Origin of the sequence: Acinetobacter sp. V89_4, assembly GCF_029967875.1 — a bacterium.
Classification (GTDB): Bacteria; Pseudomonadota; Gammaproteobacteria; order Pseudomonadales; family Moraxellaceae; genus Acinetobacter; species Acinetobacter oleivorans.
On the sequence record NZ_JASCAI010000030.1, the window covers coordinates 288,356 to 332,571 of the forward strand.

General features: G+C 38.8%; 45 protein-coding genes, 1 tRNA gene and 2 pseudogenes (1 of these 48 cut by a window edge). 26 read left to right on the top strand and 22 right to left on the bottom strand.

What is annotated here, in order from left to right:
• Both QLG01_RS18790 and QLG01_RS18795 read left to right on the top strand, forming a co-directional pair.
• A protein-coding gene (locus QLG01_RS18790) for an Lrp/AsnC family transcriptional regulator (RefSeq protein WP_031945309.1) crosses the window boundary here: on the top strand, positions 1-355 show its 3' portion. It extends 131 nt beyond the left edge of the window; the window shows 355 of its 486 coding nt (coding positions 132-486); the start codon falls outside the window, past its left edge; the stop codon is at positions 353-355.
• A 178-nt stretch (positions 356-533) separates the two neighbouring features.
• On the top strand, positions 534-650 hold the full coding sequence (locus tag QLG01_RS18795; RefSeq protein WP_004793556.1) for a hypothetical protein: 117 nt from the start codon (positions 534-536) through the stop codon (positions 648-650).
• Between the two features lie 14 nt (positions 651-664).
• Here the strand turns inward: QLG01_RS18795 and QLG01_RS18800 are convergent, their stop codons facing one another.
• The 4 genes from QLG01_RS18800 to QLG01_RS18815 all read right to left on the bottom strand — a co-directional run bounded on the left by QLG01_RS18800 (position 665) and on the right by QLG01_RS18815 (position 3,795).
• A complete protein-coding gene (locus tag QLG01_RS18800; RefSeq protein WP_151987405.1) occupies positions 665-1,474 on the bottom strand; it encodes a pyrroline-5-carboxylate reductase dimerization domain-containing protein in 810 nt (269 codons plus the stop codon).
• A 380-nt stretch (positions 1,475-1,854) separates the two neighbouring features.
• Positions 1,855-2,079 (bottom strand): hypothetical protein, encoded by a 225-nt coding sequence (locus tag QLG01_RS18805; protein ID WP_262770672.1) that lies wholly within the window; start codon positions 2,077-2,079, stop codon positions 1,855-1,857.
• Between the two features lie 216 nt (positions 2,080-2,295).
• Positions 2,296-2,511 (bottom strand): cold-shock protein, encoded by a 216-nt coding sequence (locus QLG01_RS18810; protein WP_005303678.1) that lies wholly within the window; start codon positions 2,509-2,511, stop codon positions 2,296-2,298.
• A 351-nt stretch (positions 2,512-2,862) separates the two neighbouring features.
• Positions 2,863-3,795, bottom strand: a complete 933-nt coding sequence (locus QLG01_RS18815; RefSeq protein WP_013198449.1) for a lauroyl acyltransferase — start codon at positions 3,793-3,795, stop codon at positions 2,863-2,865.
• Between the two features lie 238 nt (positions 3,796-4,033).
• On the opposite strand from QLG01_RS18815, the gene QLG01_RS18820 reads away from it, so the two are divergent.
• Entirely contained in the window at positions 4,034-4,651 is a 618-nt protein-coding gene (locus QLG01_RS18820; protein ID WP_013198450.1) for a LysE family translocator, read from the top strand.
• A 97-nt stretch (positions 4,652-4,748) separates the two neighbouring features.
• Here QLG01_RS18820 and QLG01_RS18825 read toward each other — a convergent pair whose 3' ends face one another.
• The 3 genes from QLG01_RS18825 to QLG01_RS18835 all read right to left on the bottom strand — a co-directional run bounded on the left by QLG01_RS18825 (position 4,749) and on the right by QLG01_RS18835 (position 6,178).
• Positions 4,749-5,294, bottom strand: a complete 546-nt coding sequence (locus QLG01_RS18825; protein WP_282497165.1) for a glycosyl hydrolase 108 family protein — start codon at positions 5,292-5,294, stop codon at positions 4,749-4,751.
• Between the two features lie 29 nt (positions 5,295-5,323).
• A complete protein-coding gene (locus QLG01_RS18830; RefSeq protein WP_005303665.1) occupies positions 5,324-5,713 on the bottom strand; it encodes a hypothetical protein in 390 nt (129 codons plus the stop codon).
• A 210-nt stretch (positions 5,714-5,923) separates the two neighbouring features.
• On the bottom strand, positions 5,924-6,178 hold the full coding sequence (locus QLG01_RS18835; protein WP_005303662.1) for a hypothetical protein: 255 nt from the start codon (positions 6,176-6,178) through the stop codon (positions 5,924-5,926).
• Positions 6,179-6,847: 669 nt separating this feature from the next.
• On the opposite strand from QLG01_RS18835, the gene QLG01_RS18840 reads away from it, so the two are divergent.
• Positions 6,848-7,519, top strand: coding sequence for a LexA family transcriptional regulator (locus QLG01_RS18840; protein ID WP_005303661.1), 672 nt, complete (start codon positions 6,848-6,850; stop codon positions 7,517-7,519).
• A gap of 151 nt (positions 7,520-7,670) precedes the next feature.
• Here the strand turns inward: QLG01_RS18840 and QLG01_RS18845 are convergent, their stop codons facing one another.
• Together QLG01_RS18845 and QLG01_RS18850 are read right to left on the bottom strand one after the other, a co-directional pair.
• Positions 7,671-7,904: a hypothetical protein gene (locus tag QLG01_RS18845; protein ID WP_005303658.1), complete on the bottom strand. Its 234-nt coding sequence runs from the start codon at positions 7,902-7,904 to the stop codon at positions 7,671-7,673.
• 174 nt (positions 7,905-8,078) lie between these two features.
• Positions 8,079-8,155 (bottom strand) — tRNA-Met (locus tag QLG01_RS18850).
• Positions 8,156-8,411: 256 nt separating this feature from the next.
• Between QLG01_RS18850 and xseA the strand changes: the two genes are divergently transcribed.
• Both xseA and xseB read left to right on the top strand, forming a co-directional pair.
• Complete coding sequence (gene xseA, locus QLG01_RS18855; RefSeq protein WP_282497166.1) at positions 8,412-9,677, top strand: exodeoxyribonuclease VII large subunit; 1,266 nt, start codon at positions 8,412-8,414, stop codon at positions 9,675-9,677.
• Positions 9,667-9,861, top strand: a complete 195-nt coding sequence (gene xseB, locus QLG01_RS18860; RefSeq protein ID WP_004793582.1) for an exodeoxyribonuclease VII small subunit — start codon at positions 9,667-9,669, stop codon at positions 9,859-9,861. The genes xseA and xseB overlap by 11 nt, the downstream gene beginning before the upstream one ends.
• Positions 9,862-10,059: 198 nt before the next feature.
• Here the strand turns inward: xseB and QLG01_RS18865 are convergent, their stop codons facing one another.
• Positions 10,060-10,278: a hypothetical protein gene (locus QLG01_RS18865; RefSeq protein ID WP_004793583.1), complete on the bottom strand. Its 219-nt coding sequence runs from the start codon at positions 10,276-10,278 to the stop codon at positions 10,060-10,062.
• Positions 10,279-10,325: 47 nt separating this feature from the next.
• The gene (locus tag QLG01_RS18870) at positions 10,326-10,919 is read right to left on the bottom strand and encodes a LysE family transporter (RefSeq protein WP_004793584.1); all 594 of its coding nucleotides are present in this window, start codon (positions 10,917-10,919) and stop codon (positions 10,326-10,328) included.
• A 443-nt stretch (positions 10,920-11,362) separates the two neighbouring features.
• On the opposite strand from QLG01_RS18870, the gene QLG01_RS18875 reads away from it, so the two are divergent.
• Together QLG01_RS18875 and QLG01_RS18880 are read left to right on the top strand one after the other, a co-directional pair.
• Positions 11,363-11,692 carry a hypothetical protein gene (locus tag QLG01_RS18875; protein WP_023274287.1) on the top strand — a complete coding sequence of 110 codons (330 nt, stop codon included), beginning with the start codon at positions 11,363-11,365 and terminating at the stop codon, positions 11,690-11,692.
• A gap of 453 nt (positions 11,693-12,145) precedes the next feature.
• Positions 12,146-12,502 (top strand): four-helix bundle copper-binding protein, encoded by a 357-nt coding sequence (locus tag QLG01_RS18880; protein ID WP_013198456.1) that lies wholly within the window; start codon positions 12,146-12,148, stop codon positions 12,500-12,502.
• Positions 12,503-13,136: 634 nt separating this feature from the next.
• On the opposite strand, the gene QLG01_RS18885 is transcribed toward QLG01_RS18880, so the two are convergent.
• The 3 genes from QLG01_RS18885 to QLG01_RS18895 all read right to left on the bottom strand — a co-directional run bounded on the left by QLG01_RS18885 (position 13,137) and on the right by QLG01_RS18895 (position 16,519).
• Positions 13,137-13,544 carry a GFA family protein gene (locus QLG01_RS18885; protein WP_282497167.1) on the bottom strand — a complete coding sequence of 136 codons (408 nt, stop codon included), beginning with the start codon at positions 13,542-13,544 and terminating at the stop codon, positions 13,137-13,139.
• A gap of 26 nt (positions 13,545-13,570) precedes the next feature.
• Positions 13,571-13,972 carry a Cu(I)-responsive transcriptional regulator gene (gene cueR / locus QLG01_RS18890; RefSeq protein ID WP_004642046.1) on the bottom strand — a complete coding sequence of 134 codons (402 nt, stop codon included), beginning with the start codon at positions 13,970-13,972 and terminating at the stop codon, positions 13,571-13,573.
• 75 nt (positions 13,973-14,047) lie between these two features.
• On the bottom strand, positions 14,048-16,519 hold the full coding sequence (locus tag QLG01_RS18895) for a heavy metal translocating P-type ATPase (RefSeq protein WP_282497168.1): 2,472 nt from the start codon (positions 16,517-16,519) through the stop codon (positions 14,048-14,050).
• Between the two features lie 166 nt (positions 16,520-16,685).
• Between QLG01_RS18895 and QLG01_RS18900 the strand changes: the two genes are divergently transcribed.
• Positions 16,686-16,886 (top strand): heavy-metal-associated domain-containing protein, encoded by a 201-nt coding sequence (locus QLG01_RS18900; RefSeq protein ID WP_077162564.1) that lies wholly within the window; start codon positions 16,686-16,688, stop codon positions 16,884-16,886.
• Between the two features lie 57 nt (positions 16,887-16,943).
• Here QLG01_RS18900 and mobR read toward each other — a convergent pair whose 3' ends face one another.
• Complete coding sequence (mobR, locus tag QLG01_RS18905) at positions 16,944-18,614, bottom strand: phenol degradation transcriptional regulator MobR (protein ID WP_282497169.1); 1,671 nt, start codon at positions 18,612-18,614, stop codon at positions 16,944-16,946.
• Between the two features lie 369 nt (positions 18,615-18,983).
• Between mobR and QLG01_RS18915 the strand changes: the two genes are divergently transcribed.
• From QLG01_RS18915 to QLG01_RS18945, 7 genes are all read left to right on the top strand, one after another.
• A complete protein-coding gene (locus QLG01_RS18915) occupies positions 18,984-19,277 on the top strand; it encodes a phenol hydroxylase subunit (RefSeq protein WP_282497170.1) in 294 nt (97 codons plus the stop codon).
• Positions 19,278-19,298: 21 nt separating this feature from the next.
• Positions 19,299-20,300, top strand: coding sequence for an aromatic/alkene monooxygenase hydroxylase subunit beta (locus tag QLG01_RS18920; RefSeq protein ID WP_282497171.1), 1,002 nt, complete (start codon positions 19,299-19,301; stop codon positions 20,298-20,300).
• Between the two features lie 11 nt (positions 20,301-20,311).
• Positions 20,312-20,578: an MmoB/DmpM family protein gene (locus tag QLG01_RS18925; protein WP_000049450.1), complete on the top strand. Its 267-nt coding sequence runs from the start codon at positions 20,312-20,314 to the stop codon at positions 20,576-20,578.
• A 45-nt stretch (positions 20,579-20,623) separates the two neighbouring features.
• A complete protein-coding gene (locus tag QLG01_RS18930; RefSeq protein ID WP_000211828.1) occupies positions 20,624-22,150 on the top strand; it encodes an aromatic/alkene/methane monooxygenase hydroxylase/oxygenase subunit alpha in 1,527 nt (508 codons plus the stop codon).
• Between the two features lie 59 nt (positions 22,151-22,209).
• On the top strand, positions 22,210-22,572 hold the full coding sequence (locus tag QLG01_RS18935; protein WP_077164561.1) for a phenol hydroxylase subunit P4: 363 nt from the start codon (positions 22,210-22,212) through the stop codon (positions 22,570-22,572).
• Between the two features lie 14 nt (positions 22,573-22,586).
• On the top strand, positions 22,587-23,648 hold the full coding sequence (locus QLG01_RS18940; RefSeq protein ID WP_192833711.1) for a phenol 2-monooxygenase domain-containing protein: 1,062 nt from the start codon (positions 22,587-22,589) through the stop codon (positions 23,646-23,648).
• A gap of 184 nt (positions 23,649-23,832) precedes the next feature.
• Positions 23,833-24,714, top strand: a complete 882-nt coding sequence (locus QLG01_RS18945) for a transporter (RefSeq protein ID WP_282497172.1) — start codon at positions 23,833-23,835, stop codon at positions 24,712-24,714.
• 48 nt (positions 24,715-24,762) lie between these two features.
• Here the strand turns inward: QLG01_RS18945 and QLG01_RS18950 are convergent, their stop codons facing one another.
• Both QLG01_RS18950 and QLG01_RS18955 read right to left on the bottom strand, forming a co-directional pair.
• Entirely contained in the window at positions 24,763-25,722 is a 960-nt protein-coding gene (locus QLG01_RS18950; RefSeq protein ID WP_004702719.1) for a LysR family transcriptional regulator, read from the bottom strand.
• Between the two features lie 44 nt (positions 25,723-25,766).
• Positions 25,767-25,896, bottom strand: a pseudogene (locus QLG01_RS18955) (hypothetical protein).
• A 106-nt stretch (positions 25,897-26,002) separates the two neighbouring features.
• On the opposite strand from QLG01_RS18955, the gene benA reads away from it, so the two are divergent.
• From benA to QLG01_RS18990, 7 genes and pseudogenes are all read left to right on the top strand, one after another.
• Positions 26,003-27,385 (top strand): benzoate 1,2-dioxygenase large subunit, encoded by a 1,383-nt coding sequence (gene benA / locus QLG01_RS18960; RefSeq protein WP_004793610.1) that lies wholly within the window; start codon positions 26,003-26,005, stop codon positions 27,383-27,385.
• Positions 27,382-27,892 (top strand): annotated as a pseudogene (benB, locus tag QLG01_RS18965) (benzoate 1,2-dioxygenase small subunit); the annotation flags it as partial. The gene benA and the pseudogene benB, both read left to right, overlap by 4 nt.
• A gap of 62 nt (positions 27,893-27,954) precedes the next feature.
• Positions 27,955-28,971: a benzoate 1,2-dioxygenase electron transfer component BenC gene (gene benC / locus QLG01_RS18970; protein WP_252060107.1), complete on the top strand. Its 1,017-nt coding sequence runs from the start codon at positions 27,955-27,957 to the stop codon at positions 28,969-28,971.
• Between the two features lie 21 nt (positions 28,972-28,992).
• Entirely contained in the window at positions 28,993-29,778 is a 786-nt protein-coding gene (locus tag QLG01_RS18975; RefSeq protein WP_252060108.1) for a 1,6-dihydroxycyclohexa-2,4-diene-1-carboxylate dehydrogenase, read from the top strand.
• 57 nt (positions 29,779-29,835) lie between these two features.
• Positions 29,836-31,029, top strand: a complete 1,194-nt coding sequence (benE, locus tag QLG01_RS18980; protein WP_267531582.1) for a benzoate/H(+) symporter BenE — start codon at positions 29,836-29,838, stop codon at positions 31,027-31,029.
• Between the two features lie 479 nt (positions 31,030-31,508).
• Entirely contained in the window at positions 31,509-32,867 is a 1,359-nt protein-coding gene (locus tag QLG01_RS18985) for an aromatic acid/H+ symport family MFS transporter (protein WP_282497173.1), read from the top strand.
• A gap of 44 nt (positions 32,868-32,911) precedes the next feature.
• The gene (locus QLG01_RS18990; protein ID WP_282497174.1) at positions 32,912-34,168 is read left to right on the top strand and encodes an OprD family outer membrane porin; all 1,257 of its coding nucleotides are present in this window, start codon (positions 32,912-32,914) and stop codon (positions 34,166-34,168) included.
• Between the two features lie 104 nt (positions 34,169-34,272).
• On the opposite strand, the gene QLG01_RS18995 is transcribed toward QLG01_RS18990, so the two are convergent.
• Complete coding sequence (locus tag QLG01_RS18995; RefSeq protein WP_013198471.1) at positions 34,273-35,379, bottom strand: beta-ketoacyl-ACP synthase III; 1,107 nt, start codon at positions 35,377-35,379, stop codon at positions 34,273-34,275.
• Positions 35,380-35,474: 95 nt separating this feature from the next.
• Positions 35,475-39,332: an ATP-dependent RNA helicase HrpA gene (hrpA, locus tag QLG01_RS19000; protein WP_282497175.1), complete on the bottom strand. Its 3,858-nt coding sequence runs from the start codon at positions 39,330-39,332 to the stop codon at positions 35,475-35,477.
• Between the two features lie 352 nt (positions 39,333-39,684).
• Here hrpA and ahpC point away from each other — a divergent pair, with 352 nt between their 5' ends.
• Both ahpC and QLG01_RS19010 read left to right on the top strand, forming a co-directional pair.
• A complete protein-coding gene (ahpC, locus tag QLG01_RS19005) occupies positions 39,685-40,248 on the top strand; it encodes an alkyl hydroperoxide reductase subunit C (RefSeq protein WP_003652649.1) in 564 nt (187 codons plus the stop codon).
• A 253-nt stretch (positions 40,249-40,501) separates the two neighbouring features.
• Positions 40,502-40,711, top strand: a complete 210-nt coding sequence (locus QLG01_RS19010; RefSeq protein WP_004793625.1) for a KTSC domain-containing protein — start codon at positions 40,502-40,504, stop codon at positions 40,709-40,711.
• A 50-nt stretch (positions 40,712-40,761) separates the two neighbouring features.
• Here the strand turns inward: QLG01_RS19010 and QLG01_RS19015 are convergent, their stop codons facing one another.
• The gene (locus QLG01_RS19015; protein ID WP_282497176.1) at positions 40,762-41,955 is read right to left on the bottom strand and encodes an alkane 1-monooxygenase; all 1,194 of its coding nucleotides are present in this window, start codon (positions 41,953-41,955) and stop codon (positions 40,762-40,764) included.
• 120 nt (positions 41,956-42,075) lie between these two features.
• On the opposite strand from QLG01_RS19015, the gene QLG01_RS19020 reads away from it, so the two are divergent.
• Entirely contained in the window at positions 42,076-43,110 is a 1,035-nt protein-coding gene (locus QLG01_RS19020) for an AraC family transcriptional regulator (protein ID WP_282497177.1), read from the top strand.
• Here QLG01_RS19020 and QLG01_RS19025 read toward each other — a convergent pair.
• A complete protein-coding gene (locus QLG01_RS19025) occupies positions 43,102-43,689 on the bottom strand; it encodes a class I SAM-dependent methyltransferase (protein ID WP_151987363.1) in 588 nt (195 codons plus the stop codon). The two genes, QLG01_RS19020 and QLG01_RS19025, sit on opposite strands and share 9 nt — an antisense overlap.
• A 45-nt stretch (positions 43,690-43,734) precedes the next feature.
• Entirely contained in the window at positions 43,735-43,953 is a 219-nt protein-coding gene (locus QLG01_RS19030; protein WP_262770652.1) for a DUF1653 domain-containing protein, read from the bottom strand.
• Between the last annotated feature and the right edge of the window lie 263 nt (positions 43,954-44,216).

Here is a 44,216-nt window from a genome sequence, read left to right on the forward strand (position 1 = left end):
ACTGAAACGTCTGGAAACTTTAAAAATTATTGAAGGTTATACGGTAAACGTAAACCCAAAAGCGATTGGTATTCATGAAGTATTCTTCATAGAAATTACTTTAGAACGCCATGACGATGAAATGCTAGAAAATTTCAGCGAAGCATTAGCCGACATACCAGAAGTTGTAGAAGCTCATCTGGTTACAGGTGATTATGATTATTTGGTTAAAGTAGCAGTAAAAGATGCTGACCATTACGAACGTTTTTTACGAAAAAAACTCTATTCAATTAAGGGAATTCGACACACCCGTTCGACCTTTGCCCTACGCCCTCTTAAATCTGCCAATACCGCCGATTTAATGTTAATTGAATAAAAGGTATAAGGCCTATAGCGCATCGACTTAAACTATTGATTCAAAATTTCTTATTCAGTTAAGCGGCTTAAGCGATAACAGATTTAGGCTCTGTTATATTTTTTTTAAAAAATTCTGTATCTATGATTACAGCCTCCTCATCTCCATAATAAAATTAATCTGAATTGGAGGCATCGCCATGAACATTTTGAAGAAAAAAAATAAGGCCAGTTTTGTATTCTTTATTATTACTCTCTACTCTTTTATTGGGTTTGGCTTAGGTTTCATTATTTGGGAATACTTCTTAAAGGCCTAGTTTGCTAAAAAGCGTTAACGAGCCTCAGAAATAATTTCTGAAGTAATTTCTTTGCTACGATGATATGCGGCCCTCATTGCTAAACGTATATCATCAGACACATTGCCTAATTCAAACATTCGTAAAGCAGATTCGGTAATCCCATTTGCTAAAGTGACCTTTCCACATAACTCCGCTGGTGGAACATTACTTTTACGAATCATTTCGACTGCGCCAGTAGCCGCTTGAAGCGCAAGATCTAAGGCGAATTGTTTATCTAGCCCTAATGAAACACCTGTCTTAATCATGCTATCTAAAATATAGAAAAAGTAAGCTGGCCCTGAACCTGATAATGCAATAATGGCATCACTTTGTGTTTCAGACGGCGCCCAAAAAGTCTGGCCCGTTGCAGAATACAAGGTTTCAATTAAGTCTTTATCAAGCTGGTCCATTTGCTCTGAAGCAATCAGCACGTGAGTACCAACATGGGTCAGTACAGGCGGATTTGAAATCACACGAACGATTTTCTTTGAACCTGTAAAACTGGATAGGTGCGCAATATCAATCCCTGCCATCATAGAAACAATAATCTTATTTGCTAACCATTTTTTAAACGGCGCAAGTATCTCTTTTAATTGTTTTGGATCGAGTAACAACACAACAATATCAGCTTTTTTTAAACCATTTTCTTTTTGCTTCAAAGCATGTGTATCATTAATTTTTTTCTCTTCAATTAAGTGTATTTTTTCTTTGTTAAACCCTTTTAAAACCATTCCTCCGATTAAAGCCAAAGCTAAATTACTACTGCCAATAAAGCAAATATTAGGTTGTACTTCACTTAACATTTAAAATGTTTTCCTTTCTAAGCGAGGCTATAACAATAAATATTATCTATAGTTTAATTATGAATGTTGAATTAAAGATGACCGTCTGAATAAAGAGCCCACTTTAATAAAATATTTTATTAAAGTGGGCTTTGTTTTATTTGCGCAATAAATAAAACAACTTTAGCTTACGCCTAATGTATAACTATATTTAGCAAATTCCACTCACAAATTGTAATGGTCTGTAACCAATACTAAAATATTGTAAATACTATTTGAAGCTATAAAATAAAATCATTGTTTTTCAAAAATTAAAGTTTACTCATTAAATCTATTTCAATTAAATTAATAAGAAAATCTTTAAAATAATAGACAGCAGTAAAATTATTTTAATTTATTAGCTAAATATTTTCATTTTTCTTTTTTAAAATACTCTCGGCTTTTCTTATTGCTTGACTTAAATCAACCTCTTCACATACCCAGAAGCTAAAAATTTGTCCAAACAAGTGGAAGTGTTGTCTAATATATTTAGAACTATTGTCTGAATAATGCTCTTCAACCTTAAAGAAATCATTATTGTTTTCTATTTTCTGACCGTCAAAAATACCGCCAATACAAATATCCATTTTAATACCATACACCTAATTCGTTATATTTTAACATAAAAATTTAGAAGCACTTTGATAAGAGTATTTTTATACTTCTTTTTTTAAATATAAGTTGAATTAAAACTTATAAAAAACCCACAAGACTAAAGTGGGCTTTTTTAAACTCTAATAAAATGCTTTAGACTTGAATATATTTTATTTAAATAATATATTTAAATCAATTAAACGCTTTATTTATGAGTTTTGAAGAATCACAATATTTGAAGCTTGAGGGCCTTTTTTACCTTGTACTACGGTAAACTCAACACGTTGACCTTCTAATAGAACTTTAAAACCTTGTGTTTGAATATCAGTAAAATGAGCAAAAATATCTTTACCTTCATCAGTCACAATAAAACCAAAACCTTTAGTTTCATTGAACCATTTTACTGTACCAGTACTAGTAGACATATGTTATATCCTAAATCTTAAAATATTATAACTTATTATTGGGAAACCAATTTAACTAAAAAATAGATGTCAAAAATTAAATATCTGAAGAAACCCAAGGATTATAAATATAAAACTGCGCAAATAGAAATTTATTATGACAAGAATATTTTGTTAGTTATGCTCGATAATACACGCTTCATAAGCATTTGCAATCGATATTCAAAATAATTAAAGCAAGAAAAATTCTACCCACTCCCCGATTCACCTTTCACATTGATTTAATTAAGATTCCTTTCAATTAAAAGTCAAATTTTGTTTCATTTTAATCGAAAGAAGTCCCATATCAGTGCTATTTCCCTATAAAAACCATCAATAAAATTTCTTTTCACCAGCAGGGCGCGTCTTAAAGCGTCGATGGAACCACATGTATTGCGTAGGGGCAATACGAATTTGATTCTCAATAATCTTGTTGACTCTTTCAGCATCACTCACTTCACATCCACTCGGAAAATTTTCTAATTTAGGTTCCACGAGAACATGATATTGAGGGTTTCTAATATCGCCACTTCTATAAAAGTATAAAGGTACTGCTGCTGCTTTTGAGATATCCATCAATCTACGGTGAGCGGTCACGGTAGCCGCCTGTATTCCGAAAAATGAGGCCATTACACCTTGTTTTAAGCCAAAGTCCTGATCTGGGCTATACCATATAGCATGACCATGTTTAAGGTTCTGGATAAGTCCACGCATGTTGTCTCGAGCAATCTGGTTTTTATAGACTCTTGCGCGGCTGCGATGAATTAGAAAATCTAAAAAGGGATTATTTTGAGGTCTGTAAACCACGTCCATATTAAAAAATAAGGTACAAGCTGCTCCACCAGCGTCTAAAAGCGTACTATGGGTGCCTAATAGTAGTACGCCATTTTCCTGATTATTGGTTAAATTCTCTAATCCATCTATGTGAACACGGCTTTTAAACCAGTTTGGACTGTACCAAGCATTTAAGGCTTCAAATACACCCGTGAGAGTATCTACAAAAACCTGTTTGGCTTTCACCTCAATTTGCATAGGTGTTTTTTCAGGAAAGCAGGCTTCTAAATTACGTAATGTTGTTTTTCTTCTTGAACCTAAAGATTTCCATGCTATTTTTGATAAAAGATCGGCAAGACGCCATTGAATTGCCCAAGGTAACATCGCAAAACACATCAGAATAAATGCTAAAAACCATATACCCCAATATTTAAACGATAAAAAGGAAAATCGAAATTCGCCAGATTTAAACTGCCGTTCTTTTTTCGTCATGCTGTATATTTCTTGAGGTATAGGTTTAGCATACTAACACCCCCTGCTGTTGGGGTTGTATGTTTATGTTGCTTTGAGTAATAAGCTTTTTATTACCCTACCTATTTATCAAAATGCATATTTTAAACATTTAATCTATTTCAGCCTTAAATATACATAACTGTCTGTATACATAACTTATTTTCTCATTTAAAGTAATCGCATAATCTTGTCTCATTGATAAATAGGATATATCAGCGTGAGCGGTCTTTTAGTCTTTATAACAATTGCATTTCTTACTCTCCTAAGCCCCGGACCTGGCGTTTTATTTACTGTCACAAATTCAATTAATTATGGTGTTAAAACTGCTCTATTCGGTATTAGCGGCTTAATCATTGGTATGTTTGTAATTGCTGTAATTTCCGCTAGTGGTGTAGGTCTTATTATTACCAGCAACCCAACTATTTTTACGGTTTTAAAATTTATTGGTGCATTTTATTTAATGTACCTTGGATATAAAAATTTCAGCAAAAAAACGCCATCGCAAGATTTAATCACTGATCAGCAAAGCGATAAAAATGTAAGTAAATCGAGACTCTTTTATCAAGGCCTACTTGCATCTTTGCTTAACCCCAAAACAATCGTATTTTTTATTGCTCTATTCCCTCAATTCATTGATATCAAGAAAGAAATTTTAACTCAGTTTTTAGTTCTATCTTTAACCTTTTGTTTTATTGGATTTTTAATTCATTTGGTCTATGCAAATTTCTCTTCAATTTTTAAAGAAAAGATGTTGGCTGGAAATAATTTTTCTATACTCAATAAAATTAGCGGTGCTATTTTCTTTCTTCTTGCAGTTTTACTCATTGCACAATAAATCATTACTCGACATATGATTATTTGAAAAGCCTCAACTCATGGTTAGGCTTTTCAAGTCTTTTGTCTATTAACATATTTTTATCTAACTACAATTTTTACAACGCTACCCTGTTTAAGATCCATCCATAAAAGAAGTCTTCGTAATTTGGGTTCTTCTCTGTAATTTCGATATAGTGCTGCCCTTGCATAATATTTAAAACGCGTAGTAAGACCGTTTCTCCGTCTTTATTACGCCTGTTCAAATATGTACTCAGTGCTTGAATAGTGCGAGGTCCATATTGACCATCTAAGGTAAGATTTGGCCAGCCCTCCTCACCCTGCTTATTTAGCAGATTTAGAGCACGTTGTAACAAAGCCTTTGCAAAGTTGACTCCACAATTTATAGCCGTATCAAGTAACTCTTCTGCAATAGCAGGGCTAATTTTATTGATCTGGTCAAATTGGGGTTCAAACCAATATTGTTGTTTATAAATAGACTTGGCCACGGCTAAAGGTAAATCTCTCATATCACCTTGATATCCGTTTGATCGAGCGACTGCCTCGGTAATGCCAAATTTGGTGGCATGCCCATGGTCTGATGGATGATTAATATATCCACCTTCTCTGTCTATGATTGCTTCTAAGTATTGGTCAATATTCATTTTATTTTACCTATATCATTGAAACTGTTTTAGCTATTTTGCAGATCATCTTTCGCTTTTTTTAAGTCTTTGATGACTTCCACAATCGTTTTCCCTTCTTGTTTATTGATGAAATTAAATATCCATCTCACAATAGCCCAGCCCGGCAAACCGCAAATGAAGAAGAATCCACATAGTGTGATCATTCCCCAAATATCCGATACCCATTCATGTAAATTCCATTTCATGATGATAAATGAGCCTCCAGTTAAGCTTGAAACGACTGTGCATATCAGCCCAACAATCCATTCTTGTGGTGAGCGAGGGAAACGCATCATCAACACGACTGCCACAACTAAGCTGACTGCTAAAGCCACCATAATTGCAATGCTATAAAAATCTAAAAATGTGGCTAAACCACCTGTTGGAACTGTTTTCATCATCTTGTCCTGCTTTAAAGGGTAAAACTTGAAAACTCACCACGCTTACTCGCTTGTTGTTTTTCAGGTTCTATAAATACCCTTAGTTTTCTTTATTACAGTCAATAAAAAACACTAACGCTTTTTTAACCGCGCTAAATTGCAAGACGAACTGATCCTTGACCCCATATTTCAGGGGTCCAAGAAAGAATGTTTGTATGCTAAAGCCTGTTAGTGTGCACTGTTTAAGGCTTGTTCAATCAACTCAATCACGGTGATTGCACCTATCGCTTTTTGCATTGAGACTTGATCATCGAATTCGAATGCATCATCTTCAAGCTCACTTGCAATTAGCTTTGCCTCTTCAAGCGCCCTTTTTATTTTTTGTACCTTGTATTTGTTTACGTCTTTTGCAATTGTCGGGACATATCCTCCACGTTTTGCATTTTTAAGTTGTTTAGCTCTGTTCTGCATTGCTGTAGTCATTCACTATCTCCAACTCACACGTTTAATAAGGCATCTTTATCGTTTGTTATTCTTGAAGTTTTGATCCATTCTTTGAGCAATATAGCGAAGCTATGACTACAAATGTGTGTTCAAAACGTTTCATCTGGTACAACAAACCTAAAGAACTAAACGGTATGCATTTAAAGCATTCATTTAAAAGTAGATATTCCTTTTTCTAAAATTGTAAAAAAGTATGAAAGCGCTTACATTTACGCCTTTTTCGAACTTTAATTTTTTGACCAAAAAGTTCAAATAAGACTTTGCCGTATATCGGAAACTTTTGTTACGACTCACAATCTTTGCTAAATTCTTCATGTTCTTGATACCCTTTATCGACGAACATTAAGCCTGATCCACGGAATCGGGCTTTTTTTTATTCCATTTTTTGTTTTGATAGCCTATCTGTAAATAATAATTGAGCTATCTCCCTTCTATTTTGCCTCCTCTAGAAACAAAATAAATTTAGCTTTCATCTCAACATGCTGATAATTCAATAAATAGTGGTTCAAATAGGATTTAAACTTGATCTATTCATTTGAAGATATAACTGATATTATAACTATAGTTATTATTAGTCAATAACTATAGTTGTTTTACTCGATATAACTTTAGTTATATATTTGTTATAAGTTTGCTGGTGTAACCGTTATGGCTCTTAAAGACCGTTTAAAAGATTCTAGAATTAAAGCCAAAAAAACTCAGGCTGAAGTCGCTGAGGCTGTAAAAATGTCTCAGCCGGCCTATCAAGCTTTAGAGTCTGGCAAAAATTTAAAATCTGCGTTTCTTCCACTTATTGCCCAGTTTTTAGGTGTAGATGGTTATTGGTTAACGACTGGCAATACAGAAGATGCTTTTAGAGAAAGTGATGTATTTAGCCCTACAGTTGTGAGTGCTGAATCCACCGATCAATATGCTTGGATTGAAGTAGTAGAAGCTAGTTTTTCTTGTGGTACTGGTGAGTCTATTGAGTTCCACTTCGATGCAATTAATGGAAAAATTCCTTTCCCTGCTTCATTCTTTAAAGAAAAACGGGTTGCTCAAGAGTGCATGCGTATTATCAAAGCTAAAGGCGATAGTATGACAGACTACATTAAAGATGGAGATCTGGTCGGTATTGATATCTCTCAAACTGAAGTAATTGATGGCGAGATTTATGCGGTTTACTTTGCAGGGGAAGGAATGATTAAGCAAATTTTTAAAGAAGCTGATGGCTCTTTAATTTTGCATAGTTTAAATGAAAAATTTAGAGACCGCCGTGTAACCGAAGAAAATGGAAAGAACTTTAAGGTTATGGGCCGTCAATTTTGGCGAGCGGGTTAAGGACGTTCTAAATATAATTAAAATAATAATTTTATCAATTTAATACGTTTTTGCTTTTTATAACTTTAATTGTTTATTATCCATATAGATATAAAAAAACCTATCTCTTTTAAAGGAGATAGGTTTTTTAGCTTTAGCGCCAAGCATTTTATCAACAATACGTCGTTAAACGATAAAGCTGATTAAATCCAGCGTAAAAGCTTTTACCATCTTGGTTTAATTCGATTTCTTCACCAGATTGAAGTTGAATTTTCTTACCAACTTCGACCCAACGATAACCATCTTGAGAGTTTTGCTTACGCACATGAGGAACGATCCTCACATTAATCTCGTTGCCATTTACGGATGTGGCAATATGCCACTCATTTACTATATTCACAATCATTCACTCATCACTGAGCTCATGTGATTTAACGGTATTTAATTAGAACGCTAGATTTAAGGTATGGACAGTCAGTCTAGAATTTAATATTTAGCTTTATATAGGGTTATTTATAAGCTAATTGCTTTTCATAATTTTCGTATTATGAAAAGTGGTACATCACAGAGCATAATATTTTGGTTGCGGGGGCCGGATTTGAACCAACGACCTTCGGGTTATGAGCCCGACGAGCTACCAGACTGCTCCACCCCGCAATTGGAAGTAAGCTTTATACGCTCATATATTTCATAAAGCAAACTTTATTTTTTAATCAGTTGTAATTATTAAGAATTATCTTTTTATTAATTTTTCATTTTAACCGTTTGGTCTAAATAACCCTATCAATTTCCAATTTTTAATTCTTTAAATTGTTGTATTTATTTTAAATAGAACCCGATATTCATAGACAGCAATTGCCTTGGTTGGATGGCTTTTATACTATCTAGGTTGGTCCTTTAATGTTTAGTTCGTATGTCTGAACCTCAGTTTTCCCTTAGTGAATATCTCGGCACAGTTCAGGAAGTCATACGTTTGGCTTTTGATGAGCCAGTCTGGGTAAAAGCAGAGATTCGAAATTTAAATATTAAAGGCGGCCATTACTATTTAGAGCTTGCAGAAAAAGATGCAGAGACTGATAAAGTCATTGCCAGTTGTAAAGCTACGATCTGGAAGTTCTCAGCAAGTAAAATTGTTTTAAAGTTTGAACGTGAAACTGGTATTGAGATTTCAAGCGATTTAAATGTGCTCATCAAAATTAGAGCGCGTTTTGATCCTCAATATGGATTTTCGGTCAATATTGAAGAGATTGATTCAAGCTTTACCTTAGGTGAAATTGCTAAACGTTATCAGCAAATTATTGAACGCCTCACACAAGAAGGGTTAATTCATAAGAACAAACTCCTGCCTACTCCTTTTGACATTCAAAATGTTTTAGTCATTGCTCCTCAAAATGCTGCGGGCCTAGGTGACTTTAAAAAAGATGCCGATGCTTTAGAGAGAAATGGTGTTTGCCATTTTGTGTATCATACCGCTACGTTTCAAGGGAACACCGCTGCAACTAGCTTGATTGAATCTTTAGGTTCGGGTTTAAGACAATGGGCCAGCACATTTAAATTTCCACCAGACCTTATTGTAATTATTCGCGGTGGCGGATCTGTGAATGATTTGGCTTATTTAAATGATTATGAACTTGCAGCCCTGCTCTGCAAACGCACTGTACCGATTTGGGTTGGTATTGGTCATGAAAAAGACCGTACTATTCTTGATGAAATTGCCCATCGTTCATTCGACACGCCAAGTAAAGTGATTGCTGGCATCCGTAACCATATTGTTGAACGCGTACAAGAAGCCGTCAATAGTCTGCAAACCATTAAGCTTCTTTCGCAGCATCAAATCACGACTTATCAAAGCAAGAATGATCAGCTACTTCATCAGATTAAATCTTCGGCGCAAGGTCAACTTAACTCGGCACATCGCCTACTTGACCAAATGAAAGAGCGTATTCAGTTTAGTTCACAGCAACAGGTTAAATTTTCATTAACTCAAATCGAATCATTAATGAAAGAAGTCCTTTTACAAAATCCGAAACAAGTTCAAGCCAAAGGCTATGCAATTGTTAGATCCGAAGGAAAAGCGATTCGGTCTATACATCAAATTTCAAACCCTGCCATTGCGATTGAAATGCAAGATGGTGTGATTGAAGCCAACATTACACAGGTAATTCCAAATGAACAATGAAGAGTTAACGTTTAAAGACGGCCATGACATTTTGAAAAAAAATGCAGAACTACTTGAGTCTCAAGAAAGCCCAGATATTGATAATTTAATGAAGATTGTTGAAGAGTCGATTACTGCTTATAAAGCATGTAAATCCCGTATAGAAGCCGTTCAACAAGCTTTAGATGAAACATTTAAAGAATAATTTGCAATAAAAAAAGCCCATTCCTACTTCTCATTGAAGGAATGGGCTTAGTGAAAACCACTTAGTCCTGAAATGCAAAAATGTGGATTAGGTCACATTTTTGCAAAAGAATAGTCCCACAAGTATTGGGCATCTTCAATATTTTAATTGTGTCTATTACGTAGTTTGGCTTTATTTTCAGCACTTCTTAGCTAAAAGCTATTCCTCGCTGAATGCTCCAATCAATTGATAAATTTTACCGTCTTTAGGGTTTTCATAAAGCAAATCCATGTTTGGCAAAATAATATCGTCATCAATTTCAATATGTTCAACGCTTTTGTGAAGTTCAAGGGCGTGGTCATTCATAGGTCGAACTTTTGCCAAAGCAATCGTTTCTTGGTTAAACTGGTCCTTAATAATTACTTTTAATCTTTTCATAAAAATCTCCTGAAAATTAAATTTTTAATATAAATAACGAGTTAAGTTTAAAATGAGCTAATCGCTGAATAGCCGATTGGCATAGCAAAAAAAGTTAAAATAAATGCAGCCGTACGTTGTAAATTACGTTGGTTTAACCAAGTTACTTTGTTTGAAATTAATACGGTTCCAAAAGCAATCCATAAAAAAGCAATGGGTGTAATTAATGATAAAAAAACAGCAATATGAATAAAATATACGTGAAACACTTCCCATGCTGCATGTGGAAAAATAGCAGAAGCAAAGAGTAAAGCTTTAGGATTCAAAAGTGTCGCGACAAATAAAGCCTTAGGCGTAATCAGTGGATTGTCTAATTTGATGTCGTTTGTCGATGTTGTCCAAAGTTTAAATGCAAGGTAGAGAATAAAAGTTGCACTTATTAACTTTAATACAGGTGGAAGCCACGGAATAAAATGTGAAACGGACTCAAGTAAAATACCCCATGAAGTAATTGCAATGAGATATCCCATCACTTCAGCAGGAATAAGTTTAAGAGACTGCTTTACTCCTGCCTGTATTCCAGCAGAGGCTAACAATGTATTTGTTGGGCCTGGAGTCAACAAAATGGTGACCACAAGTCCAATGAACATAAATGACACCATAGGCAACGAACTCTTTAATTATGCTAGGCGAAATATGTCAAAAAGGTGCATCTATTGTCGACAAAATGGTTGTAACAAGAAATATTAAAACTTAATTATTTATTTTTAAAACAAATAATTAACTAAAACTGACCTTAAATTCACTTACGATTTCATCAATTTTAAATATGCAAAACCGATCACACAAACACGGAATAGTGAGCTATTCTTTCTTGCCTACAAGGAATGAACTTGAAAATTTATTACTCAAAAAAATAAGCTTTTTTTGAATATTTTTGAGCGTATATAACTCAGTAAATAACAGCTTTCCGCCTCACTTGAAATTTTAAAATTGAACAATATATAAACAACTAGAAATCGTAATTTTACTGAATATGATGTCTCACTCCCCATCAATTCATTGATTGTCGCTTTCATCAAATAAATCAAATGATGGAGGATGCATGATGAATGCTTATGTTCGCCCTCATCCCGATGGTTTTAAATCTTATTTAGGTAAAAATCAGAAAACCGGACTCTATGCTGTGCGGCTTGGTTGGACGGTTTATGAAACAAATGGCAATTGCTCTGTTCTATACATTGTCAAGAATGAACATAAGATTCCATTAGATGTAGATAAGTTTAAAACTGACCGACCCAAAATTTATGCTGCTCTTCTTAATGAAGTTCAGTTTCAACGCAAGAAACAACTAGCGATTGATCTCCAGCAATCAAATATCCCTTCTTATGACCGTAAAGCCTACAAAAAACGTCGTGGTTTTATAGACTCTTAAACCTATGTATTTATAGTACACCTATAGAAAAAGCACCCTCGGGTGCTTTTTCTTTTAACGACCAGTTGTAATTAATACGAACATACTCAGTATTAATGTGCTTAATGATCGTTTGCAATGGATGTGGACTTCATGCTCAGCTCCGTGAGCGTATTGATTAACGTTTTCCATTTCGTGTCCTTTAAAGTTCACATTCCTAATTTGCCTAATATTCACACAATAAGAAATTAGCCAAAAGTATTATATGCAATTAAATTTAACCCAATCCTTATTTCAAAAAATACGAGCATTTAAGCTAAAAGCTGGATGTAACATTCTACTACGAGGTTAATTATGTATTAGCGATTTGTAGACCTTTCATCTCAAACAGCCATGCCTTAAAAATGATCTTCTAAAATAGAAAATATAACGATATTCCATTTTTTAATAATAGTCTTCGATAGGAGAACTCTTATGGAAATTCAACAAGAAACAAACTCGGCTTTATTTTGTAACACCTCTACCTCAGTTCAAGCCTGTATTGAATGTATGATCGCTTGTAAAACGTGCGCAGCTGCATGTTTGCAAGAGGAACATGTCCAGATGATGCGAGAGTGTATTAAGCATTGCATGACATGTGTAGAAACCTGCCAACTGTGTACATCTTTAGAGTTAAGAAATTCTGAGCTTGCTGAACAAGCCATGCAATTGTGCGCCAATGCCTGTCAACTCTGTGCAGCAGAATGTAGCAAACATGAACATGAGCACTGTCAGATCTGTGCTAAAGCATGTTTGGCTTGTGCTCAAGCGTGTTTGGCCTATCGCGCCTAAATTTTTAAACATGTAAAGCCTACGCAATCTTTAGATCGTAGGCTTATTAAAATCTAATAAATAACAGAAAATTATATGTTTTTTATTTAAGTTGAGTTAATCATCACTTTTTTATAGGCATAAAAAAAACCCGCATCTTGGGGAAGAATGCAGGCTCTTAGATCTCCCACAACGACCATGAGTCCATTATTAAACTTGAACTTTAAACCGTTAAGTAAATGTACCTATAAATAAATTAAATTGCAATACAGAATAGTCTGTATGTTTAAAAAATTTTATTATTTCTACATCTTTTTATTTGCTTAAGAACAAATGGTAAAAAATGGCGTCATGAAAAAACTTTATTTATAGTTTGGTCATCCAATAAATAGCTTTTTACAGGCATTAAAAAAGCCCGTTTCACGGGCTTTTCTGCAACGGTGAGCAATCTAAGATTTGTGTCTATCCATCTCTTACATGCTCTTTGCTAGCTATATGTAAGGTCTTATCGTATCTTTTGCCCTGTCCCAAGTTTCCCTGTGGATCGAGGAGATATTACGATTACCTTAGGTACAGTTATAGCACATTATTTATTCATGGCTAGTCTTGTTCACGTTTTTTTACAAATGAATAAAATACGATCTAACCTTAATATTTAAAGGTTTTCTACTCCATTTGGATATTGGCGAGCGACATCACAAATTGGATACCACTTCACTTTTGAAGACACAAAAGCATGAGAAATGACAGATGTCGATATTTCTTCATTAATAAGCCCTACCCTTAAACGTACCACTGCTGGCTTATCTAGACGCTCACTCCAGATCGGTGAACCACAGGTTTTACAGAACACTCTCTTTTTATTAGGCGATGCAAAATAAGCCTGTAACAGGTTTTCACCTTGCACAATATTTAAGTCATTTTTTTGTACTTGAGTAATGGCAGCGAAAGCAGCACCTTGGGCTTTTTGGCACTGTGTGCAATGACAAACCATGATGGGTTCTAATTCGGCATCAATGCGCAGTTGGATTCCATTACAAAGACAAGAAGCTGTATAAGCCATGATTTTTCCTTTTTATTTTAATAAACTTAGCTTACACCCACACCTTTTTCAATGTGATCTAAGATCGCACAAGAAGCTTGTTGGTTACCGCAGCAATCATCGGCCGAAGCTTGCAAAATATTGACCATTTCTTGGAGATGGGCAATTTTCTGTTTTAATTCGGCAATGTGTTTGACGGTTAAAGCTTTCACCTCTGCACTCTGCCGATCTGTATTTTTCCAAAGCGAAATAAGCTCTTTCATCTGTTCAGATGAAAAACCTAACTCCCGAGCATGCTTTAAGAAGTTTAAAGTTTTAAGGTCTGTTTCTGAATAAATGCGATAGCCAGAAGCAGAACGCTGAGCTGCTTCAAGTAAACCGATTTCTTCATAGTAGCGAATCATTTTCGCCGAAATGCCTGAATGTTTGGATGCCTGACCGATATTCATCTCACACCTCAAATATTAAATTTGGTTTAAGACCTGCTGTCATGATCTTAAACCAAAAGTTGATTTTCAGCACCCTTACTGTACTGGCGCATGAAAACGTTTTAAGCGTAATGCATTGCCTAAAACAAAGACCGAAGAAAGTGCCATTGCACCTGCTGCAAACATCGGTGAAAGTAACACACCAAATGCTGGATAAAGCGCACCTGCTGCAATTGGAATAAGTGCAACGTTATATACAAATGCCCAGAACAGGTTTTGGCGTATGTTTCGCATGGTTGTCTTACTTAATGCAATTGCGTTCGGTACGCCTTTTAAACTACCTGACATCAACACAACATCGGCAGCTTCAATGGCAACATCTGTTCCTGTACCAATGGCTAAGCCAACATCTGCTTGCGCCAAGGCTGGTGCATCGTTAATACCGTCACCTACAAAGGCCAAACGACCATATTGTTTTTGCAGCTGGCGAACTGTGTCCACTTTGCCTTCTGGTAAAACCTCTGCCACCACTTCATCAATGTTCAGCTTTTTGGCAATTGCTTGCGCCGTATGACGATTGTCTCCTGTAATCATGGCAACTTTGAGGCCTAATTGATGCAAGGCCTCAATCGCAGCATAGGTTGTTTCTTTAATTGGGTCTGCCACGGCAATAATTGCAGCAAGTTTCTGATCAATAGCGACATATAGTGGTGTTTTGCCTTCTTCACCTAATTGAGCAGCAATCGTTTGGAATGAGCCAGTGTCTAAACCAAGTTGGTGCATATAACGATCTGCACCAATTTGTACTTTTTGGCCTGAAACTTCCGCTTCAATACCTGAACCGGTAATCGAGTTAAATGCTGTTACGGGTAATAAGTTTAAGCCTTCGCTTTCTGCTGCTTGAACAATCGCGAGGGCAATTGGGTGTTCAGACTTGGCTTCGACCGAAGCAACTAAAGTCAGCACTTGCTTACGTTCAAAACCTGATTGCACATTAAAGTCTGTCAGTGTCGGTTTACCCTCGGTAAGTGTACCCGTTTTATCAACGGCAACGACCTGTGCTTCTTGTAAAAGCTGCAAAGCTTCACCTTTACGGAACAAGACACCTAACTCAGCACCACGTCCAGTACCGACCATAATAGAAGTTGGTGTTGCAAGCCCCATCGCACAAGGACAAGCAATAATCAGTACCGCAACAGCATTCACCAAACCAAAAGTCAGCGCAGGCTCTGGTCCCCAAACAAACCAAACCAAGAAAGTGATTGCAGCAATTAGCATGACAGCCGGTACAAACCACATGGTGACTTTATCAACTAAACCCTGAATCGGAAGTTTAGAACCTTGGGCCTGCTCAACCATGCGAATAATTTGTGAAAGTACAGATGAGCTACCCACTGCGGTTGCCCGAATGTTTAGAGTACCGTTCTGGTTGACTGTACCACCGACCACCTGATGTCCTACTATTTTTTCAACAGGAACAGGTTCACCCGTAATCATAGATTCATCAATGTAGCTATGCCCTTCAATCACTTCACCATCGACAGGTACACGTTCACCCGGACGAATTTCTACAATAGTTCCACTGACCACGTCGGCAACAGCAACTTCCACCACTTGACCGTCACGCTGAATACGAGCAGTTTTTGGCTGCATTCCCACTAGGTGTTGAATAGCTTGTGAAGTACGCCCTTTAGCTTTAGCTTCAAAATATCGTCCGAGCAAAATTAAACTGACAATAACAGCAGCCGCTTCAAAGTAAACATTGACCGTGCCTTGGGGTAATACGTGTGGCATAAAGGTGGCCACAACTGAAAAGCTATAGGCTGCTAAGGTTCCAACAGCAACCAGCGAGTTCATATCTGGCGCTAAACGCCATAAAGCCGGGATCCCTTTTTGATAAAAACGGCGGCCAGGAAAAATGAGTACTAAGGTTGTTAAAACAAACTGTAAAAGCCAGCTATTGTATTGACCAATGGTGTGCATGACCCACATGTGAAAAGCTGGAATGAGATGTGAACCCATTTCCAAAATAAACACAGGTAAAGCCAACACAATCGAAATGATCAAATCTTTTTTAAGCTGATCTAACTCTGACGCTTTTTTGTCGAGCTGCTCATCTTGATTTTTTTCAGATGCTTTTGCATCGTAACCTGCTTTTTTAACAGCGCGAATTAAGTCTTCAACATTGACTGATGCGTCTGCTTGTACCCAAGCCTGCTCTGTTGCTAAGTTGACTGTGGCTTCTTGAACGCCGTCTACTTTTTTAAGGGCTTTTTCAACACGTGCAACACAGGATGCACAGGTCATGCCCTCAATAGACAACTCCACTGGCGCAGCTTTTGGAACATCATAACCTGCTCGTTCAACTGCTTTAACTAGTGCTTCGCGCTGAATCGGTTGATTTGAATAAACAACGGCTTTTTCAGTTGCCAAATTAACGTTAGCAATCTCTACATTTTCAACTTTCTTAAGTGCTTTTTCGACACGACCTACACACGAGGCACAGGTCATGCCTTCGATTGGAAGTGTTTCACTATATGCTGGCAATTTTGTGTTTTTTGAGTCCATCAAACACCTCTGCAAATTTGCAAAATTTAATATTCTGTATTGAGCATACAGATTCCCATCATGGGAAGGTCAAGCATATTTTTTTAAAAATTTGGTCTTGACCTTACAATCATGACAAGGTTTAAACTCAGTGTTATCCAAACAAACATCTCATTCTTGATGGAGTATGAACATGAAACTACTTATTGAAAATATGACTTGTGGTGGCTGCGCTCGTGGCGTGACTGCAACGATTCAAGATATCGATCCAAATGCAAAAGTAGATGTGGACTTAGCGACCAAAATCGTGACTGTTGAAAGCAGTGAAAGCGTCGATAAAATTACCGAAGCGCTTGAAGAAGATGGTTTCCCTGCTCAAGTGCAATAATGAATAAGGCCTAACGTTTAAAGTTAGGCCTTTATTTTTGAGCATGTTGATATTGACTCAAAGCTGAAATTTTTTAATTCGATAGTCTAGTGCTGCCCGAGTTAGCCCCAATAAACGTGCCGCTTCAGACACATTATGATTTACCTTTTTTAAAGCCGTTAAAATTAACTGCTTCTCGTGTTCTTCTAAATTAAACTCTGCCTTTAATAATTGCTCAAAGTCGGTTTCAACAGCTACAGCCTGCTCTGGGTCATGCTTGATCTGTGGAAAAATGGCATTTAACTTAATCAGTTGCTGATCGTCCGTTAATAAAACCGCCCTTTCTAATAAGTTTTCCAACTCACGAATATTTCCCGGCCATTCATATTGCTGCATAAAAACTTTGGTCTTTTCACTTACACCCTGAATGGTTTTACCGTACATTTTTTCAAAGCGATGAAGAAAGTGTTCAACTAGTAAAGGAATGTCTTCACGGCGCTCCCGCAAAGGTGGAATCTGCACTGGAAAAATATTTAAGCGATAGTATAAATCTGCCCGAAAGCGCCCTGTTTTCACAGCCTGCTCAAGATCTTCATTGGTTGCTGTAATTACACGAACATCTAAAATACGAGTTTGTGAGTCTCCTACTCGCTCAAATTCACCTTCTTGCAAAATGCGTAATAGTGCTGCTTGTGCACGAGGAGAAAGCTCAATCACTTCATCTAAAAAAATCGTACCGCCATTGGCTCGTTCAAACTTACCCAAGCGAGACTGATGTGCCCCCGTATAGGCACCCTTTTCTACCCCGAATAATTCGGACTCAATTAACTCTGGGGGAATCGCTGCACAGTTTACCGCAACAAAAGGTTGGTCTTTTCTTTGGCTATTTTCATGAACTCCTCGTGCAAAAGCTTCTTTACCAACGCCTGTTTCGCCTTGTAGCAAAATAGAAACTTTCGAACCTGCTGCTTTTGTTAGTAATGCACAGACTTGTTTATAAGATGCTGACTTACCCACAGAACTAAATAATTGATAATCGGCTTCACTGTCGCTATAAATTGATTTTTTTAGTTCAAAAAGTTCAGCCTGCAACGCAATCAGTTCTTTTTCCATGGGTTCGGGTGACATGAACTGAATCAGCTCATCAGCATTTTCCCACTCTTCTAAAGGCTTACCAATAATACGGCAATGCTCATCGCCACAGGCCTTACACTCTATTTCTTGATAAATAATGGTCATGCCCGTCGCAAAACTACTGTAGCCGCATGCATAACCAAGAAGCATCCAGCACGCAGGTTCATCACTTGGGCCAAAATGCTCTAAATGCACATCGGCTTCAAAAGAGTTGAGCCAATTTAAATCGGCATAAAACTGTTTTTTATCGTGGCTTAAATTGAGCTGGTTGGCCTGTACTTGCACCATTCCACGAATGGCATGCATTTGTGGACCCGCCATAAAAGCATCGTGTTCATTTAAATCGGGGCGCATTTTTGTAGTAACTTCTGCATCTTTCAACCCAGCTTGATACCCCAATCGAATAAAGAAACGCTTAGTCCGCTCAAGCCCAATCATGTGCGCTAAATCTTTACGCAAATATCCCATAATGCTGGTGTGTAAAAGTAGCATCCGATATTCATCAAACCAGATTTGGCCGTGGGCCGTATCAAAGTGCAGTTTAGACAGCAAATCATGAATTTCTTGCGGATGATCTGCGTATCGTCCCGTTGTATCGTATTTTACTCGAGCCATGAGTGATCTGTTTTAATCCATTAAACACATTTGGGTTTTATCTCATCTTATCGAAGAACCAGATAAATGTCCTAGTACCTTAAAGACATAACTTCATACTAAAAAAGTATTTCTAAATCTCTCCTTTTAAAGCTTCAAACAATCTAAAAAGAAATTTTTACGACCCCCTTCATCAAATCATGAATATCTCTATTTCACCATTCAAAAAATTTCATGAAATAGTGAATTTTAAAAATGCTGCACTTTTAATAAAAATAATAAGCAATTGTTTTTAATTATAAAAATAAAGTTGGCATAGCTTTTGTAAAGCTTATAGCGAGAGCAAGGAGCATTCATCAATTTCAAGACCATGTCTTGATGGAGTACAGCATGACGCAACCTCAAGTCGAAGCATTAACCAAATATATTCGGGTTACTGGCGACTTAAACGCAGAGTTTATCGAATTCGATTTTGCCATTAACGACCCAAGCCTATTTGTGGAACTGGTTTTGCCTAAACATGCATTTAATGATTTTTGTAAAACCAATCAAGTGGTTGAAATGACCCAAGAGCAGCAAGCTTTTAATGATGCTCAAGAAGAAAAATGGCGCTATGGCACTGAAGCAACCTTAGTCGGCACACAACGTAATAGTAATAGCAACGATCACGATGATCAGATGTAAAAAATATAAGGAGATAAAGCCATGACTTTAGAGATCAAAACGTCAAATGTCGAACCTATCCGCCAGAACTACGCCTATATCGAAAGACGATTTGGTACTAAGCCAGCAACTCGATATCAAGAAGTAAGTTTTGATGTACAGGCAGAAACTAACTTTCATTATCGTCCTTTGTGGAAACCTGAAAAGACTTTAAATGACAAAACCCACACCGCTCTGCAAATGCAAGATTGGTACGCATTTAAAGATCCACGTCAATTCTATTATGGAACTTATGTTCAGCACCGTGCACGTTTACAAGATACTGCAGAAAGTAATTTTGCTTTTTTTGAAAAACGTCAGCTTGCAGAGCATTTGTCTGATGAAGTCAAAGGCAAAGTCATTGAGTGTCTATTGCCATTTCGCCACGTTGAACAAACTGCAAACTTACACATGATGTCTGGAAGTGCCTATGGATATGGCACGGTGCTTACCCAAGCTTGTATTTATGCCGCGATGGATCATTTAGGAATTGCACAGTACATCTCACGGATTGGTCTAGCTTTAGATGGTAATAGCGGCGATTCATTACAACAGGCAAAACAGGCTTGGATGCAACATCCAGCATGGCAAGGCTTACGCCGTCTGTGTGAAGAAAGCCTCACTGAGCAAGACTACTTCAAACTTTTCTTATTACAAAACCTTGTGATTGACGGCTTTGTGACAGAGCTTGTTTATCAACAGTTTGATCAGTGGTTAGTCACTCAACATGCTCGCGACTTAGCCATGCTGACTGAGTTTATGAAAGACACTTTAGGCGATTTACGTAAGTGGTCAGACACCGTCATTAAAACTGCCGCAGCAGAATCCGATCACAATAAACAACTATTAAATGAATGGTTCACTCAGTCTTTAGCTCAAGTAAAAGCAGCCTTTACACCTTGGGCAACAGCAGCCTTAACAGTAAATGCAGTCGATCAAGCAGAACAAGTTGTGATTGATCGCGCAAAAAAACTCGGCCTACAACCAGAACTGGCAAAAGCTTAAGGAGAAGCAACATGTCTAAAGTATATCTCGCATTACAAGACAACGATACTTCACGCTACATCCTCGAAGCGATTGAAGAAGATAACCCTGAAGCGTCAATTCAGTATTTACCCGCCATGATTCGCATTGAAAGTGAAACTGATTTGGTGATTAAAGCTGAAACCGTCTCTGAGAAACTAGGCCAAGATTGGGACATCCAATCGTTACAACTCAACATGATTACGCTGGGCGGCAATGTCGAAGAAGATGACGATACTTTCCGCCTTCACTGGAATTAATCACAACATAGACGTTGTTTAACAAAGATTTAAGGATGATCAATCATGACAACTCAAACGAAAGAAACCAGCAAAAAGTTAAATGCTAAAGATCGTTACCGCGCATTAACCCGTGATCTGGACTGGGACTTTTCCTATGCTGACCGTAAAGACGCGTTCCCTTATGAAGAATTTGAAGGCATCAAAATTACGGACTGGTCTAAATGGGAAGATCCATTCCGTTTAACCATGGATGCTTACTGGAAATATCAGGCAGAAAAAGAGAAAAAACTGTATGCCATTTTTGATGCCTTTGCTCAAAACAATGGTCAGATGAATGTCAGCAATGAACGTTACTTAAATGCGATCAAACTCTTTTTAACAGCGGTGACCCCACTTGAATACCAGGCCTATCAAGGCTATGCACATGTAGGCCGCCAGTTTAGTGGTATTGGAGCACGTATTGCTTCTCAGATGCAGTCGATTGATGAGCTGCGTCATGTACAAACCCAGATTCATGCCATGAGCCATTACAACAAGTTCTTTGATGGTTTTCAGGACTGGGCACATATGCATGACCGCGTTTGGTATTTGTCTGTGCCTAAATCATTTTTTGAAGATGCCCGTTCTGCCGGACCTTTCGAATTTTTATTAGCGATTAGTTTTGCTTTTGAATATGTACTTACCAACTTACTGTTTGTGCCGTTTATGTCAGGTGCAGCTTATAACGGCGATATGGCAACCGTAACCTTTGGTTTTAGTGCACAGTCAGATGAAGCGCGCCACATGACGCTTGGTCTTGAAATCGTAAAATTCTTGCTCGAACAACATGAAGACAACGTGCCGATTGTGCAGGAATGGATTGATAAATGGTTCTGGCGTGGAACGCGTTTGCTTTCAATTGTGGGCATGATGATGGATTACATGCTGCCAAACAAAGTGATGTCGTGGAAAGAAGCTTGGGAAGTTTATTTTGAACAAGCAGGCGGTGCGCTATTTAAAGATTTGAGCCGTTATGGCATTCGCATGCCGAAATATAGCGATGTCATTGTGAAAGAAAAAGAGCATGTCTCACATCAGGCATGGTGGATTTTCTATAACTTTGGTCATGCTGCTGGTTTCCATACATGGATTCCAACCGACGAAGAAATGGATTGGTTATCTGCTAAATATCCAGACACTTTCGATAAATACTACCGTCCAAAATGGGAGTTGGCCCGCAAAATGGAAGCTGAAGGTAAACGTTTCTACAGCGCAGGTTTACCACAGCTTTGTCAGGTTTGTCAGATACCAATGACCTTTACCGAAATGGGCGATGATCCGACTCAATTTAGTTATCGCCATAGCATCTACCAAGGCGAACGCTACCACACCTGTTCAGATGGTTGTCATGACATTTTCGAACGTGAACCTGAGAAATATATACAAGCATGGCTACCTGTAAATCAAATTTTGCAAGGCAACTGTGGTGGCGGTGACCTCGAAACCATGCTTCGCGATTATTACCGTATGAATGTCGGTGCCGACAATCTGGATATTGAAGGCTCACCAGATCAACAACGCTGGAAAAAATGGAAAGGCAACGCAGCTTAAGCACAAGGAATTGTTCAGGCAGTGATCAAGCTGCCTGATAGGAAATAAGGAGATTGAACATGACTGTTCGCGCGATACACAACAACTATCAATTTGAACCGCTTGATCTGCAAAAAAATTATGGCGATCAATTCTTACTTTACGTGGGTTGGGATCATCACACCCTTTTTTGCTCGGCACATGCCATGCTTGCCTCACCTCAACAAACTTTTGGACAGTTGATTGAGCAACAAATTACAGGTGGTTTTGCCCAACATCCAGATTTTGCCAAAATTGATTGGTCAAAAGTTCAATACACCCTAGATGGTCAAACAATCGAACCAGAGAATACAAAAAGCTTGGCAGAGCTTGGTTTTGGGCATAAGTCATTACTTCGTTTCGTTACGCCAGAATTAAATGGCTATAACGACAGCTACGTTTAATTCGGAGGTGTGTCATGAGTTATCAAGTCACCATTGAACCGATCGGAACAACGATTGAAGTAGAAGAAGACCAAACCATTTTAGATGCCGCTTTACGCCAAGGCGTTTGGTTACCCTTTGCCTGTGGTCATGGCACTTGTGGGACATGTAAGGTTCAAGTCACCGATGGTTTTTACGATGTCGGTGAAGCTTCACCATTTGCGCTCATGGATATTGAACGTGATGAAAATAAGGTGCTTGCCTGCTGCTGCAAACCACAGTCCGACATGGTCATTGAAGCCGATGTCGATGAAGACCCAGATTTCTTAGGTCATTTGGTTCAAGACTATCAAGCTACCGTAATTGAAATAAAAGACTTATCGCCAACCATTAAAGGAATCCGACTACAACTAGATCGCCCAATCGAGTTCCAAGCGGGTCAATATATCAATGTCCAATTTCCAGACATTGAAGGAACTCGTGCGTTTTCAATTGCCAATTCACCAAGTGAAGTGGGCATAGTTGAGCTGCATATTCGTAAAGTTGAAGGCGGTGCAGCGACGACTTATGTACATGAACAACTTGCCACAGGTGATCAGCTTGATATTTCAGGCCCTTATGGTCAATTTTTCGTACGCAAGTCAGATGATCAAAATGCCATTTTCATTGCAGGAGGTTCAGGTCTTTCAAGTCCACAATCGATGATTTTAGATTTACTTGAGTCTGGAGATAGTCGCACGATTTACCTCTTCCAAGGAGCACGAGACTTGGCAGAGCTGTACAACCGAGAATTGTTTGAACAACTCGTAAAAGACTATCCAAACTTCCGCTATATCCCTGCCCTGAATGCACCAAAACCAGAAGACCAATGGACTGGATTTACCGGATTCGTGCACGAGGCTGTTGCCGATTACTTTGAAAATCGATGTGGTGGACACAAAGCGTATTTGTGCGGTCCTCCAATCATGATCGACTCGGCAATTTCAACACTCATGCAAAGTCGCTTATTCGAACGGGACATTCACACTGAACGGTTCTTAAGTGCAGCCGATGGCGCTGCTGGACAGTCACGTTCGGCTTTATTCAAACATATTTAAAGATAAACCTTTAAGCACTCGGCTTTTTCAAATGAGCTTTGTATTTGTAATTTAGAAAGCAAATACAAGGCTCACAGGAGTTCTGCATCCCAAATTTTTAGGTTAAACAGACTCAGATTTTTAAAAATCGTTAAGGAATAACGTTTTTTAGTGACAAGCCAAACAACACAGAATAGGACATTCTATGAATAACAAAATTGCTGCAATCATATGTGGTGTAATCAGCGCCCTTTACCTTCCCTCTGCATTTGCGACAGAAAACGGCTCGGACTCTTTTGCATTAGGTGCCGAAGGTATGATGGCGGGTGCCTTACCACCTGCTGGGATCTATCTACTCAGTTATTATCAAAATTACCACGCATCAGATTTTCAAAATGGTCCCGATCAGTTCCATGTTGATGTCAACGCCGTGGTTCCGCGGTTGGTTTGGATGACCGATCAAAAAATTATGAATGGGCAACTCGGTTTTTATGCAGCCCAGCCTTTGGTTGATCTAAGACTCAAAGTAAATGGAATGGCTGACTCAAACCAAGGTCTCGGAGACTTGATTTTGGGTGGCATGCTCGGCTGGCATCAAGGAAATCATCACTGGATTGCAGCCCTAGAAACCGTACTGGGAACAGGTGAATATGACACTCCAAGTACGACACATCCAGTTGAAGCCAATCTCGGGAAAAACTATCACACCATTCGACCTATTCTTGCCTATAGTTATGCCAACGCAGCAGGTTTAGACCTTTCAACTAAACTGTCTTATAGCTGGAATACGCGTAACGATGCAACCGACTACCAGTCTGGACAATACATTGCGAGTGACTATAGCTTAGGCTACCGTATTAACCCCAAACTCAAAGTTGCAGTTGAAGGCTATGCTTTTAAACAAACCACAGATGACAAAGTAAACGGAAGTGACATTGGGTTTAAAGGACAAGCTTTTGCAATTGGGCCAGGCATTCAATATGCCGATAAGAACTGGTCTATCGAAGCCAAATTTCTAAAAGAAACCGAAGTCGAATATCGTCCCGAAGGCCATACCAGCTGGCTAAAACTGATTTGGGCTTTCTAAAACACATCAACGCATAGCTTCAGCTTTTGAGGCTATGCCCTGCTTTATTTAAAAGTCGATACCGTCTGAATCATCTATTGGATTTTGGTCGAGCGTGAAAACGGTGCGTTTATATGGAATACCTTCAAGATCATAAACCTGATAAATACAATCAAATAAAAGCTGTAAGTCTTCACTTCGGTCCATTGCACGAGCAGTAATAAAAATCGGACTGACTGCGCCGTTATCTAAAATCGGAATGTAATTTAAATGAGGAAAACGAATGGTATCGGCACTGGCAGGAATAATACACAAACCTTCACCTGCTGCCACCAAACCCAAAGCCAATTGAATTTCCCGTATTTCATGCATATTTTTTGGAACCAAACTGTGCTCGGCAAAAATATTTAAAAGCTGGGTCGAAAAATTAGGTTTCGGCGAAGTGGGATACATAAACATCTTTTCATCAATGAGATCGGCCAGATATACCCCTTCTGTACGCTGAGCAATCGGATGACTCGTATGCGCAGCAACCACCAAGCGTTCTTTACGTAGCAGAATACGTCTCACTGCAGGATCACTAATTCTTAAGCGTCCAAATCCAACATCAATACGTCCTTCTTTTAATGCCTGTAGTTGCTCGGTCGTACTTAACTCCATCAATTGAATATTCAAATGAGGTTGTTGTTGCCGAAATAAATAAATGATTCGAGGCAGTAAACCATAGAGTAAAGACCCGACAAAACCAATCGTCACACTACGTTCAATCAGACCAATACGTTTGGTCATACTTTTTATTTCTTCAGCATTCGACAAAAGTTTAAGGGCATGCTGATAAAAGAAATGTCCGGCTGGGGTTGTCTGTAAAGGACGGCTTCCGCGCTCAAACAGTTGAATTCCAAGCTCACTTTCCAAATTTTGAATCTGTCGACTCAAAGGTGGTTGAGCAATAAATAGTTTTTCCGCGGCTTTTGTAAAGCTCTGCTCTTCAACAACAGCCACAAAATACCGTAAATGTCTTAGTTCCATAAGGCATCCATACCTTTAAGATATAAAAAAATGCAAATTCAGTCTTAGACACAGTTTAACCATTCTTTTAAGGTATATACAAGCAGCAAACCGATGAAGTGATGAATTGCTTTGTGAAAAAGCCTTCTTGCCAATCTTCCAGTGATTCATCTTCATCAATTCACGGTTAAACACCCAGCGCACTCATGCGCTTCATTGACAATATTAGGATATCAAGACCTTGTAGATCGTAGCTAAGGCCTTGGTGACTTCCACACTTTTGGAAAGTCGGAGAACGGACATGCCACGTATTCCTGTAATCAATACTAGCCATCTTGACCGTATTGATGAATTACTTGTAGATAATATCGATACAGGTGAATTTAAACTTCATCGCTCAGTGTTTACTGACGAAGCCCTATTTGACCTCGAAATGAAATATATCTTCGAAGGTAATTGGGTTTACTTAGCACACGAAAGCCAAATTCCAAATAATAATGACTACTACACCACTCACATTGGTCGTCAGCCAGTCATTATTGCCCGCAACCGTAACGGCGAACTCAATGCCATGATCAATGCGTGTTCACACCGCGGAGCACAACTTTGCCGTCACAAGCGTGGTAACAAAGCAACATATACCTGCCCTTTCCACGGCTGGACGTTTAACAACTCAGGTAAATTACTCAAGGTTAAAGATCCAAGCGAAGCTGGTTACTCGGACTGCTTTAACCAAGAAGGCTCACACGACCTTAAAAAAGTGGCTCGTTTTGAGAGCTACAAAGGTTTCTTATTTGGTAGCTTAAATCCCGATGTTCCTTCACTTGAAGAATTCTTGGGTGAAACCACCAAAATCATCGACATGATTGTTGATCAGTCTGAACATGGCCTTGAAGTTTTACGTGGTTCATCTACCTATACCTACGAAGGCAACTGGAAACTCACCGCTGAAAATGGTGCCGATGGTTACCACGTTTCTGCTGTTCACTGGAACTACGCAGCAACAACGCAACACCGCAAAGAAACACAAGCTGCCGATAACATCCGTGCGATGAGTGCAGGTTCTTGGGGTAAACAAGGCGGTGGCTCGTATGGCTTTGAAAATGGTCACATGTTGCTTTGGACACAATGGGCAAACCCAGAAGACCGTCCAAACTTCCCGAAAGCAGACGAATACACCGAAAAATACGGTGAAGCGATGTCGAAATGGATGATTGAGCGTTCACGTAACTTGTGTCTCTATCCAAACGTTTATTTGATGGATCAGTTCGGTTCGCAAATTCGTGTACTTCGCCCACTTTCTGTCAATAGAACCGAAGTCACCATTTACTGTATCGCACCTAAAGGCGAAGCACCCGAAGCTCGCGCACGTCGTATCCGTCAATATGAAGATTTCTTTAATGCTTCAGGCATGGCAACACCAGACGATTTAGAAGAATTCCGTGCTTGTCAGGCAGGCTACGCAGGTATTGCCCTTGAGTGGAATGACATGTGCCGCGGTTCAAAACACTGGATTTATGGACCAGACGATGCAGCGAATGAAATCGGTTTAAAACCAATGTTAAGTGGGATTAAAACTGAAGATGAAGGCTTATATCTTGCCCAACATCAATATTGGTTACACACCATGAAACACGCGATTGCATCAGAGAAAGAAATTGCTGATCAGGGAGAAACAGCATGAGTGCTCAAGACAAAGCAACTTTAGAAAATATTGCTCAGTTTCTCTATCGTGAAGCTCGCTTTTTAGATGATGAACAATGGGAAGATTGGATTGAATGCTATGCACCCGAAGCTTCTTTCTGGATGCCAGCTTGGGACGACGACGATAGATTGACTGAAGATCCGCAATCTGAAATTTCACTTATTTATTATCCAGACCGTCAAGGTTTAGAAGATCGCGTGTTCCGTATTAAAACCGAGCGCTCATCTGCAACCATGCCAGACACACGCACAAGTCACAATATTGCCAACGTTGAAGTCGTAGAGCGCGATGGCGACAAAGTTACTGTGCGCTTTAACTGGAATACCTTGAGTTTCCGTTACAAGACAAATTACAGCTATTTCGGTATGTCACGTTATGTGATCGATTTTTCAGGTGATCAACCAAAGATCTTGAGCAAGTATGTCGTTTTGAAAAATGACTACATCAATCAAGTCATTGATATCTACCACCTTTAAGACATACCCCCCTCAGTTAAACGGACTGTTGGCTGAGGGTAAAAGTTTCAAATATTTTGTAGGATACATGCCATGTCAAACCACAATATCGCACTTCAATTTGAAGATGGTGTTACACGTTTCATTAACGTAGCTCAAGGCGAAACCCTATCTGACGCAGCCTATCGCCAAAAAATTAATATTCCTTTGGATTGCCGTGACGGTGCATGTGGAACTTGCCGCGCATTTTGCGAATCCGGCAGTTATGACATGCCAGAAGAAACCTATATTGAAGATGCACTAACCCCAGAAGAAGCTGAGCAAGGCTATATTCTTGCTTGCCAATGTCGCCCAACTTCAGATGCGGTATTCCAGATTCAAGCATCATCAGATGTTTGCAAAACTGCAATTCATAGCTTCCAAGGCACCCTAGCCCGCGTTGAAAACTTGTCAGACTCAACCATCACATTTGATATTCAACTTGATGAAGGTCAACCGGATATTCATTTTCTTGCAGGTCAGTATGTGAATGTTGCTATTCCTGAAACTAGTGAAACACGTTCATATTCATTTAGCTCAAAACCGGGCAATCGTTTAACAGGCTTTGTGGTCCGTAACGTACCGAATGGCAAAATGAGTGAATTCTTGAGCAAAAATGCCCAAGCTGGCGACAAAATGACATTTACCGGCCCATTCGGTAGCTTCTATTTACGTAATGTAGCACGTCCAGTGCTGATGCTGGCAGGCGGTACTGGCATTGCCCCATTTATGTCGATGTTACAAGTGCTTGAAGAAAAAGGTTCAGAACAGCCAGTTCGTTTAGTCTTTGGTGTAACCAATGACTTTGATTTGGTGGCTCTAGAAAAACTCAATGAATTGCAGGCAAAATTCCCTTGGTTTGAATATCGAACTGTAGTTGCAAGCCCTGAGAGCAACCATGAACGCAAAGGCTATGTCACTGGTCATATTGAAAGTGAATGGTTAAACGGTGGTGACGTCGATGTTTATCTATGTGGGCCCGTTCCAATGGTAGAGGCTGTACGTGGCTGGTTAGAAACTGAAAATATCAAACCTGCTAGTTTCTTGTTTGAAAAATTCTCTGCAAACTAACTCAAGGTGGAGAAGTTATCTATGTCAAACCGTCAAAGATTTACCGATAAAGTGGTGATTGTCACAGGTAGTGCCCAAGGTATTGGCCGTGGCGTAGCACTACAAGTTGCAGCTGAAGGCGGCCAAGTCATCATGGCTGACCGCTCTGAATATGTTGAAGAAGTTCTCAAAGAAATTCAGAGTGCAGGCGGTGATGCTGTCACGATTAATGCTGACCTTGAAACATATGCAGGTGCACAAGCAGTTTTTGCAAAAGCCATTGAACACTATGGTCGGGTAGATATCCTGATTAATAATGTAGGCGGCGCGATCTGGATGAAACCTTTTGAAGAGTTTTCTGAAGAAGAGATCATTAAGGAAGTGAATCGCTCGTTGTTTCCAACGTTATGGTGTTGCCGCGCTGTGTTACCCACAATGATTAAGCAACAGTCGGGTGTGATTGTAAATGTATCTTCAATTGCAACCCGTGGTATTAACCGTATTCCCTACTCAGCATCTAAAGGTGGTGTAAATGCTTTAACAGCATCGCTTGCTTTTGAACATGCTAAAGATGGAATTCGAGTCAATGCTGTTGCGACTGGCGGAACAGAAGCACCACCTCGCAAAGTACCACGTAATGCTAATCCGCTAAGTCAAAATGAAAAAGACTGGATGCAGCAAGTGGTTGATCAAACCATAGATCGAACATTTATGGGCCGTTATGGCACAATTCAAGAACAAGTAAATGCAATTTTATTTCTTGCATCAGACGAAGCATCATATATGACTGGCTCGGTTATTTCAGTCGGAGGTGGAGATCAGGGTTAACCCTGATCTTTTTATATGATTGGGTAAATAATATGATTTGCATGGAGGCAATCACACATGGCAACCCTGTTCAAGACATTAAAAAATGACTGGTCCATATCAGCAACAGTTGCGGGCTTTCTCGCGGTTTTAATTTCTTACTCAGGCCCACTGATTATTTTTTTCCAAGCTGCTCAGCGTGCCCATGTGTCCACCGATATGATGGTGTCATGGATTTGGGGAATCTCAATTGGTGCCGCTGTTTCAGGTATTTATCTTTCGATTAAATATAAAACTCCTGTCATCACCGCATGGTCTGCACCGGGTACCGCCCTGTTAGTTACCCTATTTCCCAATGTCTCGTTGAATGAAGCGGTAGCCGCCTATATTACTTCTGCCATCGTTATTTTTTTAATTGGCATTACTGGTTATTTCGACAAGTTACTGAAGTGGATTCCGCAAGACGTCGCTGCCGGCATGATGGCAGGTATTCTTTTTCAATTTGGTATTGGTCTATTTACCGCGTCTGATAGCATGCCTTTTATTGTCTTTAGCATGCTCATTGTCTTTTTAATTGCCAAACGTTTAATGCCGCGCTACACCATGATTTGGGTGTTAGCTGCCGGAGTTTTATTAAGCCTCATTTTAGGCAAGATGAATCCGGTTGATGTGAGTTTTAGTTTAGCTATTCCACAGTGGATTAGCCCAGAATGGACATGGAACTCAACACTGAACCTCGCTGTCCCGCTCATTTTAGTCAGTCTAACTGGTCAGTTTTTACCAGGTATGGCGATTATGAAACTCAGCGGTTACGACACCCCAGCCAAACCCATTATTACTGTCACTAGTATTGCCTCTTTAGCCGTTGCCTGTGTCGGCGGTATTACGATTGTGCTTGCCTCAATTACCGCTGCTTTATGTATGGGCAAAGATGCACATGAACTGAAAGAAAAACGTTACATCGCAGGAATCGCCAACGGGATTTTTTATATTTTAGGAGGCTTATTTGCTGGCAGTATTGTCATGCTATTTAGCTTACTTCCTAAAGAGTTGGTGGCAGCACTGGCAGGTTTAGCTTTGCTTGGAGCAATTGCCACCAATATTTCTGTTGCCATGAAAAATGACAGTCAACGTGACGCTGCTCTTATTACCTTTTTAGCCACAGCATCGGGCATGCATTTTCTTGGATTAAGCTCAGTCTTTTGGGGTATTTGTATTGGTGTAATCGCCCATTTCATTCTCACACCACGTTCAACTTCAGCCACAAATTAAGTTTTTTATCTAAGCACCCGCCACTAAAATAAAGCCTCAATCGCCAAATCAGGATGCAAATAATTTGCTAATTCTGATTTTGCGATTTTTTATTGAATATAGATTAAATTTCATTTTTAAGATCAATTTATAAAATAATCAAATAATAGACTTTAGTATTTTGTTTTTATATTTTTACTTCAACTCATAATATAAATTTAGGTATATTTTTAGCTGTGATTATCATCAATAAAATCTATAAAAAAACATCTATAAAATCCTTAAAATTCTCATAATACAATATTTAACTCCCTTTTAAAGACACAACATAACCAACTAAAGCAATAAAAATAAATACATATTTTTCAAATAATTAAACCAATAAAAGCACAATACCTTAAAGACATAAAGATATATCAATTAGGTTTTTGACTCTAATCCAATAACAAAATAGTTTATTAAAAAATAACGCGATGCTTCACAAATTGGAGGTGAAGGAAATGGATATGAGCAAGGTTAATATTAATGAGTTAATTGATAAAGCTAGTTTTACATCTTTTCATTGGAAAGTTTTAATCTGGTGCTTACTTATTATTATTTTTGATGGATATGATTTAGTTATTTATGGGGTTGCTCTTCCTCTGTTAATGCAGCAATGGTCATTAACTGCGGTAGAAGCTGGTTTACTCGCCAGTGCCGCTCTATTCGGCATGATGTTTGGTGCCATGATTTTCGGCACACTTTCAGACAAACTGGGACGTAAAAAAACCATCCTGATTTGTGTCACCTTATTTAGCGGATTTACCTTTATGGGTGCCTTTGCCAAAGGACCAACAGAGTTTGCTATTTTGCGCTTTATCGCAGGTCTTGGGATTGGTGGCGTTATGCCAAACGTCGTCGCGCTTATGACCGAATACGCCCCTAAAAAAATTCGCAGTACATTGGTCGCAATCATGTTTAGTGGCTATGCAATTGGCGGCATGACATCAGCACTACTCGGCGCATGGCTGGTTAAAGATATGGGCTGGCAAATCATGTTTTTAATTGCGGGTATTCCCCTGTTATTGCTCCCACTCATTTGGAAATTTTTGCCTGAATCTCTCACCTTTTTAGTGAAATCAAACCATAGCGAGCAGGCAAAAAGTATTGTTTGTAAAATTGCGCCAGAAACGCAGGTAAACGTCAATACACAACTGGTGTTAAACGAAAGCACAACCACAGATGCACCTGTCCGTGCGCTTTTCCAACAAGGCCGTACCTTCAGCACATTTATGTTCTGGATTGCTTTCTTTATGTGTTTACTCATGGTGTATGCCTTAGGAAGCTGGTTACCTAAACTCATGCTGCAAGCGGGCTACTCATTAGGTGCGAGCATGTTATTCCTCTTTGCACTTAATATTGGCGGTATGGTCGGTGCAATTGGTGGCGGTGCTTTAGCAGACAGATTCCATTTGAAACCTGTTATTACGATCATGTTTATTGTGGGATCAGCAGCTTTAATTCTGCTTGGCATCAATAGTCCACAATTTATTTTATATAGCCTGATTGCGATTGCTGGTGCCGCCACAATTGGTTCACAAATCTTACTCTACACCTTCGTTGCACAGTTCTATCCAACGGCACTTCGTTCAACAGGCATGGGCTGGGCATCTGGAATTGGCCGTATTGGCGCGATTATTGGACCAGTTTTAACCGGAGCCCTACTCACTCTTGAGCTTCCTCACCAAATGAATTTCTTAGCGATTGCAATTCCAGGTGTGATTGCTGCACTTGCAATATTTATGGTTAATCTCAAAGCCTCTGTTGCCGCACAAACGCCATCAACTTTTAACCCTCAAAACACGCTTACCCAGCAGTAAAAATACATGCGCCGAGGACTGGCGCATCTTTTTGGAAATGGATTATGGAATTATTACACCGCTTTAAGCCATGTGCTTTAACTTTTGCGACCTTAGTGTTGATGTGTGGCAATTCATTCGCTGCAAATCCAAATCAGCAGCCCGAAGATGAATGGAAATTCACTTTAAAAAACGCCTATATCAACCGTAATTTTGATAATGATGCCTTAAAAGATACTGGCAGTTGGTCTCAGGCAGCATCTTTATTTTATAAATCGAAAATGCATGACACTCCGCTGCAAATTGCAGACAAACCCATCACCATTGGGGCTGATGCTTCTGTTCAATACGCCGTGCGCTTAAGTTCAGACAAGCATGTTGCGGACACGGTTTTACCTTTTAATAAAGAAACTCAGTCACAAGCATCGGACTTTTTAAAATACGGTGCAACCTTAAAACTGGGCTACGACAAAACCCTTTTAAGTGTCGGTGAACTCTGGCTAGATTTACCCGTAACAGCTGTGGATGCAAGCCGACAATTGCTTGCCTCTTATTGGGGAACCAATCTTAAGTCACAACTTTCAGATCAGCTTTATGCTGAAATTGGTCGCGTTGAAAAAGTGTCGCCACGAAATGAAGAAGATTTTAAAAAGTTTTCCTTTACGGCAAATGGAATTACCAAAGAATCTGATGGCCTGAACTACTTAGATCTGCGCTATCAATTCACGCCGTCACTCAAGGGCGAATACTACTTTGGTAATTTAGAAGACCTCTACAACAAACACTATGTAGGGCTTGAGCATAATTGGAAACAACCTAACTTTGCTCTTACGTCTAAGTTTAAATATTTTAATGCAAAAGATGACGGCAACACTTTTGATATTGATGCGCAAAACATTGGGGTGTTAGAAACACTTAAAGTAAAAAATCATACCTTTGGTTTGGGGTACCAACAAATTATGGGTGAATCGGCTTACCCTCTACCAGATGGCTTTTTGCCAGAGACTTATTTCATTAACTGGAATACCACCGGATTTTTTAAAGAAGACGAAAAGTCCTATCATGTGATGTATGGCTATGACTTTAAAGACTATGTACCAGGCCTAAATGCAATGGTGAAATATGTTTACGGACATGACTTTAAAGCAGCCAATGGCGAGAAAAACCACGAGACTGAGTCGAATGTGATTTTAAATTATGCATTTCAGCAGCCATTCTTAAAAGGCGTTGCTCTGCAATACATTCGTATTGATTACAACGTTAAACATGGCAATGATTTTGGCGAAGATCGCTTGTTTGTAAACTACACAAAAAAGTTTTAATAACTTTTGATTCAATCTAAGCGGGCTAATTTTGGCCTGCTTTTTTATTTTATTTCGCTCATAAAAAAACGCTCTTACGAGCGTTTTTTAATTAATCTTGTAGCTTAAGCAACATGCTTTTGTACAACAATCGAACCCACTGAATAACCAGCGCCGAAAGATGAAATCACGCCATACTCGCCATTATCTACTTCGTGGCCTGTACGGTGTAAAGCAATAATAACGCCTGCTGAAGAGGTATTTGCAAACTCATCTAAAATAATTGGTGCACGGCTTAAATCAGCTTCTTTACCAGCAACATATTTCAAGATTAGTTCATTCATGTTGGCATTGGCTTGGTGTAACCAGAAACGCTTAATATCGTTTGCAGTTAACTGCATTTTTTCCAACTGCGCATTAATGATTTTTGCCACTAACGGACAAACATCTTTAAATACTTTGCGGCCATCTTGACGGAATAACTTGTCGTCAACCACTGCATCTTCGCTACGGTTTAAGAAACCAAAGTTATTGCGAATGTTGTTTGAAAATTGAGTAAATAAATGAATATCTAAAATTTCAAAACCAGTTTTAGTAGTCGTTTCTTCAATAATAGAAGCCGTCGCAACATCACCAAAAATGAAGTGACAATCACGGTTACGGTAGTCTAGGTGACCCGATGTAATCTCAACGTTCACCAATAAAACACGGCGAGCACCTGAACGAATTGCATCAGCCGCTTGTTTCAAACCAAAAGTGGCAGCTGAACATGCAACGTTCATGTCGTAGGCATAACCTTGAATGCCAAGTGCTGACTGGATTTCAATTGCAACTGCTGGATAGGCACGCTGCATGTTTGAACATGCCAAAATCACAACATCGATATCTTCAGCAGTTACGCCTGCATTTTCCATTGCCTGCTTTGCAGCAATCACACCCCACTCTGCTTGAAGTGAAAGCTCGTCATTTGAACGTTCAGACAAACGAGGACGCAAGCGATTTGGATCAAGAATACCCGATTTCTCAATCACGTAACGGCGCTTAATACCAGACGCTTTTTCAATAAATTCAGCACTAGAACCACGTAATTCTTCTAGCTCACCTGCTGCAATTTTCTCTGCATTCTCTTGGTTATATTGTTCCACATAAGCATTTAAACTGTCGGCCAGTTCTTCATTAGAAATGATTTCTGTTGGGTGAAATAACCCAGTACCTGTGATACGAATGCCCATGTAAAACTCCTAAAAAAATGAATAGGGTCTGTTAATCTTTCATTTATAAATTGCGTTGTAGGCTAAACAACAACATAAACAGACCCCGATCTATCTTAACTGATTCCCAAACGATCCCATAACTTTTGCAGTCGAGTTGGTGAAATAGGCATCTTGGTTTTCATCGGTTGAGAAAATAAAGAAATGCGGAATTCTTCCAACATCAAATACAATTCTTTGATTTTTGGATCGTTTTTGAATTTAAATACCTTGTCCATCCATGGATCGACATCATCAATAGCGGCATGATCTCGCTGTAGATTATTTGGCAATCGATCTAAACGCAATAGCAGCGCTTTTAAATATCGCGGATATTCCTGCCAAAGATCGACGGGTTGGCAATAAACAAAATTGCTAAGTGACATTAAATCTAGCTGATCTTCAATATCATCAACACTACGGCCAAATATGTCTCGGTCAAGCACTAAAAGCTGACGGCGAATTTGCTGCCATTGAATATAAATATCACTTAGTTGCTCAAGTGCTTGCTGACCATGGGTCAAAAATTGCTTTTTAACTTGCTCAAGCAGTTTATTAAATTCATCTGCATTAATTGGCAAAGTTGTAATTGCCATTTGCAACGTAGCATAGACCAACATCTGCTCAAGCTTAGCTTTATCACCCAAAGGTGAATATGCCAAAGCAAGCGGTTTTGAAATCTGCTTTTTCAACTGGCGAACCAAATCGCCAAGTTGCATATGGACGAGACGAATAATACCTTCACGATGCTGCTTAATAGCTTCAGCCTGATCATTAAAGGTTTGTATAACAACACCAGAGTCATCTTTAGCTTCAATTTCAGCAAAAGTTTTTGTAGGTACCAAAGCCTGATATTGCTTTACTACAACGCCCGTAACTTTATGAGAAGCCTCAAAAGTAAAGTTTTCAGGGAAGTTTTTAAACTCACCTTTTTGCTGTTTAACCGGACGATGTGTTTCCACACGGCAACGCGCTTTTAATTCAGGTAAATCGCGGCCTTTTGCAATCAACTTACCTTTTTCATCAATAACTTTAATGAAAGGCACCAAATATGGATCAATGCGTTCAAACGAGAAATCTTTGTCAGTAATTTGCTCACCACGTAAGGCAAAAGCTAAATAACTAAAAATATGTTCACGTAAATGTACTGCATCAATGCCTTGCATGAGCTTGCGAGCAGTATCAGGAATAGGCACGACATTACGACGCTTATCTTTAGGTAAAGCTTTAAGTAATGCCTCAATTAAATCTTGGCGCCAACCTGGAATTCCCCATGACCAGATATTTTCATCAACTTGAGGCAATGCCTGTACAGGAATTTGAACAGTTGCACCATCTTCGTCGTGGCTCGGGTCAAAATGATATGTCGTTGCTAAACGTAGCTGCCCATTGTGTAGATGATCTGGGAATTGCTGCGTTGTTGGTCTGTCATTTAGCCAGAGTGAATCATCTTCAATAAATAAATAACGCGGATGATTTGCTTCTACCGTCGCACGCCAGTCTTCAAAACTACGACGGCTTGCGATTTCTTCAGGAATCTTAGAGGCATAAAACTGATAAATCGTTTCTTCATCGACCACTAAATCACGGCGACGCAATTTATCTTCAACTCGCTCTACTTCTTCAAGTTTAAGCAAGTTGTGTTTTAAAAATGGAGGAATCGTACCCAAGTTACCCGTGGTTAATGCGTCGCGTAAGAAAATCTCATGAGCAGCAGGCTGGTCAACTTTCTCAAAATTAATTAAACGCTTTGGCTCAATAATTAAACCAAACAGTGAAATTTGCGCATACGCATTTACAATGCCAGCTTTCTTAGACCAATGTGGTTCAAAATAGTGATATTTCAATAAGTCGCGTGCGGCAAGCAAAATCCATTCAGGATCAATTTTGGCTAAAGTACGTAAGTACACTTGAGAGGTTTCCACCATCTCAAAAGCCATCACCCATGAGGTATTGGTTTTGTGCAACGTACTTGCTGGAAAAACTTTAGCCTTTTGCTGACGCACCGCCATAAAGGTATTGCGTTCATCTGTTTTATTGGCAATAAAAGACAACAAACCTGTCAGCAATGCACGGTGCAAGTTTTCATAATTTGCAGCTTTTTCATTAAAGCTTAATTTTAAACCTTCTGCTAACTCAACCAATTGCTGGTGTGTCTGCTTCCACTCACGTAAACGTAACCAACTTAAAAAATTCTGCTTAGCAAACTGACGTCGTTTATTTTCAGACATCCCTGCTTCACCTTTAGGATTTAAAGTCTCCCAAAGTTTCAAATAAAACAGAAAATCTGAATCGGCTTCTTTGAACAAAGCATGCTTTTGGTCAGCCTGCATTTGTTTATCTGCTGGACGCTCACGCGGGTCCTGAACAGCTAAAGCACTTACCACAATTAAGATTTCTTTGAGTACGCCAAAATGAGCACCGCCCACGATCATACGGGCCAAACGTGGATCAATTGGCATACGTGCCATCATTTGCCCGACTTTGGTCAGCTCATTTTTCTTCTCGTTAAGTGCCCCTAACTCAATCAGCAACTTCCTACCATCATTTACAAGACGGAAATCTGGTGGCTCAATAAAATCAAAGTTTTCTAGCTCACCCAACCCTAAACTCTGCATTTGTAAAATAACAGACGCTAAGTTAGTCCGTTTAATTTCAGGTTCGGTAAATTCAGGGCGGCTTAAGAAGTCTTCTTCGCTATATAAACGAATACACACACCCGCCGCAATACGACCACAACGCCCTTTACGCTGATTGGCAGCAGCTTGAGAAATTGCCTCAATTGGCAAACGTTGCACACGTGAACGGTAGTTATAACGAGAAATACGGGCAAAACCGCTATCAATCACATAACGAATATTTGGAACAGTCAGTGCAGTTTCGGCCACGTTGGTCGCAATAATAATACGACGGCCTTTTCCCCCTGGACTAAAAATCTTTTGCTGTTCAGAAACAGCTAAGCGTGCATACAAAGGTAAAATTTCGGTATGCCTTGGCCCGTACTTTTGCAAGGTTTCCTGCAACTCACGAATTTCTTGTTCTGTACTTGAGAAAATTAAAATGTCGGCATGTTCGGGGTGACCTTTTGCTTCGGCATCAGCAAAGCATTCTTCAACTGCCTGTACAACTGCTCGAGGTAAGTTTTCTTCGAAATCATCAAACTCATCGTCATCACTTCCGCCAATATTCATCTCTGAAATTGGACGATAAAGCACTTCAACCGGATAGCTACGACCTTCTACTTCAAAAACTGGTGCATCATTAAAGTAATTACTAAAACGATTTACATCTAAAGTTGCCGAAGTCACGATAACTTTTAGGTCTGGGCGTTTTGGCAGTAACTGCTTTAAATAACCCATAATAAAATCGATATTGAGTGAGCGTTCATGCGCTTCATCAATAATGATCGTGTCATATTTAGACAAGAAACGGTCATTGCCTAACTCGGCAAGCAAAATACCATCGGTCATTAACCGTACAATCGAATCTTGCGAACCTTGTTCATTAAATCGGATTTTAAAACCAATCGATTCGCCAAGCTTTTCGCCGACTTCTTCTGCAATACGCTGCGACACACTACGTGCAGCTAAACGACGTGGCTGAGTATGACCAATCATACCTGTTAAGCCACGACCTGCTAGCATTGCAATTTGAGGAAGCTGAGTGGTTTTACCTGAACCTGTTTCACCCGCCACAATAATGACCTGATACTTTTGAATCGCATCAATTAAACGGTCAGCATATTGAGAAACAGGTAGTTCCTGATTCAGTTTGATTTTAGGCAGTCGTTCAAATCGTTGCCTTACTTTGGCATTCGATTGTTCAAATAATTTTTCAATCTCTGCTGTATTGGCTTTTTTATCTTTACGCAAACGATTTAAACGGTAACGATCTCTTGCCATTACCCACTGATCAATATTTAAATCATTCTGCACAGACAAATTTTCCTGAAAATACAACAATCCTCTATTTTACGCTCTAATGCCCTTCAGGTAAAACACTTGGTTTTTTATATATTTTTAATTTTTTAAAATTTTACCCTTGAATTTTGACTAAGTAGACTTCATGTTGTTATGCAAGTTTCTTTTACTATAACTGTCATTTGATTTACATGTTTTTGCAGTCAAATCGAATACAGTGTTTGGGGACTTAAAAATCGTAAATTTATCACTTATTCAATTTTCCGATTTTAGTCATGTAAAAATACTATTTCCCCAATAAAGAATTTTTATTTATTCTACATCTCGTAAACAAGTTTAAATATAAACCTCAATCATGGAGACAATGATGAGCTTGATTAATACTGAAGTTAAACCATTCCAAGCAACTGCTTACCACAACGGCCAATTTGTTGAAGTTAACGAAACTAACCTTAAAGGTAAGTGGTCTGTTGTATTCTTCTATCCAGCTGACTTCACTTTCGTTTGTCCAACTGAACTTGGTGACTTAGCAGACAACTACGCTGAATTCCAAAAACTTGGTGTTGAAATTTATGCTGTATCTACTGATACACACTTCACTCACAAAGCTTGGCACGACACTTCTGAAGAAATCAAAAAAATCCAATATCCATTAGTTGGTGACCCAACTTGGACTCTTTCTAAAAACTTCGACGTTCTTATTGAATCTGAAGGTTTAGCTGACCGTGGTACTTTCGTTATCGATCCAGAAGGTAAAATCCAAATCGTTGAACTCAACGCTGGTGGTATCGGCCGTGACGCGTCTGAACTTCTTCGTAAAGTAAAAGCTGCTCAATACGTACACGCTCATCCAGGTGAAGTTTGCCCAGCTAAATGGAAAGAAGGCGAAGCTACTCTTGCTCCATCTATCGACCTAGTTGGTAAAATCTAATTTTTTAGATTAGACCAATACGTCTGAAAACCACCCTTTTTAGGGTGGTTTTTTTATTGGTTATTTTTATAAATCCAAGCCCTACTCTCTACTCAAATTTTATAGCTAATTTTTTACAATTCTTATACTTATAAATTTATAGCAATATTCATTTATGAATTGTCAGCCTGCTTAACTTAGAGTACTGTCGAATTATGAAACAAAAGAGCTTTATATATGTATTAAAAGATCAAACAAAAGTAGGAGTAGTTATATGGAAAAATCTGTTGTTGTAACCTCTTGGAAATACGATGTTTCTTCACGCTATTTAAAAATCTTCTATAGCAATGGCTCAGGTGAGCTCTACCATCCAGTTCCAGAGTTTATCTACAATAATTTGTTACGTACCAATGATAAAACTGCATTTGTTCACAAATATCTTGAGTTTGATCTGCATTTTAATAGACTCCGTATTTCTGCTTAATCATAAAAAATCAGCCCGCTGGGGCTGATCTGTTTTATATCTTTTGGCTATTAAGCCGCGTCATTTTGTCCAATATATTTTTCTAGCATTTTTTCCTTCACATCAACATGCATATTGATTTTACTAAGGTCACCCTTATAGTGCTCGACAACGCGATCATCCATAATTTTTGACCACCAAGATGGAATAAATGCAGGCAAAATCATTGCACCATAACCTGCTGGTAATTGCGGCGCATCTTCAAAGTGACGTAAAGTCTGAAAGCTGCGAGTTGGATTGGCATGATGATCTGAATGCCGTTGTAATTGATACAAGAACAGATTGGTCACCACATTATTATTGTTCCAGCTGTGCTCTGGCAAAGTACGTTCATATTGGCCATTTTCTTTCTTTGCACGCTTTAAACCATAATGTTCAATGTAATTCACCGATTCAAACAAAGTTATTGCATACGCAGCTTGAGTAACTTGAAATGGAATCGAACGCGCACCAAATTTCGCAAACATGGCTGCATGGTACACAACCGACATTGCCCAGCCATGAATCAGCTCATTTTCCTTACAGAAGAAAGGCAATTTCTTACGTTCTAAACGATTTTTTTCAATTTCAATCGCCGATTTAAAGCTGCCAATTACGGTACGTGGTAAGAACTTCCAAAAGGTTTCGCCAAATTGTGAAGATGCTGGATCTTCAGGTGTCGCTACTCGACGGTGGTGTCCATAAGGGTGTTCGATTCGGAAATGGTTATAACCGGAAGGCGCTAAGGCTAAATGAGATAAATAATGTTCAAGCTGCCCATTCTTGTGGCTAAGTTCATGTGCCGTATTAATGGCAATCCCATTAACCATTCCCACCAAAGTTCCAAGTAAAACCTGATCAGCAAGAGGTGTATTTTTACGACTGGCTAAATATGCCCCATAAATATTGGTCGCATATTGCAAAGGAATAAAAAGTTTAACAATGCGAGCGTAATACGGATCTGCTTCTAAATCCGCGATTGCGTCTAATGGCGGATTTTCCTTGTCTTCCCCAATCAGTTTATCTAATGCTGGAATAACGCCATGAATAAATAATGGCCCAAATGAAGCAAAGAACTTTTTAGTTTTTTTAGGACCAAATTGATAGCCTGCTAGCCCACCCATTGCAATGGTCGGTACAGCCAAACCCAATAGCCATAAATGACGTTTTTTATCCTTAAATGTTGTTGTCGCTTGCTCGACATCCAGTTGAGTATGCATATTCATTAGAGACTCCAATCAAACACAAAATGTTTTGCTTGAATTGATTGTGCTCGTTCATAGTCCCTCTATATTATCATTTTAAGACTTGCTATTATCATTTTAAGACTTTGCTGAGTTTTTCTTGTGCAGAAGCAACAGATTCCTGTTATCCCATCACGTTATTATTTACGGCTGATTGAAATTTTAATCGGCACGCATCAATACGATAATGATTTATTGGCGGCATTCCAGCAAGAACTGGCAAAAACAGAATTATTATCGATTCAACAAATTGAACAATTTATTGAAATGGGTTTAAGTCTGCCCAACACTCAAGACTTAGCCTTTGAACTGGGTAAAAATATCAAACTCAGCTCACATAGTCTGGTCGGCTATGCACTAATGACCAGTCCTAATCTGGAACATGCACTTAGGCTAATTGCACAATATTTTAGACTGATTATGCCGAGTTTTAAGCTCAGCATTCAGTTTCCGACCAATCAGCAAAAGGTTGAACTATTATTTGAACCGATTTTGCAGATGAATAAGCAATGTTTGGCTTTTCATATTGAAGCGATTGCCGTGGCCTTTTACTACAGCCTGTTAGAATTGGCAGGTCAGCAATTACAACGCTACCAAGTGTATTTGAGTGTTCCAGAGCCGAGCTATCAAGAACGTTACATTTCCCTAGTAAAAGCCAACTTCCACTTTAACTATACGTGGCTTTCAGGTATCCGCGTGGTGATTGATCAACAACAATTAGCACTACCCTTGCCTCTAGCTGACGCACATAGTCTAAAAATAGTTGAACAACGCTGTCAGGAACAAATCCAGAAGATCTATCATCAAGGTGAAATTGTTGAATGGGTTAGTATGATGTTGCGGCAAGCCAATCAAGTCCCAACCCTAATGGAGTGTGCCAAAGTATTAAATATTTCGACCAAAACTTTACAACGCTATTTACAACAGCAAGGCGTTGAATTTCAAAATTTAAAGCAACAGATCAGTACTGAGCGTGCCATTGATTTGTTAGAGAACTCTACCTTTACCATTACCCATATTGCCTATGAACTGGGCTATTCAAATCCTGCCAATTTCACCCGTGCATTTAATAAAGTACAGGGCTGTAGTCCACAAGCTTATCGGCAAGAATATCTCAAGAAAGCGAATCTACTTTAAAACTACCAGACTTAAACCAGCCCCTACCGGCAAAATACTGCTCATAAAATTTTCATCTTTTTTAATTAAAGATAAGAATGAACTTACTTCAGCCGCATGTGAAATAACCTTATCAATAATAAGGACACCACCTTTGGGCTTGATCAGACGCTTTAAATCGGGCCAATAATTTTCGTAAGCATTACGCTCAGCATCTAACAAAATAAAATCGAACGTTTCGTGAGTTTCTTTTAAATAATCAGCGGCATCCCCTATCCAAAAATCAACAACTTCATTTAATGCCAGTTCCGTAGCATGGCGTTTCGCCTCGGTACTGCGATTGGCATCAATTTCAAGCGTGGTTACTTTTCCATGAGTCGATTGTGCAGCCTCAGCAAGCCATAGAGTAGAATAACCCGTTGAAGTACCAATTTCTAAAATTGATTTGGCTTGCTGCATTCGGATAAATTGCGACAGAAGTTTTGCAGATTCAGCCTCAATATTTCGATAGCGTAGCAAGCGATCTGACTGCTGGGCATCATGTCGTTTAAAGGTGTCATATAAATCTGCAACTCTTTGTAAGAAAAAAGTATTTGGCATATCTTCACCCTTTAAAATCGTTATTTTATATGACAACCGTTTGAGTTAAGTGCTTTGAATTAACTTGAACCGTGGCACGATACTTCCGTCAGCAATTTGAACCGTTTCAGTAAACATATCAAGCGGACGTACCCAAGTTGAATAGTCACCATAAAGACACTGATAAACCACGAGTTGCTCTTCAGTCTCGCTGTGCTTTGCCACAGAAAAAACTTGATAGAGATTACCTTTATAATGCTGATAAATGCCGCGTTGCAATGACATGAAAGTACCTTTTAATGTTATGACATAAAATCTTTACAGCCATATAACATATATAAATTTTTAAACACTTTCACTTTAAAAGATAAAAAAGAGTAATAAAGATGACCTAAAGACAAATTCTACTTTAACTTCTTGATATTATTTATAAGTGCCAATCAACATTCAAAAAACCGATCAAATCTATAAAAACATACTGTTTCACCTATTCTGTGTTTTAACGTACTATGCATCTATTGAAAGAATTTGGATGCATTGGAGTAAAA

Coding starts and splice junctions, on each gene's coding strand:
- QLG01_RS18795 (WP_004793556.1), top strand. CDS start 534: ATGAACATTTTGAAGAAAAAAAATAAGGCCAGTTTTGTATTCTTTATT.
- QLG01_RS18800 (WP_151987405.1), bottom strand. CDS start 1,474: ATGTTAAGTGAAGTACAACCTAATATTTGCTTTATTGGCAGTAGTAAT.
- QLG01_RS18805 (WP_262770672.1), bottom strand. CDS start 2,079: ATGGATATTTGTATTGGCGGTATTTTTGACGGTCAGAAAATAGAAAAC.
- QLG01_RS18810 (WP_005303678.1), bottom strand. CDS start 2,511: ATGTCTACTAGTACTGGTACAGTAAAATGGTTCAATGAAACTAAAGGT.
- QLG01_RS18815 (WP_013198449.1), bottom strand. CDS start 3,795: ATGACGAAAAAAGAACGGCAGTTTAAATCTGGCGAATTTCGATTTTCC.
- QLG01_RS18825 (WP_282497165.1), bottom strand. CDS start 5,294: ATGAATATTGACCAATACTTAGAAGCAATCATAGACAGAGAAGGTGGA.
- QLG01_RS18830 (WP_005303665.1), bottom strand. CDS start 5,713: ATGAAAACAGTTCCAACAGGTGGTTTAGCCACATTTTTAGATTTTTAT.
- QLG01_RS18835 (WP_005303662.1), bottom strand. CDS start 6,178: ATGACTACAGCAATGCAGAACAGAGCTAAACAACTTAAAAATGCAAAA.
- QLG01_RS18840 (WP_005303661.1), top strand. CDS start 6,848: ATGGCTCTTAAAGACCGTTTAAAAGATTCTAGAATTAAAGCCAAAAAA.
- QLG01_RS18845 (WP_005303658.1), bottom strand. CDS start 7,904: ATGATTGTGAATATAGTAAATGAGTGGCATATTGCCACATCCGTAAAT.
- xseA (WP_282497166.1), top strand. CDS start 8,412: ATGTCTGAACCTCAGTTTTCCCTTAGTGAATATCTCGGCACAGTTCAG.
- xseB (WP_004793582.1), top strand. CDS start 9,667: ATGAACAATGAAGAGTTAACGTTTAAAGACGGCCATGACATTTTGAAA.
- QLG01_RS18865 (WP_004793583.1), bottom strand. CDS start 10,278: ATGAAAAGATTAAAAGTAATTATTAAGGACCAGTTTAACCAAGAAACG.
- QLG01_RS18870 (WP_004793584.1), bottom strand. CDS start 10,919: ATGGTGTCATTTATGTTCATTGGACTTGTGGTCACCATTTTGTTGACT.
- QLG01_RS18875 (WP_023274287.1), top strand. CDS start 11,363: ATGATGAATGCTTATGTTCGCCCTCATCCCGATGGTTTTAAATCTTAT.
- QLG01_RS18880 (WP_013198456.1), top strand. CDS start 12,146: ATGGAAATTCAACAAGAAACAAACTCGGCTTTATTTTGTAACACCTCT.
- QLG01_RS18885 (WP_282497167.1), bottom strand. CDS start 13,544: ATGGCTTATACAGCTTCTTGTCTTTGTAATGGAATCCAACTGCGCATT.
- cueR (WP_004642046.1), bottom strand. CDS start 13,972: ATGAATATCGGTCAGGCATCCAAACATTCAGGCATTTCGGCGAAAATG.
- QLG01_RS18895 (WP_282497168.1), bottom strand. CDS start 16,519: ATGGACTCAAAAAACACAAAATTGCCAGCATATAGTGAAACACTTCCA.
- QLG01_RS18900 (WP_077162564.1), top strand. CDS start 16,686: ATGAACATGAAACTACTTATTGAAAATATGACTTGTGGTGGCTGCGCT.
- mobR (WP_282497169.1), bottom strand. CDS start 18,614: ATGGCTCGAGTAAAATACGATACAACGGGACGATACGCAGATCATCCG.
- QLG01_RS18915 (WP_282497170.1), top strand. CDS start 18,984: ATGACGCAACCTCAAGTCGAAGCATTAACCAAATATATTCGGGTTACT.
- QLG01_RS18920 (WP_282497171.1), top strand. CDS start 19,299: ATGACTTTAGAGATCAAAACGTCAAATGTCGAACCTATCCGCCAGAAC.
- QLG01_RS18925 (WP_000049450.1), top strand. CDS start 20,312: ATGTCTAAAGTATATCTCGCATTACAAGACAACGATACTTCACGCTAC.
- QLG01_RS18930 (WP_000211828.1), top strand. CDS start 20,624: ATGACAACTCAAACGAAAGAAACCAGCAAAAAGTTAAATGCTAAAGAT.
- QLG01_RS18935 (WP_077164561.1), top strand. CDS start 22,210: ATGACTGTTCGCGCGATACACAACAACTATCAATTTGAACCGCTTGAT.
- QLG01_RS18940 (WP_192833711.1), top strand. CDS start 22,587: ATGAGTTATCAAGTCACCATTGAACCGATCGGAACAACGATTGAAGTA.
- QLG01_RS18945 (WP_282497172.1), top strand. CDS start 23,833: ATGAATAACAAAATTGCTGCAATCATATGTGGTGTAATCAGCGCCCTT.
- QLG01_RS18950 (WP_004702719.1), bottom strand. CDS start 25,722: ATGGAACTAAGACATTTACGGTATTTTGTGGCTGTTGTTGAAGAGCAG.
- benA (WP_004793610.1), top strand. CDS start 26,003: ATGCCACGTATTCCTGTAATCAATACTAGCCATCTTGACCGTATTGAT.
- benC (WP_252060107.1), top strand. CDS start 27,955: ATGTCAAACCACAATATCGCACTTCAATTTGAAGATGGTGTTACACGT.
- QLG01_RS18975 (WP_252060108.1), top strand. CDS start 28,993: ATGTCAAACCGTCAAAGATTTACCGATAAAGTGGTGATTGTCACAGGT.
- benE (WP_267531582.1), top strand. CDS start 29,836: ATGGCAACCCTGTTCAAGACATTAAAAAATGACTGGTCCATATCAGCA.
- QLG01_RS18985 (WP_282497173.1), top strand. CDS start 31,509: ATGGATATGAGCAAGGTTAATATTAATGAGTTAATTGATAAAGCTAGT.
- QLG01_RS18990 (WP_282497174.1), top strand. CDS start 32,912: ATGGAATTATTACACCGCTTTAAGCCATGTGCTTTAACTTTTGCGACC.
- QLG01_RS18995 (WP_013198471.1), bottom strand. CDS start 35,379: ATGGGCATTCGTATCACAGGTACTGGGTTATTTCACCCAACAGAAATC.
- ahpC (WP_003652649.1), top strand. CDS start 39,685: ATGAGCTTGATTAATACTGAAGTTAAACCATTCCAAGCAACTGCTTAC.
- QLG01_RS19010 (WP_004793625.1), top strand. CDS start 40,502: ATGGAAAAATCTGTTGTTGTAACCTCTTGGAAATACGATGTTTCTTCA.
- QLG01_RS19015 (WP_282497176.1), bottom strand. CDS start 41,955: ATGAATATGCATACTCAACTGGATGTCGAGCAAGCGACAACAACATTT.
- QLG01_RS19025 (WP_151987363.1), bottom strand. CDS start 43,689: ATGCCAAATACTTTTTTCTTACAAAGAGTTGCAGATTTATATGACACC.
- QLG01_RS19030 (WP_262770652.1), bottom strand. CDS start 43,953: ATGTCATTGCAACGCGGCATTTATCAGCATTATAAAGGTAATCTCTAT.